Annotated in this window: 50 protein-coding genes (1 of these 50 cut by a window edge); 25 read left to right on the top strand and 25 right to left on the bottom strand. The window is 68.2% G+C overall.

Annotated elements, in window-relative coordinates:
* The 3 genes in view from ACPW96_RS19650 to ACPW96_RS19640 are tightly spaced (at most 2 nt apart) and all read right to left on the bottom strand, a layout consistent with a single transcriptional unit that may run on beyond the window.
* Window positions 1-739: the 5' portion of a carbohydrate ABC transporter permease gene (locus ACPW96_RS19650; protein ID WP_425885128.1), read on the bottom strand. It extends 167 nt beyond the left edge of the window; the window shows 739 of its 906 coding nt (coding positions 1-739); the start codon lies at window positions 737-739; its stop codon lies off the left edge, out of view.
* Window positions 736-1,830 (bottom strand): carbohydrate ABC transporter permease, encoded by a 1,095-nt coding sequence (locus ACPW96_RS19645; RefSeq protein ID WP_425821008.1) that lies wholly within the window; start codon window positions 1,828-1,830, stop codon window positions 736-738. Before ACPW96_RS19645 ends, ACPW96_RS19650 begins: the two co-directional genes overlap by 4 nt.
* A 2-nt stretch (window positions 1,831-1,832) precedes the next feature.
* Window positions 1,833-3,089 carry a sugar ABC transporter substrate-binding protein gene (locus ACPW96_RS19640; protein ID WP_425821009.1) on the bottom strand — a complete coding sequence of 419 codons (1,257 nt, stop codon included), beginning with the start codon at window positions 3,087-3,089 and terminating at the stop codon, window positions 1,833-1,835.
* A 197-nt stretch (window positions 3,090-3,286) separates the two neighbouring features.
* Here ACPW96_RS19640 and ACPW96_RS19635 point away from each other — a divergent pair, with 197 nt between their 5' ends.
* Window positions 3,287-4,309, top strand: a complete 1,023-nt coding sequence (locus ACPW96_RS19635) for a LacI family DNA-binding transcriptional regulator (protein WP_425821010.1) — start codon at window positions 3,287-3,289, stop codon at window positions 4,307-4,309.
* 27 nt (window positions 4,310-4,336) lie between these two features.
* Here the strand turns inward: ACPW96_RS19635 and ACPW96_RS19630 are convergent, their stop codons facing one another.
* A complete protein-coding gene (locus tag ACPW96_RS19630; protein WP_425885127.1) occupies window positions 4,337-5,161 on the bottom strand; it encodes an IclR family transcriptional regulator in 825 nt (274 codons plus the stop codon).
* 58 nt (window positions 5,162-5,219) lie between these two features.
* Here ACPW96_RS19630 and hutH point away from each other — a divergent pair, with 58 nt between their 5' ends.
* From hutH to hutI, 3 genes are read left to right on the top strand one after another with little or no spacing between them, the layout of a single operon-like run.
* The gene (hutH, locus tag ACPW96_RS19625) at window positions 5,220-6,830 is read left to right on the top strand and encodes a histidine ammonia-lyase (protein WP_425885126.1); all 1,611 of its coding nucleotides are present in this window, start codon (window positions 5,220-5,222) and stop codon (window positions 6,828-6,830) included.
* Window positions 6,827-8,566 (top strand): urocanate hydratase, encoded by a 1,740-nt coding sequence (gene hutU, locus ACPW96_RS19620; protein ID WP_425885124.1) that lies wholly within the window; start codon window positions 6,827-6,829, stop codon window positions 8,564-8,566. The genes hutH and hutU overlap by 4 nt, the downstream gene beginning before the upstream one ends.
* Entirely contained in the window at window positions 8,563-9,840 is a 1,278-nt protein-coding gene (hutI, locus tag ACPW96_RS19615) for an imidazolonepropionase (protein WP_425885122.1), read from the top strand. The genes hutU and hutI overlap by 4 nt, the downstream gene beginning before the upstream one ends.
* A gap of 103 nt (window positions 9,841-9,943) precedes the next feature.
* Here hutI and ACPW96_RS19610 read toward each other — a convergent pair whose 3' ends face one another.
* The 6 genes from ACPW96_RS19610 to ACPW96_RS19585 all read right to left on the bottom strand — a co-directional run bounded on the left by ACPW96_RS19610 (window position 9,944) and on the right by ACPW96_RS19585 (window position 15,853).
* Window positions 9,944-10,426, bottom strand: a complete 483-nt coding sequence (locus tag ACPW96_RS19610) for a SixA phosphatase family protein (RefSeq protein WP_425885121.1) — start codon at window positions 10,424-10,426, stop codon at window positions 9,944-9,946.
* A complete protein-coding gene (locus tag ACPW96_RS19605) occupies window positions 10,423-11,310 on the bottom strand; it encodes an arginase family protein (RefSeq protein ID WP_425885120.1) in 888 nt (295 codons plus the stop codon). The genes ACPW96_RS19610 and ACPW96_RS19605 overlap by 4 nt, the downstream gene beginning before the upstream one ends.
* A 28-nt stretch (window positions 11,311-11,338) precedes the next feature.
* Window positions 11,339-11,713 carry a gamma-glutamylcyclotransferase gene (locus ACPW96_RS19600; RefSeq protein ID WP_425885118.1) on the bottom strand — a complete coding sequence of 125 codons (375 nt, stop codon included), beginning with the start codon at window positions 11,711-11,713 and terminating at the stop codon, window positions 11,339-11,341.
* Window positions 11,714-11,755: 42 nt separating this feature from the next.
* Complete coding sequence (locus tag ACPW96_RS19595; protein WP_425885116.1) at window positions 11,756-13,027, bottom strand: DUF445 domain-containing protein; 1,272 nt, start codon at window positions 13,025-13,027, stop codon at window positions 11,756-11,758.
* Window positions 13,028-13,218: 191 nt separating this feature from the next.
* The gene (locus ACPW96_RS19590) at window positions 13,219-14,616 is read right to left on the bottom strand and encodes an NAD(P)/FAD-dependent oxidoreductase (RefSeq protein WP_425885114.1); all 1,398 of its coding nucleotides are present in this window, start codon (window positions 14,614-14,616) and stop codon (window positions 13,219-13,221) included.
* Window positions 14,617-14,671: 55 nt separating this feature from the next.
* Entirely contained in the window at window positions 14,672-15,853 is a 1,182-nt protein-coding gene (locus tag ACPW96_RS19585) for an acyl-CoA dehydrogenase family protein (RefSeq protein ID WP_425885113.1), read from the bottom strand.
* Between the two features lie 77 nt (window positions 15,854-15,930).
* Between ACPW96_RS19585 and ACPW96_RS19580 the strand changes: the two genes are divergently transcribed.
* Window positions 15,931-16,923, top strand: a complete 993-nt coding sequence (locus ACPW96_RS19580) for a TIGR00341 family protein (protein ID WP_425821021.1) — start codon at window positions 15,931-15,933, stop codon at window positions 16,921-16,923.
* Between the two features lie 41 nt (window positions 16,924-16,964).
* Here the strand turns inward: ACPW96_RS19580 and ACPW96_RS19575 are convergent, their stop codons facing one another.
* Window positions 16,965-17,726: an alpha/beta fold hydrolase gene (locus ACPW96_RS19575; protein ID WP_425885111.1), complete on the bottom strand. Its 762-nt coding sequence runs from the start codon at window positions 17,724-17,726 to the stop codon at window positions 16,965-16,967.
* Window positions 17,727-17,767: 41 nt separating this feature from the next.
* Window positions 17,768-18,976, bottom strand: coding sequence for an MFS transporter (locus ACPW96_RS19570; protein ID WP_425821023.1), 1,209 nt, complete (start codon window positions 18,974-18,976; stop codon window positions 17,768-17,770).
* Between the two features lie 337 nt (window positions 18,977-19,313).
* On the opposite strand from ACPW96_RS19570, the gene nrdH reads away from it, so the two are divergent.
* Genes nrdH through nrdF form a run of 4 tightly spaced genes read left to right on the top strand, consistent with a single transcriptional unit; the run spans window position 19,314 to window position 23,189 of the window.
* Window positions 19,314-19,547 carry a glutaredoxin-like protein NrdH gene (gene nrdH, locus ACPW96_RS19565; protein WP_425821024.1) on the top strand — a complete coding sequence of 78 codons (234 nt, stop codon included), beginning with the start codon at window positions 19,314-19,316 and terminating at the stop codon, window positions 19,545-19,547.
* Window positions 19,548-19,550: 3 nt separating this feature from the next.
* Window positions 19,551-20,051 carry a class Ib ribonucleoside-diphosphate reductase assembly flavoprotein NrdI gene (nrdI, locus tag ACPW96_RS19560; protein ID WP_425885109.1) on the top strand — a complete coding sequence of 167 codons (501 nt, stop codon included), beginning with the start codon at window positions 19,551-19,553 and terminating at the stop codon, window positions 20,049-20,051.
* Window positions 20,048-22,177, top strand: a complete 2,130-nt coding sequence (gene nrdE, locus ACPW96_RS19555; RefSeq protein ID WP_425821026.1) for a class 1b ribonucleoside-diphosphate reductase subunit alpha — start codon at window positions 20,048-20,050, stop codon at window positions 22,175-22,177. The genes nrdI and nrdE overlap by 4 nt, the downstream gene beginning before the upstream one ends.
* 34 nt (window positions 22,178-22,211) lie before the next feature.
* A complete protein-coding gene (gene nrdF, locus ACPW96_RS19550; protein WP_425821027.1) occupies window positions 22,212-23,189 on the top strand; it encodes a class 1b ribonucleoside-diphosphate reductase subunit beta in 978 nt (325 codons plus the stop codon).
* 237 nt (window positions 23,190-23,426) lie between these two features.
* On the opposite strand, the gene ACPW96_RS19545 is transcribed toward nrdF, so the two are convergent.
* On the bottom strand, window positions 23,427-23,906 hold the full coding sequence (locus tag ACPW96_RS19545) for a MarR family winged helix-turn-helix transcriptional regulator (protein WP_425885107.1): 480 nt from the start codon (window positions 23,904-23,906) through the stop codon (window positions 23,427-23,429).
* Window positions 23,907-23,995: 89 nt separating this feature from the next.
* On the opposite strand from ACPW96_RS19545, the gene ACPW96_RS19540 reads away from it, so the two are divergent.
* From ACPW96_RS19540 to ACPW96_RS19520, 5 genes are all read left to right on the top strand, one after another.
* Window positions 23,996-24,928 carry an SDR family NAD(P)-dependent oxidoreductase gene (locus ACPW96_RS19540; RefSeq protein WP_425885105.1) on the top strand — a complete coding sequence of 311 codons (933 nt, stop codon included), beginning with the start codon at window positions 23,996-23,998 and terminating at the stop codon, window positions 24,926-24,928.
* Between the two features lie 139 nt (window positions 24,929-25,067).
* Window positions 25,068-25,955 (top strand): amidohydrolase family protein, encoded by an 888-nt coding sequence (locus ACPW96_RS19535; RefSeq protein ID WP_425885103.1) that lies wholly within the window; start codon window positions 25,068-25,070, stop codon window positions 25,953-25,955.
* A 23-nt stretch (window positions 25,956-25,978) separates the two neighbouring features.
* On the top strand, window positions 25,979-26,431 hold the full coding sequence (locus ACPW96_RS19530; protein ID WP_425885102.1) for a MaoC family dehydratase: 453 nt from the start codon (window positions 25,979-25,981) through the stop codon (window positions 26,429-26,431).
* A gap of 75 nt (window positions 26,432-26,506) precedes the next feature.
* The gene (menE, locus tag ACPW96_RS19525) at window positions 26,507-28,033 is read left to right on the top strand and encodes an o-succinylbenzoate--CoA ligase (RefSeq protein WP_425885101.1); all 1,527 of its coding nucleotides are present in this window, start codon (window positions 26,507-26,509) and stop codon (window positions 28,031-28,033) included.
* Complete coding sequence (locus tag ACPW96_RS19520) at window positions 28,030-28,494, top strand: DUF3237 domain-containing protein (protein ID WP_425885100.1); 465 nt, start codon at window positions 28,030-28,032, stop codon at window positions 28,492-28,494. The genes menE and ACPW96_RS19520 overlap by 4 nt, the downstream gene beginning before the upstream one ends.
* Window positions 28,495-28,501: 7 nt before the next feature.
* Here the strand turns inward: ACPW96_RS19520 and ACPW96_RS19515 are convergent, their stop codons facing one another.
* Genes ACPW96_RS19515 through ACPW96_RS19495 form a run of 5 tightly spaced genes read right to left on the bottom strand, consistent with a single transcriptional unit; the run spans window position 28,502 to window position 32,791 of the window.
* A complete protein-coding gene (locus tag ACPW96_RS19515; RefSeq protein ID WP_425885098.1) occupies window positions 28,502-29,359 on the bottom strand; it encodes a PaaX family transcriptional regulator C-terminal domain-containing protein in 858 nt (285 codons plus the stop codon).
* On the bottom strand, window positions 29,356-30,156 hold the full coding sequence (locus tag ACPW96_RS19510) for an ABC transporter ATP-binding protein (protein ID WP_425821035.1): 801 nt from the start codon (window positions 30,154-30,156) through the stop codon (window positions 29,356-29,358). The genes ACPW96_RS19515 and ACPW96_RS19510 overlap by 4 nt, the downstream gene beginning before the upstream one ends.
* A complete protein-coding gene (locus ACPW96_RS19505; protein WP_425885096.1) occupies window positions 30,149-30,973 on the bottom strand; it encodes an ABC transporter permease in 825 nt (274 codons plus the stop codon). Before ACPW96_RS19505 ends, ACPW96_RS19510 begins: the two co-directional genes overlap by 8 nt.
* The gene (locus ACPW96_RS19500) at window positions 30,970-31,800 is read right to left on the bottom strand and encodes an ABC transporter permease (RefSeq protein ID WP_425885095.1); all 831 of its coding nucleotides are present in this window, start codon (window positions 31,798-31,800) and stop codon (window positions 30,970-30,972) included. Before ACPW96_RS19500 ends, ACPW96_RS19505 begins: the two co-directional genes overlap by 4 nt.
* 4 nt (window positions 31,801-31,804) lie before the next feature.
* Window positions 31,805-32,791 (bottom strand): ABC transporter substrate-binding protein, encoded by a 987-nt coding sequence (locus tag ACPW96_RS19495; RefSeq protein ID WP_425821038.1) that lies wholly within the window; start codon window positions 32,789-32,791, stop codon window positions 31,805-31,807.
* Between the two features lie 316 nt (window positions 32,792-33,107).
* On the opposite strand from ACPW96_RS19495, the gene ACPW96_RS19490 reads away from it, so the two are divergent.
* Complete coding sequence (locus tag ACPW96_RS19490; protein ID WP_425885093.1) at window positions 33,108-35,336, top strand: tannase/feruloyl esterase family alpha/beta hydrolase; 2,229 nt, start codon at window positions 33,108-33,110, stop codon at window positions 35,334-35,336.
* Between the two features lie 78 nt (window positions 35,337-35,414).
* Here the strand turns inward: ACPW96_RS19490 and ACPW96_RS19485 are convergent, their stop codons facing one another.
* Genes ACPW96_RS19485 through ACPW96_RS19475 form a run of 3 tightly spaced genes read right to left on the bottom strand, consistent with a single transcriptional unit; the run spans window position 35,415 to window position 38,743 of the window.
* A complete protein-coding gene (locus ACPW96_RS19485; RefSeq protein WP_425885091.1) occupies window positions 35,415-36,605 on the bottom strand; it encodes an ROK family protein in 1,191 nt (396 codons plus the stop codon).
* A gap of 12 nt (window positions 36,606-36,617) precedes the next feature.
* Window positions 36,618-37,685, bottom strand: a complete 1,068-nt coding sequence (locus tag ACPW96_RS19480) for a Gfo/Idh/MocA family protein (RefSeq protein ID WP_425821041.1) — start codon at window positions 37,683-37,685, stop codon at window positions 36,618-36,620.
* Window positions 37,682-38,743, bottom strand: coding sequence for a Gfo/Idh/MocA family protein (locus ACPW96_RS19475; RefSeq protein ID WP_425885089.1), 1,062 nt, complete (start codon window positions 38,741-38,743; stop codon window positions 37,682-37,684). Before ACPW96_RS19475 ends, ACPW96_RS19480 begins: the two co-directional genes overlap by 4 nt.
* Before the next feature lie 147 nt (window positions 38,744-38,890).
* On the opposite strand from ACPW96_RS19475, the gene ACPW96_RS19470 reads away from it, so the two are divergent.
* The 6 genes from ACPW96_RS19470 (at window position 38,891) to ACPW96_RS19445 (ending at window position 45,752) form a co-directional block, all read left to right on the top strand.
* Window positions 38,891-39,382, top strand: coding sequence for a VOC family protein (locus ACPW96_RS19470; RefSeq protein WP_425885087.1), 492 nt, complete (start codon window positions 38,891-38,893; stop codon window positions 39,380-39,382).
* A 78-nt stretch (window positions 39,383-39,460) separates the two neighbouring features.
* Entirely contained in the window at window positions 39,461-41,011 is a 1,551-nt protein-coding gene (locus tag ACPW96_RS19465; protein WP_425885085.1) for an ABC transporter substrate-binding protein, read from the top strand.
* A complete protein-coding gene (locus ACPW96_RS19460; RefSeq protein WP_425821045.1) occupies window positions 41,011-41,964 on the top strand; it encodes an ABC transporter permease in 954 nt (317 codons plus the stop codon). The genes ACPW96_RS19465 and ACPW96_RS19460 overlap by 1 nt, the downstream gene beginning before the upstream one ends.
* Window positions 41,961-42,887, top strand: coding sequence for an ABC transporter permease (locus ACPW96_RS19455; protein ID WP_425821046.1), 927 nt, complete (start codon window positions 41,961-41,963; stop codon window positions 42,885-42,887). Before ACPW96_RS19460 ends, ACPW96_RS19455 begins: the two co-directional genes overlap by 4 nt.
* Window positions 42,884-44,509, top strand: coding sequence for a dipeptide ABC transporter ATP-binding protein (locus tag ACPW96_RS19450; protein WP_425885083.1), 1,626 nt, complete (start codon window positions 42,884-42,886; stop codon window positions 44,507-44,509). The genes ACPW96_RS19455 and ACPW96_RS19450 overlap by 4 nt, the downstream gene beginning before the upstream one ends.
* A 40-nt stretch (window positions 44,510-44,549) precedes the next feature.
* Window positions 44,550-45,752 (top strand): multidrug effflux MFS transporter, encoded by a 1,203-nt coding sequence (locus tag ACPW96_RS19445; RefSeq protein WP_425885082.1) that lies wholly within the window; start codon window positions 44,550-44,552, stop codon window positions 45,750-45,752.
* A 190-nt stretch (window positions 45,753-45,942) separates the two neighbouring features.
* Here ACPW96_RS19445 and ACPW96_RS19440 read toward each other — a convergent pair whose 3' ends face one another.
* Window positions 45,943-47,766 (bottom strand): glycoside hydrolase family 15 protein, encoded by a 1,824-nt coding sequence (locus tag ACPW96_RS19440; protein ID WP_425885081.1) that lies wholly within the window; start codon window positions 47,764-47,766, stop codon window positions 45,943-45,945.
* A 297-nt stretch (window positions 47,767-48,063) separates the two neighbouring features.
* A complete protein-coding gene (locus tag ACPW96_RS19435; protein ID WP_425821050.1) occupies window positions 48,064-49,071 on the bottom strand; it encodes an AraC family transcriptional regulator in 1,008 nt (335 codons plus the stop codon).
* Between the two features lie 217 nt (window positions 49,072-49,288).
* Here ACPW96_RS19435 and ACPW96_RS19430 point away from each other — a divergent pair, with 217 nt between their 5' ends.
* The 4 genes from ACPW96_RS19430 to ACPW96_RS19415 all read left to right on the top strand — a co-directional run bounded on the left by ACPW96_RS19430 (window position 49,289) and on the right by ACPW96_RS19415 (window position 55,441).
* Window positions 49,289-50,527, top strand: coding sequence for a styrene monooxygenase/indole monooxygenase family protein (locus ACPW96_RS19430; protein WP_425885079.1), 1,239 nt, complete (start codon window positions 49,289-49,291; stop codon window positions 50,525-50,527).
* Window positions 50,527-52,257 carry a flavin reductase gene (locus ACPW96_RS19425; RefSeq protein WP_425885077.1) on the top strand — a complete coding sequence of 577 codons (1,731 nt, stop codon included), beginning with the start codon at window positions 50,527-50,529 and terminating at the stop codon, window positions 52,255-52,257. The genes ACPW96_RS19430 and ACPW96_RS19425 overlap by 1 nt, the downstream gene beginning before the upstream one ends.
* A 257-nt stretch (window positions 52,258-52,514) precedes the next feature.
* On the top strand, window positions 52,515-54,758 hold the full coding sequence (locus ACPW96_RS19420; protein WP_425885075.1) for a nucleotide disphospho-sugar-binding domain-containing protein: 2,244 nt from the start codon (window positions 52,515-52,517) through the stop codon (window positions 54,756-54,758).
* Between the two features lie 38 nt (window positions 54,759-54,796).
* Window positions 54,797-55,441: a DUF4239 domain-containing protein gene (locus ACPW96_RS19415; protein ID WP_425885073.1), complete on the top strand. Its 645-nt coding sequence runs from the start codon at window positions 54,797-54,799 to the stop codon at window positions 55,439-55,441.
* A gap of 88 nt (window positions 55,442-55,529) precedes the next feature.
* Here the strand turns inward: ACPW96_RS19415 and ACPW96_RS19410 are convergent, their stop codons facing one another.
* Together ACPW96_RS19410 and ACPW96_RS19405 are read right to left on the bottom strand one after the other, a co-directional pair.
* Window positions 55,530-56,216: a VOC family protein gene (locus ACPW96_RS19410; RefSeq protein WP_425885071.1), complete on the bottom strand. Its 687-nt coding sequence runs from the start codon at window positions 56,214-56,216 to the stop codon at window positions 55,530-55,532.
* 23 nt (window positions 56,217-56,239) lie between these two features.
* A complete protein-coding gene (locus tag ACPW96_RS19405) occupies window positions 56,240-57,217 on the bottom strand; it encodes an IS481 family transposase (RefSeq protein WP_425885209.1) in 978 nt (325 codons plus the stop codon).
* Window positions 57,218-57,457: the final 240 nt, after the last annotated feature.

The following is a 57,457-nucleotide window of genomic DNA, read 5'->3' as shown; positions in this document are numbered from 1 at the left end:
TGGTCAGCTCCGGCGATTGCGTCGACACGATGAAGTGGTTGAGCTCGTTCCACGACCCCTGGAAAGACAGGATGATGATCGTGATGAGCGCCGGTCTCGCCATCGGCAGCACGATGGACCAGAACACCCGGAAGGTGCCGGCGCCGTCGATCCGGGCCTGCTCCTCGACCGACACCGGAATCGACTCGAAGAAGTTCTTCATGATGAACACGCCGGCGGCGTCCACGAGCAGCGGCAGGATCATCCCCGCGTACGAATCGTAGATGCCGATCTGGTTGAGCACGAGGAAGTTGGGGATCAGCAGCACCACCCCGGGCACCGCCATGACGGCGACCACGAGCGCGAAGATCACACCGCGTCCACGGAAGTTCAGTCGTGCGAGGGCGTAACCCGCGAGGGACACGAAGAACACGCGGCCGAGCGTGACGCAGATCGTGACGATGGCCGAGTTCATGAACCACAGGGGGAAGGCGCTCCGGCCGAACAGCGCCTCGTAGGCCGCCCACGTGAAGACGTTCGGAATGAGCGAGATGGGGTTCGCGGTGGCTTCCGCCTCGGTCTTGAACGACGTCGCGACCTGGACGAGGAACGGATAGATGTAGATGATCGCGAGCACGATAAGGGTGGCGTAGAGCACCACCTGGCCGGTGATCGCGCCCCGGGTCCATCGGCGCGTGCGCGCCGACGGCTGATCCGGGGTCGCGACGGCCACGGCGTCGGCGACAGCGGTGACGGTCATGATGTCTTTCCCTTCACCTGATACTGGGCGGCTCTGCGCTTGGACACCGGGCGATCCCGGAGCACCCACCGCTGGATGATCGCGAAGAAGATGATGATGAGGAAGAGGATGAAGGCGATTGCCGATCCCTGGCCCCATTCCTGATCGACGAACGCGGATTGGTAGGACAGGAAGGCGGGAGTGACCGTCGTCTTCGCCGGCCCGCCCTGCGTGCCCGTGTAGATCTGGTCGAAGACCTGCCAGCACCCGATCAGCCCGAGCGTGAGCACCGTGAAGAGGGTGGGGCGAAGCTGCGGGAGGGTGATCAGCCGGAAACGCTGCCAGCCGTTGGCGCCGTCCATCATGCCGGCCTCACCGAGTTCGACTCCCACATTCTGGAGAGCCGCGATGAAGAGCAGCATCATCGTGCCGCTCGTGGTGAAGATGGCCATCAGGATGAACGCGAACATGGCGACGGAGGGGCCGGCGAGCCACTCCCACCACGAGATCCCGAGGAATCCGCTGTCCGTGAGCGCCTGGGGGCCCGCGTCGATGCCGACTGCTCCCAGCCCGACGTGCACGATGCCCCTCGGGTCGTTGAACCAGTTCGGACCGTTGATGCCGACCCACGAGAGCACCTCGTTCACGACACCCGCGGTCGAGAAGAGGAACAGCCAGAGCACCGTGATGGCGACCGAGCTCGTCACGGAGGGGAAGTAGAACGCGGTGCGGAAGAATCCGCGGCCACGCAGGATCGCCCTGCTGACCAGGACCGCGAGAAAGAGGGCGAGCATCGTCTGCAGCGGGACGACGAGAAGCACGTACCACGCGTTGTTGCGCAGGGCGATGCCGAAGTTCCGCTCGTCGAGACCGCCGCCGGTCGTCACCGCGGCGTAGTTGTCGAGCCCGACGAATCCCACCGCGGGGGAGAACGGGCTTCCCCGACCGGTCCAGTCGGAGAGGCTCACCCACAGCGCCATGAGCACCGGGATGAAGAGGAACACGCCGAGGATGAGAATCACGGGGGCCGTGAAGAGCCATCCGGCGAGGCCCTCCCCGCGCCGAATCCCGGAGGATCCGGTGCGGGCAGGTGCCTTTGCCTCGGTGGTCATGGTCAGCCGACCATTGCCTCGAGGTTCGCCTGAACCGAGTCGAGGATCGACTGGGGGTCACCGGTCTCCAGCGACTCGAGCTGGGCGTTGAAGTCGGCGATCACCTCGGTTGCGCCCTCCTGGTTCGGCGGGAACTGGGCGTACTCGGCGCCGGTCAGGAACGCGGTGATGTCGGGGTTCGCCTCGCTCCACGCATCGGCCGCGGACTGGATGGACGGCATCGGCCCGAACGCCTCCGAGAAGGCCAGCTGCTGCTCCGTCGAGGTCAGGTACTCGACGAGCTCGAGGGCGGCCTGCTGGTTGGGGCTGTCGGCGGCCATGCCCCAGCAGTTCGTGAACTGGAGTGTGCCGGGACCGGCCGGTCCGGCGGGGAGCTCAGCGACCGTGTAGGTGACGTCAGGGTAGTCGTTCGACATCGCGCCGCCGATCCAGTTGCCCTCGATCACCATCGCGGCCAGCCCCTTTCCGAAGGCTTCGCCGCCCCAGGTGGCGCCGATGTCGGTCGCGTAGGCGAATGTGCCGTCCGCGAGGTGCGCCTTGACGTAGTCCAGTGCCTCGACGTTCTCGGGGCTGTCGGCGACGGCCTCACCGTCGACCACCATGCCGCCGCCTGCCTGCGCCATGAACGTGCCGACGCGCTGGTACTCCGGCCCGAAGGCGAGGCCGACCTGGCCGCCCGTCGTCAGGGTCTGGGCCACGGTGCTCAGCTCGTCCCAGGTGGTCGGGATGTCCTCCTCGGTCAGACCGGCGGCCGCCCAGAGGTCGTTGTTGATGATGAGGGCGAGCGTCGAGAAGTCCTTCGGCGCGCAGTAGAACTCATCGTCGAGGGTGAAGTTCTCGACGAGCGACGGATAGAAGTCGTCCTTGTTGGACAGCTCGTCGCCGTATGCCTGCAACGACCCGTTCCCGGCGTACCCGGCGAGTGCCTCGGGGGAGAGGTAGAAGAGGTCTGCGGGTGTGCCGGCTGCGAAGCCCTGCGAGAGCTGCTGGGGAAGATCGTTGGCCACAGTGACCTCGGCCTCGATGCCGGACTCCTCCGACCAGGCGGCGACGGCTTCCTCGACGGCCGCCGTCTCGGCCTCGCCACTCGAGCCGATCAGGATGCTGAGCGCGTCCTCGGATGACGTGAGTCCGCCCTCTTCTCCTCCGCCCGCGTCGCCGGTGTCGTCGAACGAAGAGCCGCCGCAGCCGCTCAGGACGAGCGCGCTGACGAGGGCCAGTCCGCCCACCCCTGCTAATGCGCGTGTGTTCCGTGTCATGTCTGTCTCCTTTGAAAAACACTGATGATGCTGTTGACGACGTTCTCCGAGATGCCTTGATCGATCCAAACTTTGAACGATCAAATTCGCGATAGTCGAAACGTACGAGCCGTCTTGTGGGCATGTCAACCCCTTGAGATAGCCTGACGATAACGATTTGAACGTTCAGAGATCGGTGCCGGTCGTAAGGAGAAGGCATGGGCAAGCCGCCCACGGTGGAAGATGTGGCGTTGGCCGCCGGCGTCTCCCGGCAGACGGTGTCGAACGTGCTGAACTCGCCGGACATCGTGCGTCCGGCGACGCGGGAGCGGGTGGAGCGCGCGATCGCGGAGCTCGCGTATCGCCCGCACATGGCAGCGCGCCGTCTGCGCACCCGGCGCAGCTCCACGATCGGCGTCCACCTCGATCCCTACTCCGGCGGCATCTCCGGGGTGCTGCTGGACCGCTTCATCCACGCCCTCACCGAACACGCCAGCGAGCGCGGAATGCGGGTGCTGATCTACAGCGCCCGCAGCGCCGAAGAGGAGATCGCGCGTCTCGGCGATCTGGTCGACGGCGCCGAGATCGACGGTGTCGTCATCACGGGCACGTTCTTCGGCGACCCACGCACGGGGTGGCTGCTGGCGCGGGACGTCCCCTTCGTGTCCTTCGGCAGGCCGTGGGGCGGCGACGACGTCTATCGCTCGGCGCACACGTGGGTCGACGTCGACGGAGCCGCGGGCACGCGGGCCGCGACGCGTCATGCCCTCGCGACGGCGGGCGCCAGTGTCGGCTTCTTTGGCTGGCCTCCGGATGCCGGCACCGGCGTCGACCGGGAGCGCGGCTGGCGCGAGGCGATGGCGGATGCCGGGGCCACGGGCCCGCGTTTCGAGGTCCTCGACGGCGTCGCCAGCGCCCGCCAGGCGATGACCGCCGCCTTCTCAAACCCTGCGGTGCTGCGCGAGCTGGATGCACTGGTCTGCGTGAGCGACGCGCTCGCGGTGGGCGCGCATCTCGCCGCCGCGGATGCCGGGCGGCGAGAGCTTCCGATCATCGGGTTCGACAACACCCCGGTCGCCGAGGCCCTCGGCATCTCGAGCATCGAGCAGTCTCCCGAGCGCGTCGCGGCGGCGGTGCTCGATCTGCTGATGGGCCCGACCGGCCGCGCCGTCGCTCCGCTGCAGGCGGACCGGGCGCCCGAGCACGTGCTGGTCGAGCCTCGCCTGATCGTGCGAGGGTAGAAGGCGCGGACGTGCGCGTTCTCCCCGTCAGCGGCGCGCACCCCGGATGCGGCGGCCGAGCTCCGCGGCGGTCGGTCGGACCAGCGCGGCCAGCGCGGCGGCATCCGGAACGCCGTCGCTCGCATAGGTGACGGCGACGGCCGCGATCGGCCAGTCGACGTGGTCGAGCACGGCCACGCCGACCGAGCCGAGCCCGAGGGTGACCTCGCCGTCCTCGATCGCAAACCCGCGGGCGCGCACCTCCCGCAGCACCTCACGCAGTTCGCCCGGACGGGCCGGACCCCGACCGGTGCGGTCTGCGAAGGCCGCGGCATCCGGATAGAGGGCACGCACCTGCTCCCGCGGAAGCGCCGCGAGCATGGCGCGGCCGGACGCCGTCAGGTGGCCGGGGAGGCGGACCCCGACGTCGGTGACGAGTGCCGTCCGCCGCGGAGCCCGCTCCTCGACGATGTAGAGCACCTCCCGGCCCGTCATGACGGCGAGGTGGGCGCTCTCGCCCGCGCGGTCGACGAGCTCGGCGAGCAGCGGGCGGCCGAGCCGGGCAAGCGGCTCCTGGCGCGCATACCCGCCGCCCAGCTCGAAGGCGGCCACCCCGAGCCCCCACCGCCGGTCGTCGGGCAGATGCACGACGAAACGATGGGTCTCGAGCGCGCCGAGCAGATGGTAGACGCTCGAACGGGGGATGCCGAGCGCCGTCGCGATGGTGCGGGCGGCGACGGGGCCGCGCTGATGCGCAAGGAAGGAGAGGATGCGGAGCGTCTGGTCGGCGGCGGGAACCTGAGCACGCGGAGAAGGCAGGAGCGCAGGGGAACCGGGAGATGCGGGAACATCGGCCTGGCTGTCTGGTATCACAGACACAGGATGGCATAGCGCCCTCGTAAACGGGAGTGCCGGGGTGTGGAATCGAGCCATGACCACCGTCAGCCCTCCTCCTCTCACGCCCGAACACGCGCGCGCCGCCGCACCCCGGAACGTCGTCGTCGGCGCGGCGCCGCTCGACCCCCAAGACGTCGTCGCTGTGGCGCGCTATGGCGCTCGCGTCGAGCTCGATGCCCCCGCGATGGACCGCGTGGCGGCATCCCGTGCGCTCGTCGAGTCGCTGGCGTCGGACCCCGAGCCCCACTACGGCATCTCCACCGGCTTCGGCGCCCTGGCGACCACCTTCATCGCCGAGGACCGGCGAGCGCAGCTGCAGGCGAGCCTGATCCGCTCGCACGCCGCCGGCACGGGAGCCGAGGTGGAGACCGAGGTGGTGCGGGCCCTCCAGCTGCTGCGCCTTCAGACCCTCGCCACGGGCCATACCGGGGTGCGCCCCGTCGTCGTGGAGACGTACGCCGCCATGCTGAACGCCGGCATCACGCCGATCGTGCGGGAGTACGGGTCGCTCGGATGCTCGGGCGACCTCGCGCCGCTCTCGCACATCGCCCTCGCGGCGATGGGGGAGTCGGACGTGCGGGTGATCGACTTCGCTCGGTCCCTGAGCGAGCGCAGCGACACGAAGGGCGCATCCGCAGCGCTCGCCGAGGCCGGCATCGAGCCGCTCGTGCTCCGCGAGAAGGAGGGCCTCGCCCTCATCAACGGCACCGACGGCATGCTCGGGATGCTGCTGCTCGCGCTGCACGACCTCTCGATGCTGCTGGACACGGCGGATGTCGCGGCCGCCATGTCGATCGAGAGCCAGCTCGGCACCGATGCGGTCTTCGCCGCGGATCTCATGGCGCTGCGCCCGCAAGCCGGGCAGGCGGCATCCGCGGCGAACCTGCGTGCCTTCCTCGCGAACTCGCCTCTCGTCGCGAGCCATCGCGACCCGGCGGTGTGCACCCGGGTCCAGGACGCGTACTCGCTGCGCTGCGCACCCCAGGTGCACGGCGCCGCCCGCGACACCGTCGACCATGCCGCCATGATCGCCTCGCGCGAGCTCGCGAGCGCGGTCGACAACCCGGTGATCACCGACGATGACCGCGTGGAGTCGAACGGCAACTTCCACGGGGCGCCGGTGGCGTACGTGCTCGACTTCCTCGCGATCGCCGTCGCCGACGTGGCCTCGATCTCCGAGCGCCGCACCGACCGGGCCCTCGACAGGACCCGCAGCAACGGGCTCCCGCCCTTCCTCGCCGACGAGGTGGGCGTCGACTCGGGGCTGATGATCGCGCAGTATGCCGCCGCCGGGATCGTGTCGGAGCTCAAACGGCTCGCCGTACCGGCATCCGTCGATTCGATCCCCTCCAGCGCCATGCAGGAGGATCACGTCTCGATGGGCTGGGCGGCAGCGCGCAAGCTGCGCCGGGGCATCGACGGGCTCGCGCGCGTGCTGGCGATCGAGGTGCTGACCGGCGCCCGCGCGATCGATCTGCGCGCCCCGCTGCACCCCGGCCCCGCCACCGGCGCGGTGCGCGATCTGGTGCGCACCGTTGCGCGCGGCCCAGGCCCCGACCACTTCCTCTCCCCCGACATCGAGGCGGTGACCGCGCTGGTGCTCTCGGGGCAGATCGCGGCCGCCGCGGAAGGAGCAGTGCGATGACCACCCACGACGCTTCGACAGGCTCAGCGACCGCTGGCTCAGCGACCGCTGGCTCGGCGACGACAGGCTCGGCGACGACAGGCTCGGCGACCGCTGAGCGCCACATCCGTGCCGCGCGCGGCAATCAGCGCACGGCCAAGAGCTGGGGTGCCGAGGCCGCCAAGCGGATGCTGATGAACAACCTCGACCCCGAGGTCGCCGAGCACCCCGAAGACCTCGTGGTCTATGGCGGCACCGGCAAGGCAGCGCGCAGCTGGGAGGCGTACGACGCGATCGTCCGAACCCTTGACGAGCTGGAGCCCGATGAGACGCTGCTGGTGCAGTCCGGCAAGCCGGTGGGCGTCTTCCGCACCCATGAGTGGGCGCCGCGGGTGCTGATCGCCAACTCGAACCTCGTGGGGGACTGGGCGACGTGGCCGGAGTTCCGCCGCCTCGAGCAGCTCGGGCTCACGATGTACGGGCAGATGACTGCCGGCTCGTGGATCTACATCGGCACGCAGGGCATCCTGCAGGGAACGTACGAGACGTTCGCCGCCGTCGCACGGTCGCTCGGCCGCGACGACCTCGCCGGCACCCTCACGCTGACCGGCGGATGCGGCGGCATGGGCGGCGCGCAGCCGCTGGCCGTGACCCTCAACGGCGGCGCCGTGCTGATCGTCGACGTGGACGAATCGCGCCTCGCCCGCCGCGTGGAGCACGGCTACCTCGACGAGTACACGACCGGCCTCGACGACGCCGTCGCGCGCGTCGTCTCCGCGAAGGACGAGGGCCGCGCGCTCAGCGTCGGCGTCGTCGGCAATGCGGCCCTGGTGTTCCCGGAGCTGCTGCAGCGCGGCATCCCGATCGACATCGTGACCGACCAGACGAGCGCGCACGATCCGCTCGCCTACCTGCCGGTCGGGGTGGATGTCGAGGACTGGGCAGCGGAGGCCGAGCGCGACCCGGTGGGGTTCACCGACCGCGCGCGCGGCAGCATGGCCAAGCAGGTGGCCGCCATGGTCGGGTTCCAGGATGCCGGTGCCACCGTCTTCGACTACGGCAACTCGATCCGCGCGGAGGCGCAGCTGGGCGGTTTCACACGAGCCTTCGAGTTCCCCGGCTTCGTGCCGGCGTACATCCGGCCGCAGTTCGCCGAGGGCCGCGGACCGTTCCGGTGGGTGGCGCTGTCCGGAGACCCGGAGGACATCCGCAAGACCGACCGCGCGATGATGAACCTGTTCCCCGACAACGCCGGGCTCGTGCGCTGGCTGGAGAAGGCCGGCGACGCCGTGCACTTCGAGGGGCTGCCCGCGCGCATCTGCTGGCTGGGGTACAAGGAAAGGCACCTCGCCGGCCTGAAGTTCAACGAGATGGTGGCCTCGGGCGAGCTCTCCGCTCCGATCGTCATCGGCCGGGACCACCTGGACGCCGGATCGGTGGCCTCGCCGTACCGGGAGACGGAGGCGATGGCGGACGGTTCCGACGCGATCGCCGACTGGCCGCTGCTGAACGCCCTGCTCAACACCTCGAGCGGCGCCTCGTGGGTGTCGATCCACCACGGCGGAGGCGTCGGCATCGGCCGCAGCATCCACGCCGGACAGGTCACCGTCGCGGACGGCAGCGCGCTCGCGGCCGAGAAACTCGAGCGGGTGCTGATCAACGACCCGGGCACCGGTGTCATGCGGCACGTGGATGCCGGCTACGACAGAGCCAAGGAGGTCGCGCGCGAGCGCGGCCTGGACATCCCGATGCTATGACCGCGACCCTTCTCACCAACATCGGCGAGCTGACGACGAACATCGCCGCCGACGGCGACCCGTGCGGCACGATCCGCGACGCCGCCGTGCTGATCGAGGGCACCAGGATCGCGTGGGTCGGCGCCGCCGCCGACGTCGAAACCCTGGGTTTGGGGCGCATTACGTACTTCGGGGCGCACGTAGCGCGCCCCGGCGGACGGAGCGCGCCCCAAACCCCGGACGACGGAGGGATCGCGCCCCGAACCCGCGAGGAGCGGGGGACCGAGATCGTGGATGCCGGCGGGCGGGCGGTGATCCCGGGGTTCGTCGACAGCCACACGCACCTCGTCTTCGGCGGTGACCGAGCCGACGAGTTCGAGGCACGGATGTCGGGCACGCCGTATGCCGCGGGCGGAATACGGCGCACGGTGGCGGCGACCCGGGCCACGAGCGACGTCGACCTGCGCCGCCGGCTGGCGGGTTTCGTGGCCGAGACACGATCGCAGGGCACGACCACGCTGGAGATCAAGACCGGCTACGGGCTGACGGTCGCCGACGAGGAGCGCCTCGCCCGCCTCGCCGCCGAGGTCACCCCGGAGGTCACGTTCCTCGGTGCGCACCTCGTTCCGGCCGAGTACACCGATCGCCGAGACGAGTACGTGGACCTGGTGTGCGGGCCCATGCTCGACGCCTGCGCGCCGCACGCACGGTGGATCGACGTGTTCTGCGAGACCGGGGCCTTTACGCCCGACGAGACCCGCCGAATCCTCGCCGCCGGCATCGCCCGGGGCCTCGAAGCGCGCGTGCACGGCAACCAGCTCGGCCCCGGAGAGGGCGCACGCATCGCCGCGGCGCTGGGCGCGGCATCCGTCGATCACTGCACGTACCTCGACGATGCGGATGTCGCCGCACTCGCATCCTCCGGCACCGTCGCGACGCTGCTGCCGGGCGTGGAGTTCTCGACCCGGCAGCCCTATCCCGACGCGAGGACGCTGCTCGACGCCGGCGTGACCGTCGCGATCGCGAGCGACTGCAACCCCGGTTCGAGCTTCACCAGTTCGATGCCGCTCATGATCGCGCTCGCCGTGCGCGAGATGCGGATGACGCCGGCCGAGGCCGTCTGGGCCGCCACCGCCGGCGGCGCCCGAGCGCTGCGCCGCGACGATATCGGCACCCTCGCACCGGGGATGCGCGCCGACCTGGTGCTGCTCGATGCGCCGACGCGCGTGCACCTCGCCTACCGTCCGGGCGTGCCACTCGTGCGGAGCGTCTGGAAGGACGGCGCGCTCGCCTGAGCCGCCTCGCGGCCGTGAACAGAGCCGCCTCGCTGCCGTGAACAGAGCCGCCTCGCGGCCGTGGACTGAGCCGCCGCTCTTCGTCAAGCCCCGCTTCGCAGGATCAGCTCAGCCGCGGTGCGTCGAAACGCCAGTTCGTCGGCGCGGAGGCGAGGGCCGTCTCCCACGAATCTCCGCTGCCGTCCGCCCAGGTGAAGGTCGCGACCGCACACGTCGGCATGTGCACGATGTCCGGCGCGAATCGGCCGGCGAGGACGCTCATGCCGGGGTCGTGCGCCACGACCATCACGCCGTCCACGTCGCGCTCGGCCACGATGGCCGTGATGTCCGAGGGCGATGCTCCGTAGAGGCGCTGGTCCTGCTCGACGGGAAGGCCGAGCACGACGGCGAAGACCTCCGCCGTCGTGAGGGCGCGCAGCGCGGTGCTGGAGAGGATGGCATCGAGCACGACTCCGGTCCCCGCGAGCCGCTTCGCCATGCGCGGCGCGTCGTGCTCGCCGCGATCGTTCAACGGCCGGTCGTGGTCATCGATATCGGCCTCGTCCCAACTGGATTTGGCGTGGCGGGCGAGCACGAGGGTCTTCACGATCGCAAAGATACGCCCGCCAGCAGCTCCAGCACGCATAAAGCCGCGAGACGCACCGTACGCCCATCCGGGGCGTCGGCCGTGGCATCCACTTCGACGATGTCGGCCGACGCGAGATGGACGTCGGATGCCGCGGCGCGCACGAGCGCGCGCAGCTCCCACGCGGCCAGTCCGCCGGGGATGCTCGCGGGGCACCCGGGGGCGACGGAACGGTCGCACACGTCGACATCGATGTCGAGATGGATGTCGCCGCCGCCCGATCCCGCGACCTCCAAGGCCTCGGCCATCACGTCGGCTGCGCCCCGGCGCCGCACGTCGTCGAGGCCGATGACGGTGATGCCGTAGTCGCGCGCCCGCCGGGCGTACGCCGCCGAGTTCGCGAAGTCGGCGATGCCGACCTGCACGATGCGCCGGCCGTCGAAGCCGTCCTCGACGAGGCGCCGGACGGGCGACCCGTTCGAGACTCCGTCGCGCAGGTCGAAGTGCGCGTCGATCGTGATGAGGCCGGCGGATCCGGCGCCCTGCGCCATCGCGTACGTCGCGCTGTTGTCGCCGCCGAGCGCCACCACCAGGCGCGCCCGTGCCCTCGCCGCGGCCACGAGCGATCGCACTGCGGACTCGCCGTCGGGGCCATCGGGCTCGGGGACGTCGCCGGCATCCGCGACGCGCAGCGCGCCGACATCGACGGGTCCGGCCATCAGGGTCGGGCTGTAGCGGCGGAGCGCCTCTCGCACGGCGGCGGGGGTCGCGTGCGCGCCCGTGGGCGAGAGCGAGGTCCGCCACGCGGGCACCCCGACGATCACCGCATCGAGGGCGTCCCCCGAGTCATCCATGGCCGGCCAACCGCCGGCTCGGGGCCAAAGGGGATCGGAGGGAAGCGCCACGGGTTGAGGCTACTCCGGCTCCGTGTCGCTACTCGGGGTGGATCGCACGATCCATCCCGTGGCCGACGTAGACCCATGCATCCAAGCCGCTCGCCAGGCGCACCCGCTCGCGGTGGTACTCCTCCACCTTGTACTCGTCGGCGGCGTCCAGCTCATCCTCCGTGATGCGCACTGCGGCGCCGACCACCTTGTCGAGCGGATTGCCGGTGCGCCGCACGATGGGGCGCGACGCCTGCGCGCTTCTGACGGCGTGCGGGTCCTCGATATCGACGTAATCGACCGTGTAACAGGGCAGCACGTCGGCGTCGCCGTTCATCAAGCGACCGAAGGTGTCCAGCTGCACCTGCGGGATGCGCAGAGTGTCATAGGTGAAGAGGATCTCGTTCGCGGGGGCGTCGCTCACGCCACCAGGCTAGTGGCTTCGCGCCCGAACGAGTCGTAGATTTCAGCCCAGCAGCGCGTGGGCGATCGTGAAGATGACGAGCCCCGCGAGCGCGCCGACGAACGTGCCGTTGAGGCGGATGTACTGCAGGTCCCGGCCGACCATGAGCTCGATCTTCTCCGTGGTCTCATCCGGATCCCACCGCTCCACTGTTTCGGTGATGATGCTCGCGATGTCGTGGCGGTAGCGGTCGACGAGGAAGACCGCGGCGTTCGTCACCCATTCGTCGACGCGGTGCTGCAGCGAGGGATCCTTCGTCAGGCGCTCGCCCACCTCTTCGAGCGCGGCCTTGGCCCGCACCCGCAGCCCGCTGGCCGGATCTTCGAGCGCCTTCAGCAGCCCCGTCTTCGCGGTGTTCCACGCCTCGCCCGCCAGTTCGCGCACCCGGGGGCTGTCGAAGATCCGGGACTTCGCGTCTTCCAGCTTGCCGATCGTCTCCGGGTCGTGCTGCAGGTTGTCGGCAAGCCGGGTGAGATAGTCGTCGATGGCGATGCGGGCGGAGTGCTGCGGATCTGCCTGCATCGCGAGCATGAACGTCACCGCCTCGCGGTAGACGGTGTCATCGACCAGCCGCGCCGCCATCCGCGGCAGCCAAGCGGGCAGCCGGCGGGATACCAGGCCCTCGAACGCCGCGTAGTTCACTTCGAGCCAGCCCAGGATGCTGTCGACGGCGAGGTCGACCGCCCCGTGATGTGCGCCGGACCCGATGACCCGGGTGAGCCACGCGCCGGCGGGCGGCCCCCATTCCGGTTCGATCAGATGCTCGCGGGCGAGGTCTTCGATCACCTCGCGCACGTCGTCGTCGCTGAGGGCGCGAAGCACCCCGGCGGCCATCGCCGCCCCCTCCGTCGCCACGCGCTCGGCGTGCGCGGGGGTTCTCAGCCATGCGCCGAGGCGCTCCGCGATGTGCGTCGCTTCGAGCTTAGTGCGCACGATCTCGCCCGAGAGGAAGTTCGTCTCGACGAACTCGCCCAGCGTGCGGCCGATCTCGTCCTTGCGGTTCGGGATGATGGCCGTGTGCGGGATCGGGATGCCGAGCGGATGCCGGAACAGGGCCGTCACGGCGAACCAGTCAGCCAGGGCACCGACCATGCCGCCCTCAGCGAATGCCCGCACGTATGCCATTCCGGGGTACGTGCTCTGCAGGGCGAAGGCCACGACGAACAGCAGCGCCATCAGCAGCAGGGCGCCGAGCGCGACGCCCTTCATCGTGCGGAGCGCCCGGCGTCGCTCCTGGTCCGCGGGGCTCAGCAGGGCCGTGGGGGTGCGCGCCATCACGCCATCCTCGCATGCCCTCCGCTGCGCCGGCCCGACCCACACCGAGCGACACTTCGTCGCGCTTCGCTCGCCCCGTGCGGGTCGAAGCGACACGAAGTGTCGGCTGGGCGCTTCGCGGTGCCGGCAGGAGACGGAAGTGTCGCTGGGCGACCGGTGAGTGGCCAGCGACGTCCCCTCGGCGGTCGCCGTCAGGAATCGAAACCCAGGCCGAGGGCATCCAGCGTTCTGAGCAGCACGTCGCGACGGCCCCCGTGGCGGTCGGCGCGGTCGAGCGAGCGGCGGGTGAGGTTGATCCCGATCGCAGCCGCCGGCTCGGGCGGGAACGGGAGCGGGCGTCGCCGCACCATCTCGAGGTCGGTGCGTTCGGTGGGTGCCCCCTCGAGCAGATCGAGCATCACATCGGCGGCGAACCGGGTCGCGCCGACACCGAGCCCCGTGAACCCCGCGGCATACGCAACCCGCCCCTCGCGTGCGGTGCCGTAGTACGCGCAGAAGCGCGTGCAGGTGTCGATCGCACCGGCCCAGCGATGCGTGAACCGCAGCCCCTCGAGTTGCGGGAACGTCGTGAAGAAGTGCTCGGCGAGTGTGCGGTAGGTCTCCGGCCGGTCCTCGTACCGGGCCCGGACACGCCCGCCATAATGGTAGACGGCGTCGTACCCGCCGAACAGGATCCGATTCCCGGCCGTGAGCCGGTAGTAGTGGAACTGGTTCGCCGAGTCGCTGAGGCCCTGTCGGTGCGACCAGCCGATGCCGGCCAGCTGCTCCGCGTCGAGCGGCTCCGTCATCAGCACGTAGTCGTAGACCGGCACGGTCATGAGCCGGTTGCGCTTCAGCAGCGACGGGAAGACGTTGGTCGCCAGCACGACGTCGCGGGCGAGGACCCGGCCGTGCTCCGTGCGCACCGACACGGGGTGCGTGCCCTCGAGGCCGCGCACGGGGGAGTGCTCGAAGATCTCGACGCCGAGCTCCGCGGCCACACGCGCGAGCTCGAGGGCGAGCTTCGCCGGATGCACGAGCGCGTTCGACCGCTTGTCCCACGCCCCGGCCAGATAGGTGGGGGAGTGGACCTCGGCGCGCACGGCATCCGTATCGAGGAACCCCTCCTCCTCTCGCAGCCATTCCACCTGATGCGGCTCGGTAGCGACGCTGAGCGCCCCGGTGCGCTCGAAGTCGACGTCCATGCCGTAGCGGCCGACGGTGGCCTCGATGTCGTCGAGGTTCTCCGCGCCGAGCCGCTCCAGCCGGTCGATCTCCTTCGGCCAGCGGGTGACGCCGTTCTCGTGGCCGTGCGTGATGCTCGCCTCGCAGAAGCCGCCGTTGCGGCCGGAGGCGGCCCATCCGATGCCGGCCGCTTCCACGAGCACCACTCGGCGCTCCGGGTCGCGCTCCTTCGCGCGCACCGCGGTCCACAGACCCGCGTAACCCCCGCCGACGACGGCGAGGTCGGCTCGGACCTCTCCTCGCAGGGATGGATGCCGGGGGCGTTCGACGTCGTCCAGCCAGAACACCGAGGGCTGCGTCGTCGAGAGCGCGTCCGTCACCGCCCTCGCCGATGGCGGCCGTCGATCGAAGACGGTCGTGCTCATGCGTGTCCTCCGTTGTCGCAGGGTCGAGAAGCCGAGGTGTTCGGCGCCGTGCGCACTATGCATCCACCGGGCCGAGCCAGGCGCTCGCGACAGTGGAATGGGCCGATTCCGGATCCGAGGGGTGGAAGAGGCCGGCGAGCACGTCGCGGTACAGCCGGCTGAGCTCGGATCCGGAGAAGTACGACGAGCCGCCCGCCACGAGGATCGCGTCATCCACCACGGTCTTGGCCATGGTGACGGCGCGGTGCTTCACGCCGGCGAGCAGCGAGAACCACCGGGAGCCGTGATCGACGAAGCCGTCTATGTCGCGCCCGATCGCCTCGAGCTGCGGCGGAAGCGCGTCGTACGCCAGCGCCATCTCGGCGACGCGCCAGCGGATGTCGGGGTCCTGGCTGTAGGTCTTGCCGGTCTTCTTCGACCGCCGCTTTCCGGCGGTCTGGACGGCGAGCTCCAGGGCACGGCGGGCGATCCCGGTGTAGACCGAGGCCAGCAGCAGCTCGAAGACCCCGAAGAGGCCGAAGACCAGGGGGTCGGGATTCGGGCCCGGCGGGATGCGCCGCACGACCCGGTCCGGTGGGGCGACGGCGCCGTGCAGCTCGGTGGTGCGGCTCTGGGTGCCCCGCATGCCGAGGGTGTCCCAATCGTCCCTCGTCACGAGGGTGCCGCCGGCCTCGGCATCCGCCCGCGCGACGAAGGCGTAGATCATCTGCGGCGCGTCCGGGGACGTGGTGTCGAGGCCGTGCAGCCCGAGCTGTGTCCAGACCGGGGCGAGGGACGTGAAGATCTTGGTGCCGGTGAAGGCGTACGAGCCGTCGGGCTGCGGGGCGGCATCCGTGTCGCTTCCGAAGAGGACGAGGTCATTGCCGGCCTCGCTGATGCCGAAGGCGAACACTTCCCCGGCCGCCGCGCCCTCCTGCACGAACGCCAGGTCGTCGATTCCGCGATCGCGCAGCACCTTGGCCACGCCCGTCCACACGAGGTGCATGTTGATGGCGAGCGCGGTGGCGGGGGCGGCGCCGGCAAGGCGCTGCTGCAGCACGGATGCCTCGGCGAGGCCGAGCCCGGCGCCTCCACGGTCGCGCGGCACCAGGATCGACAGGTAACCGGCGGCCTTCAGCTCGTCGAGATCCTGCTGCGGGAAGGTGTTCGCCCGGTCGTGCGTCGCCGCGCGGGAGCGGATGCGCTCGAGCAGCTCGTCGGGAAGGAGAGCGGCGGGGTCGAATCCGGGAGCGGTCACCCGTCCATTCTGTCCCGGCGGCGTGCGTGGCGGCGCGGCCCCGTCATCCCCGACCGCGCCGGGAGCATGATGTGGACATGTCGCGAATGACGCAGTCGCTGATCCCCGTGTCGCAACGCCAGCCGGTCGCCGTGCTGAACGATTCACTCGACCTCGACCACGGCGACGTGATCAGCAAGCGCAGTGGATTCCTCATCATGCTGACCCTGTCCGCCGTCATCGCGATCGCCGGCATCCTGACAGACTCCACCGCCACGGTGATCGGCGCGATGATCATCGCACCGCTGGCGACGCCGATCCAGGGCATCGGTCTCGGCATCGTGACCGGTCACCTCAGCCTGGTGGTGAGGTCGATCTTCTGGGTCGTCGCGGGCATGCTGATCGTGATCGTGCTGGGCGTCGTCTTCTCGGCGGTGATCGCGGATCCCGCGAGCCTCTCCACCAACTCACAGATCACCAGCCGCACGGCACCGGGTCTGCTCGACCTCCTCGCGGCGATCGCCACCGGAACGGCCGGTGCCTTCGCCCTCGCCCGGCGGGACCTGAGTGCGGTGCTGCCGGGTGTCGCGATCGCGATTTCGCTCGTTCCGCCGCTGGGTGTCGTCGGCGTCACCCTCGGGCAGGGGGACTGGAACGGCGCATTCGGGTCGCTGATGCTCTTCCTCTCCAACCTCGTCGCGCTCGTCATCGCTGCGAGCATCGTGTTCACGATGTCGGGTTACGCGAGGGAGCCTGATTCGCTGCCCACGGCCAATCGCCGCCGCGCCTACACGGTGGTCGGCGTGCTGGCGCTGCTCGTGACGATCCCGCTCGCGGCCAATTCCGTGGTGGCCGTCGCCCTCGCGCGGTGGAGCGTCGAGATCAGCGATTCCACCGCGGAGTGGCTGGGGGACGATTCGGAGGCGAGCGTCGACGACGTGCAGTGGCAGGGCCTGACGGCCGTCGTCGATGTCACGGCGCCGGACGGCGACGTGCCCTCCGTCGACGAGCTGCGCGACATTCTGAACCTGCCGAGCTTCGTCACGGTCGTGCTCGAGATCGACGAGGGGTCGAAGATCCCAGTGACATGACATGCAGTGACGTGACGTCGGCGCGACCAGTCGCGGCGCGATCAGTCGCCCAGCGCCGCGAACAGCTGCGCGAGCGTCGCGTCCGGCTCGTCGCGGTGTGGCGAGTGTCCCGCGCCCTCGACGATCGACATCGTGATGAGGCGGTTCGCCGCGAGCACAGCCTCCGCCGTCGCTCCGGTGAACAGGCTGTACACCTTCGGATCCGCGCCGAGCACGTGTGTCGGCACAGTGAGGCGCGCTGCGGCATCCCGCACATCCCACGGACGGTTCTGCACGCTGGTCTGCTCCACGGCCCATCGGCTGGCGCGCGCGACCGCGTCGATCTTGAGCTCGAGGTCGTGCGGATGCCAGTTCGGGTGCTCCTCCCGCACCACGGCGATGCGGTTGTCGGCGAACGCGCGCTCCTGGCTGGAGCGCACGATCTCGGCGTCGCGCTGCATCACGACGATCCCCGGGTCCACCAGCACCAGGCGACGGGTCCAGTCCGGGCGGTCGGCGGCGGCGAGCACGGATGCCGCGCCCCCGAGCGAATGGCCGACCACGAGGTCCCACGGCCCGCCGCCCTCCGGACGGGTCTCGGCAAGGTCCGCGGCGTACGCGGTGAGCCGGTAGTCGAGGGCGCGCGGCGCCGAGCCGTGACCCCGCAGGTCGACGGCCTCGGCGTGCCACCCGGCATCCGCGAGTCCCACGCCGATGCGCCACATCAGCGCACCGGACGAGCCGAGGCCGTGCACCAGCAGGGCGCGCCTGCGTGCCGAAGGATCGCCCCACGCCAGCCGTGGAAGGGTCAGCGGTGCGCTCATCCGGCCAGTTTACGAGCGGGCGCGGCGCGGGTGCGCAGCGCTCAGGAGGTCGGAAGGGTCAGCGGCTCGGTGTCGGGGATGGGGCTCGGATCCCGGTGCCGCAGGTCGGGGAAGGCGCGCACGAACACCAGCGCCACGACAAGGCCGAGCAGGGCGAACGTCGCCGCCGCCCAGTACGCCCCCTGCGGGCCGATGCCGTCGATGAGGAAGCCGGCCACCGCCGAGCCGGCGGCGGCGCCGATGAGCTGGCCCGTGCCGATCCACCCGTACGCCTCGGCGGTCTCGCTGAACTTGACGCTCGCGCTCGTCATCGCGAAGAGCACCGCGAGGGCGGGGGCGATGCCGATTCCTGCAAGAAAGAGCGTGCCGCCGATCCACCAGATGTTCAGCGAGACGATCGTGAGCGAGAGCCCGACGGCGAGGATCGCCATGCGCCGCGCCATCGCCCACGGGCCGATCGGGATGTGGCCGAACGTCAGGCCCCCCGTCAGGCTGCCGATGGAGAACACCGCCAGCACGAGACCGGCCTCGAGCCCGCTGTGCCCGAAGGTCGCCACGACCCCCGCCTCGACGGCGGCGCACGCGCCGATCAGGAGGAAGCCCACGACCGTGGCGAGCAGGATGGGCGGCTTCATCAGCACCTTGCCGAGACCGCGACGGCTGCGCGGGATGCGCACCCTGCCCACCTCGGGCGACAGGATGAACCAGGCGCCCCCGCCGATCAGGATGACGACGATCAGCAGCAGCGCCTGGACGGTGCCGACCTGCGTCGCCACGATCGTGATGACGACCGGCGCCACGATCCAGATGATCTCCTGCAGCGACGCATCGAGTGAGAAGAGCGGCGTGAGCTGCCGGGAGTTGACGAGCTTCGGGTAGATGGTGCGCGCGGCCGACTGGATGGGCGGCGTCGCAAGGCCCGCGATCACGCCGAGGGCCATGTACCCGGGAAGGGGCAGCTCCAGCAGCGCCAGGGCGGTGATGGCGAGGGCGCAGATCGCCAGGGTCACGGTGAGGACCCGACGCATGCCCCAGATGCCCATCCAGCGGCTGGTCACCGGGCCGGCGATCGCCTGACCGACGGAGGTGGCAGCCAGAACGAGTCCGGCGGCGCCGTAGGAGCCTGTGACCTGCTCGATGTGCAGCAGGATCGCCAGCGAGGTCATCCCGTTGGGGAAGCGCGCGGTCAGCTGCGCCGCGATGATGCGCCCGACACCAGGGGTTCGCAACAGATCCCGGTAGGCGCCCACGAGAGACAAGCCTAGGGCGCGACACGCCGGAGCCCGTTGTCCACAGGAGATCGGATGTCGGAGGCCACGCGTAGCGTCTGGTCTGTGGAGAGGATCTGGCCGCGCCATCCGAAACAGCCGTGATTCAGGCGTTTTCCAGGTTCGAAATCCGCGCCGTCCCTGTGGATGAAACGGTGGACAACCTGTGTTGTACTCAGGGAGAGCAGTGGAAAACTACACGGATGTAACTACTAGCCCTTGTGGTGCTACCTAATGTCGGTACCCATATGTAGTATTGGACTCCCGGCGGGGGCACTGCCGGACATACCATCAGATTCAGAGGGAGAACGGGTCACACATGTCGATCACCGTCTACACCAAGCCCTCCTGCGTTCAGTGCACGGCGACCTACCGCGCGCTCGATTCGAAGGGCATCGAATACGAGGTCCTCGACCTCTCGCAGGACCCCGCGGCCCTCGAGCAGGTCAAGGCTCTCGGCTACCTGCAGGCGCCTGTCGTCATCGCCGATGAAGACCACTGGTCGGGCTTCCGCCCCGACAAGATCGACGAGCTCGCCGCCCGCCTGGCCTGACCGATGAGCGCCGCGGCCACAGCACCACATGTGCCGCTGCGCAGCAGCGACGCGCGGTTGGCCGACGCGTCCGCACCGCTGGTCGTCTACTTCTCCAGCACCTCCGGAAACACGGCTCGTTTCGTCGCCAAGCTCGAACAAGCCGGCTCCCTCGGATCGCCCGCGGTCCGCATCCCGCTCCATTCCTCCGACCCTGTCCCCGTGATGGATGCACCGTATGTGCTCATCACGCCGACCTACGGGGGCGGGGAAGGCCGCGGGGTGGAGCGCGGAGCGGTGCCCAAGCAAGTCATCCGGTTCCTCAACGACGAGCGAAACCGGAACAACCTGCGGGGGGTCATCTCCGCGGGGAACACAAACTTCGGCGAGTCGTTCTGTCTCGCCGGCGACATCATCAGCCGCAAGTGCCATGTGCCGCACTTGTACCGGCTCGAAGTATTCGGCACACCGGAAGACGTAGATCGCGTGAGCGAAGGATTGGAACGACTGTGGAAGCGACAGTGAACGAAAAGGTCGATGCGTACGCGGGGTTGGACTACCACTCCCTGAACGCGATGCTCAACCTCTACGGCGCGGACGGCAAGATCCAGTTCCAGGCCGACAAGCGTGCCGCGCGCGAGTACTTCCTGCAGCACGTCAACCAGAACACGGTCTTCTTCCACACCCTCAAGGAGCGGCTCGACTACCTCGTCGAGAAGGAGTACTACGAGGGAGCGGTGCTCGAGAAGTACCCGTTCGAGTTCATCCAGAGGCTCAACGACCTCGCGTACTCGAAGAAGTTCCGGTTCGAGACGTTCCTCGGGGCGTTCAAGTACTACACGAGCTACACGCTCAAGACGTTCGACGGCAAGCGCTACCTCGAGCGCTTCGAGGACCGCGTGGTGATGACCGCCCTCGGCCTCGCCGACGGCGACCAGAAGCTCGCCACCGAGCTGGTCGAGGAGATCATCTCCGGCCGCTTCCAGCCCGCCACGCCGACGTTCCTGAACACCGGCAAGGCGCAACGGGGCGAGCTCGTCTCGTGCTTCCTGCTGCGCATCGAAGACAACATGGAGTCGATCGCCCGCGGCATCAACTCGGCCCTGCAGCTCAGCAAGCGGGGCGGCGGCGTGGCGCTGCTGCTCTCGAACATCCGTGAGGCCGGCGCGCCGATCAAGCAGATCGAGAACCAGTCCTCCGGCATCATCCCCGTGATGAAGCTGCTCGAAGACTCCTTCAGCTACGCCAACCAGCTGGGTGCCCGTCAGGGCGCCGGCGCGGTCTACCTGTCGGCGCACCACCCCGACATCATGCGCTTCCTCGACACCAAGCGGGAGAACGCCGACGAGAAGATCCGCATCAAGACGCTGTCGCTGGGTGTCGTCATCCCCGACATCACGTTCGAGCTGGCCCGCAACGACGAGGACATGTACCTCTTCTCGCCCTACGACGTCGAGAAGGTCTACGGCAAGGCCTTCGGCGACATCTCGGTGACCGAGAAGTACCGCGAGATGGTCGATGACCCTCGGATCAAGAAGACGAAGATCAACGCGCGCGAGTTCTTCCAGACCATCGCCGAGATCCAGTTCGAATCGGGCTACCCGTACGTCATGTTCGAGGACACGGTCAACAAGGCGAACCCGATCAAGGGCCGCATCAACATGTCCAACCTGTGCAGCGAGATCCTGCAGGTGAACACCCCGACGACCTACAACGAGGACCTCTCGTACAAGGAGATCGGCAAGGACATCTCGTGCAACCTCGGCTCGATGAACATCGCGCTGTCGATGGATGCCCGTGACCTCGGCAAGACGGTCGAGACCGCCATCCGCGCCCTGAGTGCGGTGAGCGAGCAGAGCCACATCCGTTCGGTCCGCTCGATCGAGGACGGCAACGACCGGTCGCACGCGATCGGCCTCGGGCAGATGAACCTGCACGGCTACCTCGCGCGCGAGCACGTGCACTACGGTTCCGAAGAGGGCATCGACTTCACGAACATCTACTTCTACACGGTGCTCTTCCACGCGCTGCGGGCGTCGAACAACCTCGCGATCGAGCGCGGCACGGCGTTCGACGGGTTCGAGGACTCGACGTACGCGAGCGGCGCGTTCTTCGACAAGTACATCGACCGCGCATGGGAGCCCGAGACCGCCAAGGTCAAAGAGCTCTTCGCCGGCCAGCACATCCCGACGCAGGACGACTGGGTGGCGCTGAAGGCGTCCATCCAGCAGCACGGCATCTACAACCAGAACCTGCAGGCCGTGCCGCCGACCGGGTCCATCTCGTACATCAACAACTCGACGTCCTCGATCCACCCGATCGCGTCGAAGATCGAGATCCGCAAGGAAGGCAAGCTCGGTCGCGTCTACTACCCGGCGGCGTTCATGACCAACGACAACCTGGAGTACTACCAGGACGCCTACGAGATCGGCTACGAGAAGGTCATCGACACCTACGCCGCGGCGACGCAGCACGTCGACCAGGGCCTCTCGCTGACGCTGTTCTTCAAGGACACCGCGACCACGCGCGACATCAACCGCGCGCAGATCTACGCCTGGAAGAAGGGCATCAAGACGATCTACTACATCCGCCTGCGGCAGATGGCCCTCGAGGGCACCGACATGACCGAGTGCGTCTCCTGCATGCTTTAGTAAAGACGACTAACAAATAGCGAAGAAGATCACAATGACCCCCGAAAAGCTCAAGCTGCTCTCGCACGTCGAGGCGATCAACTGGAACCGGATCCAGGACGACAAGGACGTCGAGGTCTGGAACCGCCTCGTCAACAACTTCTGGCTGCCCGAGAAGATCCCGCTGTCGAACGACATCCAGTCCTGGAACACTCTTACCCCTGACGAGCAGCTGCTCACCATGCGGGTGTTCACCGGGCTGACGCTGCTCGACACGGTGCAGGCCACGGTCGGTGCCGTGTCGCTCATCCCCGACGCCATCACGCCGCACGAAGAGGCGGTGTACACGAACATCGCGTTCATGGAGTCGGTGCACGCGAAGAGCTACTCCTCGATCTTCTCGACGCTCGCGTCGACGAAGGAGATCGACGAGGCGTTCCGGTGGTCGGTCGAGAACCCGAACCTTCAGAAGAAGGCCGCGATCGTCATGGAGTACTACCAGGGCGACAGCCCGCTCAAGCGCAAGGTCGCATCGACCCTGCTCGAGAGCTTCCTCTTCTACTCCGGGTTCTATCTGCCGATGCATTGGTCGTCGCGTGCCAAGCTGACGAACACGGCCGACCTCATCCGTCTGATCATCCGCGACGAAGCCGTGCACGGGTACTACATCGGCTACAAGTTCCAGAAGGGCCTCGAGAAGGTCAGCGAGCGCGAGCGCGAGGAGATCAAGGACTACACCTTCTCGCTGCTCTACGAGCTCTACGACAACGAGATCCAGTACACGCAGGACCTCTACGACGGCGTCGGCCTGACGGAGGACGTCAAGAAGTTCCTGCACTACAACGCCAACAAGGCGCTGATGAACCTCGGCTACGAGGCGATGTTCCCGTCATCGGTCACGAACGTGAACCCGGCGATCCTGTCGGCGCTGTCGCCGAACGCCGACGAGAACCACGACTTCTTCTCGGGGTCGGGTTCCTCGTACGTCATCGGCAAGGCCGTCGCCACCGAAGACGAGGACTGGGACTTCTGAGCTGACGCGAGCCCCTGAAACGGCTGCTGAGAGGCCCGGTCCCGCAGGATTCTGCGAGTCCGGGCCTCTTTCGTGCCTTCTCTTGACAGACAGAGGCGGACAGCGATGGACATGAATTGCCGTTCGGTCGGGCATGCGGGGGGCACGTGCGCACCCCTCACATGGGTCAGGGGCTCGCAACGGGGACGATTTTGGACTCGAGGTGGCTGTGACCTCGTGCCCATCGGAGCACCGCGATCAGGCTGCGGAATCGGGGAACGCGAGCTTCCGGAGCAGTGCGGTGAGCTGCCGGCGCTCCGCGGCGCCCAGACCGCCGAGCAGCTCGGCCTGGGCCGCCGCCACCGACACCGCGGCGCGCGCGTGCAGTGCGCGCCCTTCGTCCGTCGCGAGGACGACGTTCACGCGGCGGTCGTTCGGGTCCGGGAGCCTCGTGACCAGGGAACGGCTCTGCAGGTCATCGACCAGGGCGACGACCTGGCTCGGATCCAGGCGGAGGAATTCGGCGAGTTCGCGCTGAGTAGGCTGTCGACCGCTCGCCGCCAGAGCAAGCACCGAGTAGGACCGCACCCGAAGCCGGTGCTCGCTGAGAGCCGCACTTCCCGCCGCAAGCGACAGGGCGTTGACGCGGGCGAGGAGGAAGCTCGGGTCATCGAACAGATCCGCGTCCGCGTCGGATCGCCAGCCGGGATTCCCGGGCCTCGACTCGACGCTGCTCATGGTCCGAGGATAGCAAACATCCACGTTCTCAATCATTGACAAGTTCAACGATTTGACGTTCAATGTAGCGAGACACGAAGGAGTTCCGCATGTCGCTGAACGGCAAGGTTGCCATCGTCACCGGATCCGGCCGAGGCCTCGGCCTCGCCTACGCGGCCGAGCTTGCCCGGCAGGGCGCATCCGTCGTCATCAACGACGTCGACGCGCAGACCGCCGCGGACGCGGTCGCCACCGTCGAGGCCGCGGGAGGCAAGGCCGTCGCCGTTGTGGCGCCGGTCGGTCCCACCGAGACCGCGCAGAAGCTGGTCGCTGCAGCGGTCGAGAACTTCGGCCGGCTCGACATCCTCGTCACGAACGCCGGCGTGCTGCGCGACACCGTGCTCTGGAAGATGAGCGATGACGACTTCGACACCGTCATCAACGTGCACCTTCGCGGCACCTTCACCTGCGGGCGCGAAGCCGCGACCCGCATGCGCGAGCAGGGTGAGGGCGGGCGGATCATCTGCATCGGTTCTCCGACGGGCCAACGAGGCAACTTCGGCCAGACCAACTACGCCGCTGCCAAAGCCGGCATCGTCGGCATGGTGCGCACGTGGGCTCTCGAGCTCAAGCGCGCGGGGATCACCGCGAACGCCGTCATCCCCGTGGCGGCGACGGCCATGACGGCGACGGTGCCCTACTTCGCCGCGGCCGTGGAGGCCGACGCCAAGGGTGAGCCGATGCCCGCGTTCTTCCGCCACGATCTCGGGTTCGGCACGTCCGATGATGTCGCGGGCGTCATCGCGTACCTTGCATCGGATGCCGCAGCCGACGTCACGGGACAGGCGATCGGCGTCGGCGGCGATCGACTGCAGCTCTGGTCGCACCCCGAGCCCGTCGTCACCGCGTACCGCGACGGTGGGTGGACATACGACGCCCTCGAGGCGGACTTCGCGGGCGAGTTCGGCGGCTCGCTGCAGTCGGTGGGGGAGAGCTTCCCGCCTCTGCCCGAAGATCTCCAGCGCCCGGCGCCGTCCGCGTGACGATCGTGTTCAGTCTGGGTGCGGTCGCGGGGCGTTTCGTCTCGCTTCGCTCGCTCAACGACCGGGGCGCGGCGCGGTCGCGCGGCGACGGGGGCGGGCACTCAGTCGCCTTCCGGTCGCTGAGCGGGCGGCGGGCGGGATGACTCGGTACGAAGCCGCGATCGACGTCGATGCCGTCGAGGCGATCGACATGCACGTGCACATCGAAGTCGACGAGCACGGGCACACCTCTCTTCCGCCCGATCTGGTCGAGGCCGCCAGCCGGTACTTCAGCACCGACGCGCCCCGGCCGGACCTGGACAGCGTCGCCGCGTACTACCGGGAGCGCCACATGGCGGCGGTGGTCTTCACCGTCGACGCGGGCACCCGGCTCGGGCACGCCCCGCTGTCCTCGGCGGAGGTCGCTGAGGGCGCCGCGCGGAACAACGACGTGCTCATCCCGTTCGGCTCGGTCGACCCGCTGCGCGGTGCCGCGGCCGTCGACGACGCGCGTCGGCTCGTCGAGGAGAGCGGTGTGCGGGGCTTCAAGTTCCACCCGACCGTGCAGGGGTTCGACCCGAGCGACGAGGCGCACTACCCGCTCTACGCGGCGATTCAGGATGCCGGGGTGCCGGCGCTCTTCCACACCGGGCAGACCGGCATCGGCGCCGGCATGCGCGGTGGGTACGGGTTCCGCCTCGGCCTGTCGAACCCGATGCTGCTCGACCCCGTCGCCGCGGACTTCCCCGACCTGCAGATCATCATGGCCCACCCGTCCGTGCCCTGGCAGGACGAGGCGCTTGCCGTCGCGACCCACAAGCACAACACGTGGATCGACCTGTCCGGCTGGAGCCCGAAGTACTTCCCTGCCGAGCTCGTGCGATACGCCAACTCGATCCTCAAGAAGCGCGTCCTCTTCGGATCGGACTTCCCCCTGCTGATGCCCGACCGCTGGATCCGGGATGCGGAGCAGACCCCCCTCAAGCCCGAGGTGATGCCGGGGATCATGAAGCACAACGCGGCCCGGCTGCTCGGGCTCGCCCCCTGACCCATCGGAATGAAGGAGCACCAATGACCACCACCGTCGCCTACGCAGATGTCGCCGGCCTCGCCGGCAACGACCTCGGATACACGGATTGGCTGGAGATCACGCAGGAGAAGGTGAACACGTTCGCCGACGCCACCGGCGACCAGCAGTGGATCCACACCGACCCCGAGCGGGCCAAGGACGGCCCCTTCGGCGGGCCGATCGCCCACGGATTCCTGACCCTCTCCCTGGCCGTGACCTTCTGGACCGAGCTGTTCGAGGTCGAGGGGGTCAGCACGAAGGTCAACTACGGCCTCGACAAGGTGCGGTTCATCTCGCCGGTGAAAGTCGGCGCGCGGGTGCGCATGACGGCCGTCATCGCCGAGGTCACCGAAGTCGCCGGCGGCTACCAGTTCGGCGTCGACCAGACCATCGAGATCGAGGGCGGCACGAAGCCCGCCGTGGTCGCCCGCGGCCTGTATCGCTTCTACGCCTAGCGCGTTTTGGTCTCGCGGCGCTCGCTCGACGACCGATCCCGCAGGACGGCAGCAAGCCTCGACGGAGAGGATGAGATGGACCACCCAGGCCTCGACACCTGGCTGCGCAAGCGGCGCCTGAAGACGCCAGGCAAAACCGCGCTGATCCACGGCGACGGCTCGGCCGTGACCTACGCGCAGCTCGCCGACTTCGCGGACCGGGTCTCCGCGCTGCTCGCCGCGCGCGGCATCCGCAAGGGGGATGCCGTCGCCTATCTCGGCGAGAACAGCCCGGAGTTCCTTGCCACCTTGTTCGGCTGCGCTCAGGTGGGAGCCGTCTTCGTGCCCGTCAACACCCGGCTGGCTCCGCCGGAGATCCTGCACGTCCTCGCCGACTCGCGGGCGCACATGTTCATCCACGACCGCGAGTTCACGACGCGCATCGCGCCGCTCGTCTCGGCGGTGAACCTGCCCCACGTCATCGAGACGAGCGAACTCCCGAGCGAGCATCTTCCAGGGGCCGGCGAGGACGAGAGCGAGCCGCCGAGCGGCTTTCGCGCCTCACCCGAGGACCCTGCGGCGATCATCTACACGTCGGGCACCACCGGGCGGGCGAAGGGCGCCGTGCTCTCCCACCAGAACCTCACCTGGGTGGCGCTGAACTGCCTCGTCGACTACGACGTCGTCTCGAGCGACGTCGCGCTGATGATCTCCCCGCTGTTCCACGTCGCCTCCCTGGGCATGGGGGCTCTCCCCGTCCTGCTGAAGGGTGGCACGATCGTGCTCGAGAAGGGCTTCGACCCCGGCCGAGCACTTCGTCTCATGTCGGAGCACGGCGTCACCATGCTCAGCGGCGTCCCCACGACCTACCAGCTGCTCGTCGATCACGCCGATTGGGCCACCACGGATCTGTCCACCCTCACCAAGCTGACCTGCGGGGGATCGGCCGTTCCGACCCGCATCCTGAACGCCTATGAGGAGCGAGGCCTCTCCTTCTCGCAGGGTTACGGCATGACGGAGACCTCCCCTGGCGCGACGTCGCTGTCGCCCGCGATGACGAGGCAGAAGCAGGGCAGTGTGGGTCTGCCGCACTTCTTCACCGAGGTGCGCATCACCGACGAGAGCGGCGCCGAAGCTCTCCGCGGCACGGTCGGGCAGATCGAGATCGCCGGCCCCAACGTGTTCCCCGGCTACCTCAACCTTCCCGAAGCGACGGCCGACGCGTTCTCGCCGGACGGATGGTTCCGCTCGGGCGACATGGGATACCTCGACGAGGACGGGTATCTCTTCGTGTCCGACCGGCTGAAGGACATGATCATCTCCGGTGGCGAGAACATCTATCCCGCAGAGATCGAGAACCTCCTGAACGACATCGACGGCGTGACCGGCGCCGCCGTGATCGGCGTCCCCGACAATCAATGGGGCGAGGTGCCCTGGGCGGTGCTGACCGTCGCGGACGAGGCTTCCGTCACCACCGAATCCGTGCGCGAGCACCTGACCGGGACGATCGCCCGGTACAAGATTCCGAAGCGCGTCGTCGTGGTCGATCAGCTTCCGCGCACCGCGTCGGGCAAGGTCCGCAAGGCCGAGCTGCGGGCACGGTTCTCGGCCGGTGCGCCATGAGCGGGCCAACGCCGCCGCCGCTTCAGTTCCTCGCGACGATCGAGGTCGATGTGGGCGAGCCCATCACGGTCGGGCCGACGGACGGCGGCGTGCGCCGCGTCGTGCCGATCCTCGGTGGACGAGTCTCCGGACCCGGGCTGTCGGGCGTCGTCCTGCCATTGGGAGAGGACTTCCAGCTGCTGCGCTCGGACACCGTCAGCGAACTGCACGCCCGGTACCTGATCCAGGCGGATGACGGCGAGCGTGTCACCGTCGACAACCGAGCGCTTCGCGTGGCGGAGGCCGACGTCCTCGCACGGCTCAATCGCGGCGAAGAGGTCGACCCGGGCGAGGTGTACTTCCGGTGCACGCCCCGGCTCGAGGCATCCGGCCGTTGGTCATGGCTGTCGGAGAGGATCATCGTCGGCATGGGGGAGCGGCGCCCCCGGTCGGTCCTCATCCATCTCTACGTCGTCGAATGATGCACACCTACGACGCGCGGCGCTGGGTGCCATCGGCGGTCAACGCGGTGAACTGCCGGGTGGATGCCTCGTCCAGGGCGTTTCGCGCGGCCCAGTAGACCTCGTACGAACGATCCGCCGGCCAGTCGTCGTCCATGAACGCCCGAGGAAGCCGCGGGTCGGTTCCCAGGAGTGCGAGCCAGTCGGCGACGAGCATCGCCCGTGCGGAGAGCGGGCTGCCCGCCTCCGCGGCGGTGGACGCGGCGCTCCACGTGTCGATGAAGGCCAGGTGCTCGTCGCGGATCTTCTCGATGTCCCACGCGGCGCGCACATTGTCGGCCATGGCGTATCCGGGTAGCTCCCGCGCGTGGAAGGCGGTGATGGCTGCGGCGGGCAGGTCGGCGCGCAGCGGCTCGAGCGCTGCGTCGAGATCCACCTCGCCGGGCGCCAGCCAGAGGCCGTCCCGCAGGGGTGCGAAGCCCTCCCATGTCAGGGCGGAGCGAAGGCGGTGCCGCAGGGTCCGCTGATCCTCCGGCACCGTGAAGGTGACCAGGGTCCAGCCGGTGCCGTGCGGCTGGAAAGGGTGCGGGCCCCTCACCCGTTCGGTCGCCTCGCGGAGCACCGCGCCACCCTCCTCGGTCAGGGAGAAGAGGATCTCGCGGCCGCGGCGCTCGCGGGTGAGGAGGCCCCGCTGCACCATCCGGTCCAGCGTCGCCCGTGTCGCGGGCGCCGCGACGCCCGCCCCCTCGAGCACCTCGATGAGAGAGCTTGCCCGCAGCGGCGGCACGTCCTGATCGACCACGTGCTCGCCGAAGAAGGCGAGCAGCAGCTGCTTGGGCTGGCGGCTGCGCATGCTCTTCCCCTTCTCGGCCGGTGCGATGCTCACGCGACCGGCCGTACGGCCTCCCCGCGCTTCGCCCGCTGGATCTGCTCGTACACATGGGTGCGCAGTTCTGTGAAGCGGGGCAGCGCGCGCGTCGTGATCTGGTCGCGCGCGGGGGAGAGATCGATGGACAGGTCTTCCTGCACCCAGGTCGGCGACTTGGAGAGCACGATGACGCGCTCGCCAAGATACACGGACTCGTCGATGTCGTGCGTCACGAACAGGATCGACATCCCGCGCTCGAGGTGGAGTCGCCGGACGAGGTCCTCGAGATCAGCCCGTGTCTGCGCATCCACGGCGGCGAAGGGCTCGTCCATGATGAGCACCTCGGGCTGGTAGGCAACCGCACGCGCGATCGCGACGCGCTGCTGCATCCCGCCCGAGAGCTGCCACGGGTAGCTCCGGGCGGCGTGGTCCAGCCCGACGGCGGTGAGGGCGTCGTCGATCAGACGATCGCGCTCGGCTGCGGCGAGGTTCTTGTGCTTCAGCGGAAGCTCGACGTTGCCACGCACCGTCAGCCAGGGGTAGAGGCTGCGGCCGTACTCCTGGAACACCAGCGCCATGTTGGGCGGAGGTCCGGTGACCCGCTTTCCGTCGAGGTCCACGGTTCCCTGGGTGGGGCGGAGGAGGCCGGCGATGCACTTGAGAAGCGTCGTCTTGCCGCATCCCGATGGCCCGACGATGCAGACGAGCTCGCCGGAGCCCATCTCGAAGCTGATGTCGCCGATGGCCTCGACGTCGCCTGTCGTGGATTCGTAGACCTTCTTCAGATGCTCGACCTTGAGCAGGGTCTCAGGCACGTTCGACCTCCTTGATTCCGTGGTACCAGCGCAGCACGCGCTTCTCGACGATGCCGAACAGTGCGGCGAGCAGGATTCCGATCAGGCCGAGCAGCAGGATGCCGCTCCACATCTCGGCGATCAGGTAGTTGCGCTGGAAGTAGACGATCCGGTATCCGAGCCCGGACGACGATGCGAACATCTCCGAGATCACCATCAGGATGAGCGCGACCGACATGGTCTGGCGCACTCCCGCCATGATCCGTGGGCTGGCCGAGGGCAGCACGAGGTAGCGCAGCCTCTCCCCACGAGTGAGGGCGAAGGAGCGGGCGGTCTCGGTCATGACGCTGTCGGTCGACCTGACGCCCTCGATGGTGTTCAGCAGCACCGGCCACACGGCGCCGAAGACGATCACCGCGACCTTCATCGCATCGGTGATGCCCATCAGCAGCATCACGATCGGGATGAGAACCGGCGGCGGGATGGCGCGGAAGAACTCCAGGAGGGGCTCCAGCAGTTCACGCAGCCACCGGTTCAGGCCGATCAGAGTGCCCGCGACGATGCCGATCGCGATCGAGAGGACGATGCCCAGCGCCAGACGGCCGAGGCTCGGCAGCACGTCGGTGAGGAAGGCGGGTCCCACCCAAGTGTCGATGAACGCCTGCAGGATGACCAGCGGCGGTGGGAAGAACTTCGCAGGGGCGACGGTCGCCCACACCCCCCACAGCACGAGGAGCAGGAACGGCAGCCCGATCGCGTAGGCGATGTTCTCGCCGGCGCGCCTCCTCGCCTGCGAGCGCTGCGGCGGCACGCGGACGGTGCTGGTGTAGAGGGTCACAGCAGTTCCTCCCCCCGCACCGACTGGTGCCACGCGAGCGATTTCCGCTCGATCAGGCGGAAGACCAGGTTGATCGCGAGTCCCAGGAGTCCTGTGACGACGACGAGCGAGTACACACCGACCCAGTCTCCGGCCGCCTGGTAGAAGACGATCGCCCTGCCCAGCCCCGGTGTGCCGATCACCATCTCGGCGGTGATGGCGAGGATGAGGGCGACGGATGCCGCGAGCCTCAGCCCCGTCATCAGGTAGGGGAGTGTGGTGGGAAGGATCAGGTACCGCACCCGTTCGGCGCGGGTGAGCCCGAATGCGCGCGCCGTGTCGCGGGCCACGGCATCCACGTCTGCGACGCCGTAGAGCACCTGCACGAAGACCTGCCAGAAGCTCGCGAAGACGATGATGACGAGCGCCGCCTGCAGCTGGATGCCGTAGAGGAGCACGGCGAGCGGGATCAGGGCGACGGACGGGATCGGCCGCAGGAACTCGACGGTCGTGTGGGTGGCTCGCCGGAGGAACGGGACGAGCCCGATGATCGTGCCCAGCACAGTGGCTGCGACCGTCGCGATGAGCAGACCCAGGAACCACGCGGTCATCGTGCGACCGACGTTGCGCCAGAACTCCAGATCCCGGAACTCCGCGACCATGCGCGCCAGGGTCTCCGTCGCGTACGGCAGGTACTGGGGGCTGACGATCCCGAGCGTGGGGATGAGCTGCCAGAGGATCAGAAAGCCCAGGATGCCGCCGGCGCCCAGCGCGAACGTGCGCGCCGTGTGAGCGGACCGCCTGGTTCGGCGGACGGCGGCGACCGCGGGGGCGTCGGTGGTGGCCATGGAGCTACTGCTGCTGGATCAGCGTGTCGAGGTCCGGCTCCTCGGTGAGCACGCCGAACTGCATGGCGAGCGCGACGAGCTGTTCGATGGCGTCGACATCCACCTCGGACGTGAAGTTCGGAAGGGTGATCCCTGCTGCCGCTTCCTCAGGGATGCCGAGGTTCTCCACGATCGCCGCCCGGACGGCGTCTTCGTTGGCCGCGGCCCAGTCGAGAGCCTCGGCCATCGCGTCGGCGAACTCGGAGACGAGTTCCGGCTCGGTGTCCAGCAGCTCCTGGGTGGTGATGTCGACGAGCAGCGGCAGGCCGGGGATCGTCGCCTGGTACGGGTGCACGACGAGGTTGCCGCCGGCGCCGACGATCTGAGACATGAACGGGTCGGGAACCCACGCGGCATCGATGTTGCCGGCGTCGAGCTGCGCCTGTGCGTCGGGGAACGCGACCTCGACGAACTCGATCGTCGAGGGGTCGCCGCCGTCGTCCTCGACCGCCTTCATGATGGTCACATCGCCCGCGGCGCCGAGGCTGTTGACCGACACGCGCTTGCCCTCGAGATCCTTGGGCGTCGTGATGCCGGAGTCCGCCAGCGAGACGACCGCGTTGACGTCCTTGCCCTCCTCGAGCGAGCTGGCGTAGTTGCCGATCACGACGACGCCGAGATCCTGCAGATCGGCCCGGATGGGGCCGAACGGCTGGCCGATGGCGAACTGGATGTCGCCGCTGAGGAGTGCGGGAATCGCCTGCGCACCACCCTGGGCCGGCACGATCTCGACCTCGAAGCCGTGCTCCTCGAAGATGCCCTCATCGATCGCGCCCCACAGTGCCCCGGTCTCGGCGATGGGCAGGGCGGCCACGCGGACCGCGGTCAGTTCGCCGCCTTCCGCATCGTTCTCCGTCGGAGCGGATGACGGAGCGGCACCGGAATCGGTGCATCCGGCGAGCGCGAGTGCGGCGGCGGCCAGCAGGCCGAGCGCGGCGAGCCTCTTCTTCATGAACGGGCCTCTCTGTGGTGTCGGGAGCGTCTCGCGACGAGGGGGAGGTGCCCGCGGCATCCGGTCTCACGTCGTCGTGGTGACACTGCAATGGTCGATCACGTCACGCTGATTGTCAAGGATTTGGTGACGGGCGTCACAAATCGGTTGAGTAACGGAGCGGAGCGGGCTACCGTAGCCGCATCGGCGAGCAACGGTGCGCGCCGTCGTCACAACCCGCGTGCGCACGTCGCCTCGCCGGCGCGGCAAGGAGAGGATCGACAATGTCCGTCGTAATCAGGTGCCTTCCGTTCATCACGAGCAGGGGAGATCGGCGATGACGCGCTGGGGCCGCGGCCGGAGCGCTCTCGTCTCCGCGCTCGCCACCGGTGCGCTGCTCATGAGCGCCGCCATCGCTCCCGTCTCGGCCGCGGAGCAATCCTCCGATCCGCCGCAGCTCACGGCGGCCCAGCCCGGCACGCTCGCCGAATGCGAGGGGCTCGCGGAGTTCGCGTATCCGAGCACGGTGATCGACGGTGCGGAGGTCGTGCCCGCCGGCTCCGTCAACGGCGTGGAAGTGGGGGAGCACTGCCTGGTCACCGGACGCATGAACGAGCGGGTGAGCGACGTCGACGGTGCGACGTACGCGATCGGGTTCGAGATGCGCCTTCCTGTGGCCTGGAGCGGGCGCTTCCTCTATCAGGCGAACGGGGGCCTGGACGGAGCGGTCGTTCCGGCGCTCGGAGGCACCGGGGGCGGCGAGAGCGGATTGCAGATGGGGTTCGCCGTCATCAGTTCGGATGCCGGGCACTCCGGCAGCCAGGGCCCCGTGTTCGGGCTCGATCCGCAAGCCCGGCTCGACTACGGCTACCAAGCCGTCGGCACGCTCACGCCGATGGCGAAAGCGCTCATCGAGGCGGGATACGGCCGTGGCCCCGATCGCTCGTACATGACCGGCGGGTCCAACGGCGGGCGGCACACAATGGTCGGAGCGGCGCGATACGCCGATCAGTACGACGGGTTCCTCCCCATCGCGCCCGGCTTCAACCTTCCCCAGGCGGCCGTGGCGCAGATCTGGGGAGCGCAGCGGTACGCGACAGTGGCCACCGACCCGGCGGACATCTCGACGGCGTTGACCCCGGCGGAACGCGCCGTCATCGCGGCGTCGGTCCTGGCGCGCTGCGATGCGCTCGACGGACTGGCCGACGGGATGGTACAGGCCAGCGCGCTCTGCCAGCAGGTCTTCTCGCTGGATCGCGACGTGCCGACGTGCGACGCCGACCGGGATGAAACGTGTCTGACCGTCGAGCAGAAGTCGGTCGTGTCGGACATCTTCGCCGGAGCGCGCACCAGCGACGGTGAGCCGATCTACAGCTCCTTCCCGTTCGACCCGGGCCTCGTCCAGCCGGGATGGGGGTTCTGGGAGTTCACGGCATCGGTGGCACTCGATCCTGGCGCCGTGGGGTATCTCTTCACCACACCGCCGGACGCGCCGCCGCTTGCGTCGCTGCCGGCGTACGCGCTCGGGCTGGACATCGACGCCGCCGCGGCGAGCATCTACCAGTCCAGCGGCATCTACACCGAGAGCGCGATGTCGTACATGACGCCGCCCGATCCCACGAACCTCGAGAGGCTTCGCGATCGCGGCGGCAAGATGATCGTGGTGCACGGCGCCTCGGACGCGGTGTTCTCCGCCGATGACACGGCCGCCTGGTACGACCAGCTCGATGCCCGCAATGACGGCGACGCCGAGCGGTTCGTGCGCTACTTCGAGGTTCCGGGGATGGGCCACGTGCAGGGCGGTCCGGCAACCGATCAGTACGCCGCGCTCGCCGCTCTGGTGGACTGGGTCGAACAGGGCCACGCGCCCGACCGGCTGGTGGCTTCTGTGTCCAGCACCAACGCGGAGGTACCCGCATCGTGGTCGCCGACGAGGACGCGGCCGCTGTGCGTGTACCCGTCGGTCGCGGTGTACAGGGAAGGCGACCGCGAGAGCGCGGACAGCTTCGTGTGCGATCAGCCGGCCACTCCGGTCGGCGTGACCGCGCCGGTGGTATCCGGTCAGCCCGACGTCGGACGCACGCTCTCGGCGACTCCCGGAGAGTGGGCGGGCGAGAACCTCGCGTTCAGCTATCGATGGCTAAGGGACGGTGTCGCCATCCCAGGTGCAACGGCACCGACCTACCTCGTGCGATCGGCTGATCAGGGCAAGGCGCTGACGGTGGAGGTCACCGCCTCCGACGGCTCCGGCACGGCGAACGCGACGAGCGCCGGGGTCACCGTGCGCTGGGTGTCTGCGGCTGTGGTCACCACCACGCCGCTGCTCGTCGCCGCGGCATCTCGACCCGTGACGGTCACTGTGCGCATCCTTCCTCTCCGGGCGGATGCCGAGGGAACGGTCACCGTCACGACGGCCGGGAGGACGTTCACGGGCACGGCTGCCGACGGCAAGGTCGCCATTCCGGTGGGGAAGCTACCCCGCGGAGTGCACGCCATCGTGGCCGTTTACGAGGGGAGCGCAGCGGTCGCACCGACGAAGGGCTACGGGGTGGTGGTCGTCCGCTAGGTCAAACAGAAGAAATGGCCCGGGGACTCGACGCTCGCGTCGGGTTCCCGGGTCAGCGGTGCGCTCGGTGCCCTCGGCTTAGGCGTGGCGGGCGACGACGGCTTCGACGTTCTGCGAGGACAGCACCTGCTGCGTGACCAGAATCGCCGCTCCGAGCACCCCCGCCCGTTCCTTCGCCTTCGTCTGCACCACCTGGAGGTTCTGCGTGGCCGCCGGTATCGAGGTGCGGTACACCACTTCCCGGATGCCGGCCAGAAGGTGGTCACCGGCGGTGGCGACGACGCCGCCGATCACGATGATCGCGGGATTGAGCGTGTTCACCACCATGGCGAGTACCTCTCCGACCTCGCGGCCGGCCTGACGGGTGGCGGCGATCGCGGCGGGGTTGCCCTGTTCGACGAGACGGACGACGTCGAAGCCGTTCGCGGCTTCCAGGTCTTTGGCCCGCAGCTCGGCGGCGATGGCCGTCCCGCTCGCGATGGAGGAGAGCCCGCGTTCGTCGTCGATCGGCCGCACGGAGTCCTTGCTGTGCGGCACGCGCACATGGCCGATGTCGCCCGCGATCCCCTGCGAACCCCTCTGCAGGACCCCGCCCGAGATGATTCCGGCGCCGATCCCCGTCGCGACCTTCACGAAGACCAGGTCGTCGACGTCGGGCCAGCTGAGCGTCCTCTCCCCGAGGGCGAGGACGTTGACGTCGTTGTCGACGTACACCGGCACGGGGAAGCGGCGCTGGACGTACTCCGGGACGTCGAAGCCGTCCCATCCGGGCATGATCGGCGGCTTGACCGGGCGTCCTGTCGAATGCTCGACAGGACCGGGCAGCCCGATTCCCACCCCGTACAGGGGCTTTTGAGGAGCATGCTGCTCGAGAAGCTCGGCTCCGATCTCGAAGACGCGGTCGAGAATCTCGGTCGGTCCCGCAGAGATGGCCATCGGCGTCGAGTGAAGCCCGAGCACCGACGCGGCGAGGTTCGTCACGGCGATCGTCGCATGGGTGGCCCCGAGGTCGACTGCCAGCACCACGCCGGCGTCGGCGTTGAAGGCCAGTCGAGCGGGCCGGCGACCGCCGGACGAGGGGTCGGAGCCGACGGGCACCACGAACCTGCCTTTGAGGAGCGCGTCGACCCTGGACGACACGGCGTTGCGGGACATCCCGGTGATCTCCCCGAGCTCGGCTTTGGTACGTGCCCGGCCGTCCAGGAAGATCTGGAAAAGCTCTCCCGTGCCTATCCCGCCAGATGTCGTCAGCACGGCCTCATCTCGCATTCCGAAAGTCAATCACACGGCCGGAACGGCGACCGCGCGCTGCTGCGTCACGGATTCGTAGGCGGCTTCCACGATCGCGGACAGTGCGAGTCCGAGCTCCAGGTTGCCGTTCCCGCGTTCGCCGGTCTTCATCTGCTCGACCCACTGGCACAGCGCGGGCGACGCGTCCGGCCGCACGTCGACTTCCTGCCACCCCGTCGTTCCCGTCCTCGTGGAGCGCACGCGAAGCCGTGGCCGCTCGTCTGGGCCGTCGCCGCGCGCGGGACCGCCCCCGTTCCGCGCCGCGACCAGCGCACCGATCCCCGGCTCCGAATAGAGGATGCTTCCCTCGGTGCCGTGCACCTCGATCGTGAACGGCGTGATGCGCGTGACCGACGAGGTCTCGGCGATGCCGATCGCCCCGTTCGGGTATGACAGCAGCACCGCGGCGTTGTCTTCGGTGCGCCGTCCGGTGACGTGCCCGAAGGTCCCGACCACGCTCTGCGGCGTGCCGACGATGCGCGCCAGGAGATAGAGGGGATGGCAGAGGTCGATGAGCACTCCGCCCTTGGCCTCGGTGGGATCCCAGAACCGGTCGGGGAGCGTGCCATCAGGTCGGCCGTCGGCGGGAAGGGCGAAGGGATGCCCATCGCGCACCCGTGCGGAGGTCACCTCGCCCACGACCCCGCTTTCGACGAGCTCCGCGATCTGCGTGGTGTACCCGCGGTCCGATCGCCACAGCGAGACGACCAGTGCGACGCCGGCGGCGCGCGCCTCCTGAACGATGGTGGATGCCTCGGCCAGCGACGCGCTGATGACCTTCTCCATGAACACGTGCTTTCCCGCCCGGATGCAGCGCAGGACGACATCCAGGTGCTCGGCCGTGGGGTTGCAGACGATGACGCCGTCGATCTCGGCGTCGTCGAGGATGTCGTCAAGGTCGGAGACGTATGGGATGTCGTGCTGCGCGGCGCCGGCCACCCCTCGCTCCGGATCCTCGTCCCACAGGCACACGAGATCGAGCTCGGGATGCGCCTGGGCATCGCGTGCGTAGTCCGTGCCGTGCAGGTGCCAGAAGCTGACGCTTGCGACCTTCATCATGCGGTGCGTTCCTTCACGTCGACCCAGTTGTTCGAGTGGGCGGCGGCTTCTGCCGCAGCCACGATCTGCTGCACCCGCCACCCGTCGGCGAACCGGGGGAGAACCTGCACGTCGGCGAGAACGGCATCGATGAACTCGGCATCACCGCTCGGCGCCGCAAGATCACCGGGAAGATCGAGTACGGCGAAGTCACCGCCATCGTCCGGGGCGTACCGAAGCTCGGAACCCGCGAAGGTGTGCGTCAGCTCGAGACGACCGGTCTCACCCTGCAGGTGGACGGTGTTGCGCTGCGCGCCCGCGCCGATGTGCGACAGCACGCTCACCTCGAACGTGGCGTGCGCTCCCGTCTCGAAGACCAGCGCACCGACGCAGGAGTCGTCTGCGGTCGCATACGTCGTGCCGTCGGGGTGCGGGCGGTGGACGAAACCGGCACCGTGTGCCGCCACCGAGCGCACCTCGCCGACGTACCAGCGGGCCAGATCGAAGAGGTAGCAGCCGAGGTCGGAGACGACGCCCCCGCCCCGCGAGGCGTCGAACCGCCAGTTGTATTCGGGCGATCGGAAGAAGCCGTGCGCGAGCGTGAAGTTCGCGGTGCGCACCTCCCCGATCAGTCCCTCGGCGACGAGCTGACGCAGGTGACGGTGATGCGCCGATGTCCGCAGGGCGAAGTAACTCATGTTCACGAGCCCCGACGCGTCCGCGGCATCCATCATCCGACGGGCCGCCTGCGGCGTGCTCGCCAACGGCTTCTCGCAGAGCACGTGGATCCCCGCACCGAACGCCGCGATGGCGATGGGCTCGTGCAGATCATCCGGGGCGACGACGATGAGCGCATCCACTTCACCGGCCCCGATGAGCTCTTCGTACCCGGCGTAGACCTGCGGCACGTGGTGCGTTGCGCCGACGGCCTCTGCGCGCGTGCGATCCCGGCCGGCGATGGCTGTGAGAACGGCTTGCGGGTGCTCCTTGACACGTCTCATGTGCGTCTCGGCGTACGCCGTGGTGCCGATGACGCCGACCCGCAGAGGGCTGCGGGTCGAGCGCGTCCTGGTCGGCATGAGAATCCCTTCTTCGCGATTCGAGTCGGTCGAGCGAAACATCCGTGACCGCGTATGTGCATAAGTCAATGCGTCAAGGACAGCACAATGTCCGACAAAATACAACTTCTGCTTGATAACGGGCAAAAGATGGCGCACCTTCATTCTGTGATCAAGGACGACACCGATTCCCCCGCACCCCGCACCGCCGACGCTGGACAGGCCGCCCGTTCGGTCGAGCTCATTCGCGTCGACCACGTGGGAATCATGGTCGACGAGCTGGACCCCGCCGTGAACTGGTACGTGAACGCGCTCGGGCTCTCCGTGACGGACAGGTGGGAGAACGAGTCCAGCGGGATGGCGTGGGCGCACCTCCAGGCCGGAGGGATCCGGCTCGAGATCGTGCAGCGCCCAGGTCTCGCTTCGCCGACTCCCGGGGCCGCCGGCATCCACCACCTCGCGATCGTCGTCGACGACTGCGCTGCCGCGACCGCGGAGCTGATCGAACGCGGCGGTGACGAGGTCATGCCTGCCTCATACTTCGAGCGCCACGACATGGACTGGTCGTTCGTGCGTGATCCGTTCGGCAACATCCTCGAGATCGTCTCCTACCGATCCACAGACGTCCCTGAATCGCAGGGCGGCGCCGACCGGCGCTGAATCGGCAGTAGCCACTGCCGCACGACAAGCCAGCAGGCTTTCCGCACTGATGCACCAATGAACAAGGAGTGTTCTGACATGACGAAGAAGTCCAGAGGGCTTGTCGCGCTCGTGGCGGCGGTTGCCGCCGCTACCGTGCTCGCCGGATGCGCGGGAGGCGGTGGCGGCGGCGTCGCGGCCAGCCCTTCCGCTTCAGAGTGGGATGGCGCCGCCATCCCTTCGGCCGTGATCTCGCTGGCCGCCCAGACGGCGAGCTTCGACCCGACGGCGACCGTCTCAGCGACCGACCGGGCGGTCAGCGCCCTGATGAACACCTCGCTGTTCGTGGTGACGGCCGACGGCGAGACCGAGCCGGGACTCGCAGAGAGCGTGACGTACAGCGACGACTTCACGTCGGCGACCGTCACTCTCCGGGATGCGAAATTCTCGGACGGCTCCCCGATCACGGCGGAGGATGTCGCGGCCACCATCAACCGGCACAAAGCCGTCGAGGGCAGCCGGATCGCCTCGACGACGAATCGAATCAGCACCGTGACGGCGACCGATGAGTCGACCGTGGAGTTCACCTTCCCCTCGCCGTACCCGTCGTTCGAGGGGCAGGCCGGTCTGCTGGCGATCTTCCCTGCTTCCGCCATGGCTGACGCCGACACCTACTTCCAGGCGCCGACGGTCACGTCCGGTCAGTACACGATCGAGGAGGGCTGGGCATCGAGCAAGCTCGAACTGACGGCGAACCCGAACTTCTGGGGTGAGGCTCCTGCCGTGGAGCAGGTGACGTTCGAGATCATCCCCGACGGCAACTCGGCGCTGAGCCAGCTGCAGTCCGGTCAGGTCGACTTCGCGGGCGATCTCGCGCCCAACTTCATCACTCAAGTCGCCGGCGACGCCGGTCCGCAGGTGCTGATGACCGACGTGTACGGATTCTTCGACCTCCGCCTGCAGAACACCCGCGGACCGTTTGCGGACGCCGATGTGCGCAAAGCAGTGAACGCGGCGATCGACCGGGAGGCGATCGTGTCCTCGATCTGGGGCGAGTACAACACGCCGCAGTCCGGATTCTGGCCCGCGGGGACCGACGCCTACGATGACAGCAAGCCGGTCGCGCAGGATCTCGATGCCGCGAAGGAGTTCCTCAAGGGCACGGAGTGCGAGTCCGGCTGCACGGTCGACATGGTCTATTCCGACCAGGACTTCGCGTTCTCCGGCCAGCTGGCACTGATGGTGCAGCAGCAGCTCGAGGAGATCGGCATGACCGTCGAGCTCGAGAAGGTGGACGGCGCGACTCTCGTCGACCGCCTGTTCGCCGCCGACTACGACATCGTGCCCGGCGCGATGGCGAGCGCCTCCAACACGCCGGATCAGCTCATGGCCAACGCGCTGCTCGGCACCGGTCCCCTCAAGTCGGAGTTCACCGGATACAACTCGGAGGAGATGAATCAGCTCATCGCGCAGGTGAACGCGACCACCGGCGCCGAGCGCCTGGAGGCACAGGCGGCCGTCGAGGAGCAGTTCTCCGAGGACCAGCCGTTCGTGACGCTCGCCCCGTGGGTTCGCGGCAGTGTCTCGACACTTCCCGACGGCGTGTTCACGCTCGTGCAGTCGATGGCACGGATGGAGTCGCAGAACTGATGAACGCACGAGCAGTCACGACCCGGATCGGACGGATGACCGGTCAGGCTCTTCTGACCATCGCTGTTGTCGTCGTCCTGGTGTTCCTGCTCGTGCGACTCATCCCCGGCGACCCGGTGAGGGTGATCCTCGGATCGGAGTATTCGCCCGAGGAGGCCGCGGAGCTCGCCAGCCAGCTCAACCTCGACAAGTCGGTCCCGGAGCAGTTCCTCCTCTACGTGGGTGGGCTGTTCCGGGGCGACCTGGGGGAGTCGACGTCCCAGCCGGGTCGCTCGGTCGCCGACATCATCGGCGACGCGCTCCCCGCCACCGCCGCCATCGCCCTCGCCGGGATCGTCATCGGCGTGACGGTCGGCATCATCCTCGGGCTGCTCGCCGCCCTCACCCGGCGGCGCGGGGTCGACCTGGCGGTGCGGACGTCCAGCATGATCACGTTCTCCACGCCCGCGTTCCTCGTGGGACTGCTCCTGATCCTCGTCTTCTCGCTGACGCTCGGCTGGCTGCCGGCCGGCGGATGGCCGGGGACCTGGCCGGAGAACTTCGCATATCTCATCCTCCCCGGGGTCGCACTGTCCACGACCATGTCGACGCTCGTCACCAGGACCGTTCGTCAGTCGGCGATCGACTCCCAAGGACAGCAGTACATGGAGGCCGCATTCATGCGCGGTCTGCCGGCACGCGTGCTCACGATGAAGCACACGCTTCCCAACAGCCTGCTCCCCGTGCTGACCCTCATCGGCATCAGCTTCGCCACCCTGCTGACCGGAGCCATCATCGTCGAGTCGGTCTTCGGCATCCCCGGCCTCGGATCGGAGATGAGCCAGGCCGTCTCCCGACGCGACTACCCGGTCATCCAGGGCATTGCACTCGTCTCCGCCATCGTCGTCGTGATCAGCGGCTATGTGGTGGAGATCGCCTACACATTCGTCGACCCGCGAGCGAGGACCCTGTGACCGACCGCAAAGTAATCGACCCCATCGTGACCGACCTCGTCGCGACGGACGCTGTCGTCGACCGCCGGGTCTGGGCGCTGGGATGGCTCCGTGCCGTCGTCGGTGCGCCGGCCAGCCGGATCGTGGGCGCCACGGTGTTCGGCATCATCGTGCTGGCCTGCATCTTCGTCCCGCTCTTCTACCCGTACGGTCCCGACGACTTCGTCGCGGCTCCGTTCCAGGCGCCGAACCTGGCCTTCCCGTTCGGCACGGACGCCGTCGGCAGGGACGTCTTCCTCCGTACTCTGGTGGGCGGTCGCGTCGACCTCTCGGCAGCCGTCATCGTCACGATCTTCGCCCTCGTCGTGGGAACACTCCTCGGAACGCTGGCCGGTTCCGGTGCCCGATGGATCGACTCGCTGATCATGCGCATCGTGGATGCCGTGATCGCCTTCCCCCTCGTCATCCTGCTGCTCGCGCTCGTGGTGCTGATCGGGCCGGACACGTCCTGGGGACCAGCGCCTCCGGGCCTTCCGGCGGCCATGATCGCCCTGATGTGCGTCATGTGGTCCGGCTACGCGCGGGTCGCCCGAGGACAGGCGCTCGCGCTCCGCGACTCGGACTTCGTGCTCGCCACCCGGGTCGCGGGGATCTCGAACACCCGCATCGTGACCCGCCACATCGTGCCTGGCGTGAGCCGGATCACCGTCGCTCTCGCGGTCAGCGACATCGTCATGGTCGTCGTCATCCTCTCGTCCCTTCCCTTCCTCGGGGCGGGCGTCCAGCCGCCGGCTGCCGAGTGGGGAAGCATCATGTACGAGGGACGCGCCTTCCTTCGGCAGGCGTGGTGGATCACGATCCTGCCGGGCGTCGTGCTCGCGCTCACGGGCCTGTCCCTGAGCTTCGTCGCAGACTCCCTGCTCGACTCCAGGAGGAACAAGTGAGCGCCGTGAACCTGCTGTCCCTGAACGACATCTCCGTCGAGCTGGGCGGACGCGCCGTGGTGCGCAATGTGACCCTCGACGTCGCCCGCGGCGAGTCGCTCGCGCTGGTCGGCGAATCGGGATCCGGCAAGACGGTCACCGCGCGCGTCATCACGGGCCTCATCGATCGGATCGGCGGCACGGTAACCTCCGGCGAACTGCGATTCGACGGGCAGCCCATCGCGCAGGGCGACCCCGCGTGGCAGAAGCTCCGGGGCAGACGGATCGCGCTCGTGCCGCAGGCCTCGCTCTCCAGCCTCGACCCCGTCGTGCGCATCGGCAACCAGATCGCAGAGGCCGTTCGCGCCCTCGACCCCGGCGCGAACGTCGGCGCCCGCTCTCGCGAGCTGCTGGAGCACGTCCACATGCCGCGCATCGAGAACGTGCTCAAGTCGTACCCCCACGAGCTGTCGGGCGGGATGCGCCAGCGCGTCATGATCGCGCTCGCGCTCGCCGGCCGGCCGGAGCTGATGGTCGCCGACGAGCCGACCACAGCGCTCGATGTCACCGTGCAGGCGAACATCCTCAAGCTGCTCGGGGAGCTGCGCAGGGAAACCGGGATGTCGCTCCTCATGATCGCCCACGACCTCGCCGTCGTGGGCATGGTCTCCGAGCGCGTCGCGGTGATGCGCGACGGCGAGATCCTCGAGACGGGCAGCACGCACGACGTGCTCACGGCGCCGAAGCACCCCTACACCAAGGCGCTGCTGGCCGCCCGCCCCGAGACGTCCGCCCCGGGTGCGCCGCTTGCGGTTCTGAACCGATCTACGGGCGAGCTGCGCGCCCCGGATGCCGCCATTCCGGTGCAGACGGATGCCCGCACCATCGTGTCGCTCACCGACGTGTCCGTCACCTTCCGGCACGCCAAGGCACCGGCGGTGGCGCCGATGTCCATGGAGATCAAGGCAGGTGACTCGATCGGGATCGTGGGGGAGAGCGGCAGTGGGAAGACGACGCTCGGCCGCATGATCGTCGGAGCGCTCTCGCCGACGACGGGATCCGTCCTCGTGAACGGGCGGTCGTGGGGCGGGCGGCGGGCGATCGGCAAGACCCGCCGGGAAGTGCAGATGATCTTCCAGGATCCGTTCGGGTCCCTGACACCGTGGCGCACGCCGCGGCAGACGGTCGCCGAGGTTCTGCAAAGATGGCACCCGATGACCCAGAAGGCCGCGGCCGCCGCGGCCGGTGAACTTCTCGACGAGGTCGGTCTGCCGCTGCAGGCCATGGATCGCAGGCCCTCCGGACTGAGCGGCGGCCAGTGCCAGAGGGTCGGCATCGCCCGGGCCCTCGCCAGCGAGCCGAGACTCCTTGTGGCCGACGAGCCGACCTCCGCCCTCGACATCTCGGCGCAGGCTCAGATCCTCAACCTGCTGATGCGTCTGCGGGCGTCGCACGGGCTCGCCCTCGTGCTCATCTCGCACGATCTCAGCGTCATCCGGCATATGACGTCCGACGCTCTCGTCATGCGCCACGGCGAGGTCGTCGAGGCGGGGTCTTCGGAGGCGCTGTTCACCGCGCCCGAGCACCCCTACACGAGAGACCTGGTCGCCGCCACACCCACCTTGCCGAAGTCGAGAGGATGACGGCGGGCGGGCGATGACGGAGGGCGCGAACCCCCGACGGGTGACCGCCCCCCTGACCCTGGCGCTCGGGGTGATGGCTGCAACGGGCCCGCTCAGCCTCGACGCCTATCTCCCGGCGCTGCCCACGATGGCGACGGAGTTCGGAGTCTCGCCGCAGGTCATCCAGCTGTCTCTGTCCGCGTGTCTGCTGGGCCTCGGGGTGGGGCAGCTGTTCGCCGGCCCGCTCGGAGATCGTTTCGGGCGCCGCATCCCCATGGTGATCGGCGCGGCACTCTATGTGCTGGCCTCGCTCGGATGCGCCCTCGCCCCCGACGCGGTGTGGCTGATCGCATTCCGGGCGATCCAGGGCCTGGCGGGTGCGGTCGGTCTCGTGCTCTCCCGGGCGGTCGTGCGCGACATCACGAGCGGCAACACCGCCACGAGGCTCTACTCGCAGATGGCCGCGGTTTCCGGGGCCGCGCCCGTCGTGGCCCCGGTGGCGGGTGCCCTCCTGATCGGGGCGGCGGGATGGCGAGCGGTGTTCGTGGCGCTGGCCCTTCTCGGCATCGGGATGATGCTCCTCGCCCAGTTCGTCATCCGAGAGACGCATCCACGGAACGCACGTACGTCCGCCGCGGTGATACCCGTCCTGCACTCGTACGGGCACCTGCTGCGTGACCGCACGTTCCTGGGCTATATGGTCGTGGTGCTCTTCACGGCCGCGATCCTCTTCTCCTACATCTCCAGCGCTCCCTTCGTGCTGCAGAACGTCTTCGGCCTCACCGAGCTCGGTTTCGCGCTGTGCTTCGCGGCGGTGGGCGGCGGACTCGTCGTGGTCAGCCTGCTCAATGCCCGCCTGGTCCGGCGCCACGGTGCGCGTGTCACGCTTCCCATAGCGTCCGCCGTGCAGCTGCTCGGCATCATCGCACTCGGCGCCCTGATCGTGGTGAGGATGACACAAGGCTGGAGCTCCATCCCGCTGCTCGTCGTCTGTCTCCTCTGGGCGGTGACGCCATGCGGGGCCATCACGCCCACGTGCGTGTCGCTCGCGATGGCCCGGGGCGGGAACCGAGCCGGATCCGCGTCCGCCCTGCTCGGCACGAGCATGTTCTTGGTCGGCGGGCTGGTGAGCCCGATCTCGGGAGGTGTCGCCCCGGCGATCGCGATGGTCGTCCTGATGCTGATCGCCTGCTGCGCCGGACTCGTCGGCATCCTCGTGGTGACCCGCCGCGGGGCGGACCCGGAGAGCTCCACAGCGGACTGAGACGGGGCCACCGGCACAGCCGCTTCCCGAGCGCGTGGGCCGGTCAGGATCCCCAAGCGGACAGTTCCGTCGGACGCCGTTACTCGCGTCGGTGGTGTGAACGATTCGCCGATGGGCGATGACTGTGCGGGAAACGTCCGATCCAGTGCCGATCGAGTGTGCGTGCCGGGCGGGGACACCCGGCCGGTGTTCACTTCAGCTGCCGGGCGCGTGCGTCACTCAGCGCCTCCGCGGCGATGACGAGCCCCAGGTGGCTGAAGGCTTGCGGAAAGTTTCCGAGGAGCTCGCCTGTCTCGCTGTCGACCTGTTCCGCGAGCAGACCGAGGTCGTTCGCATAGCCTGCCCCTCGGATCAACACGCCCTGCGCTTCCTCCGTTCGACCGACCGTCGCGAGCGCTTCCGCGAGCCAGAACGTGCAGAGCAGGAAGCTCCCTTCCTCGCCGGCAAGTCCGTCATCCGCGGTGTATCGGCGGACGAGACCGCGCTCGTCGACGAGTTCGCCCATGATCCTCTCGAGAGTTGCCGCGAACTTCGGGTCGTCAGGCGGGAGGAACCCGGTCAGCACTAGCAGGAGAGCTGATCCGTCGAGTTCCCGGCTCCCGAAACTCTGGGTATAGGCGCCCTCAGCTGCATTCCAGCCCTCGGCGACGATCGCGTGCCGGATCTCGTCCCGCACCCTCGCCCATCGCTCGAGACGGTCGGTTGCGCCGAGCATGTCGGCGAGCGCGATGCCACGGTCCAGGGCCACCCAGCACATCAGCGTGCTGTGGAGGTAGCGGCGCTGCGGCCCGCGGATCTCCCAGATTCCGAAGTCGGGCGTCTGCCATCCTTCGGCGGCGGCTTCCACGGCGGCGATGAGCAGCTCGCGACTGGGCTCCGCCAGGTCGGGGAGCTGGTTGCGGAGGGTGTAGGCCGCGTCGAGGAGGGCCCCGTAGATGTCTTGCTGGCGTTGCGCCCATGCGCCGTTTCCGGTGCGCACTGGCGCGCTGTCCCGCCATCCGCGCAGTTGAGGGTGCGACCGCTCTGTCAAGTCGCGTTCACCGCCGATGCCGAACATGATCTGCATGGGCAGCCCCCGCTGGAGCTGGGTCGAGGTGGCCCTCGCGAGGAAGGCGAAGAATTTGGAGGCCTCCTCCGGGCATGCCGCGATGAACAGCCCACGCATGGTGAGGCTGGCGTCGCGCACCCACGTGTACCGGTAGTCCCAGGTGCGCGCTGTGCCGATGCCTTCGGGGAGGCTCGTAGTCCCGGCGGCGAGAATGGCACCGCTGCGGGCGTAGGTGAGACCCTGGAGGATGACGCCGCTGCGATGAACGAGTTCTCTGAGCGGTCCCTCGTATCGCTGGTGCAGGTTCGACCAGCTCTCCCACGCCGCCTGGGTGTTCTCGATCCTCCGAATGACCTGTCGCTGACCGAGGGGTGCCGGTGGGGTATCCCATGCGTCGGACTGCTCGAGTGCGAGAGTCAGATGGTCTCCGGCAGCGAGCGCGATCGTCCCGGAAGCGCCCACCACGCCCGTGGAGAGCGGGGCCTCAATGGAGAGCAGCAGCTGCGTCGCACCGCCCAACGCGAGGAACCCTCCAGCAACGGGTCCGAGACGCGGATGGATCAGACCGAACTCGGGACGCGGACACCACTCGACCAGAACCTCCACCTCACCGCTGACGCACTCGGCGTCTCGGAGCAGAATGCTCGGCGCATTCAGGCCGAGGTCATGCCCTCGCTCGTTCTCGCCGAGGCTCAGCGCGTCACGCACCCTCAACTCACCGGCAGCGGATGTCCAGGTGGTTTCGAGCACCAGACTCTGCGGCAGGTAGCGGCGCTCCGCCGTTGCGCGTGGGTCCGCGGGCCGGAGAGCCAGGTAGCCGGCATCCTCATCCAGCAGGCGGGCATGGGCGGGAGTGCTGTCGAAACGGGGAAGGCACAGCCAGTCCACGCATCCATCCCGACTGACCAGCGCACTCGTACGGGAATTCGACAAGAATGCGTACTCGGCGATAGGCGTCTGACTCATCGGTGGCCGCCTCCCGTCAGCGTGCGTCTGCAAGGGTGAATGCGAGCGAGAGGTTCCTGCTCGCCTTCGAGGAAGCGATCGACTGCCTCCTAGCGGTCGCAATCGGAGATTCTCCGGGGTCCGCCAGGCCGAACCTCGTCTCGGTGAGCTAGCCCCGAGTGCCCTGCGACGTGTCCTGGGTCGCACTCCGCCTCGCGGCCCAGCGTGCCTGCTCTGCCCTACGAGGTCAAGTTACGGATCGATGACGTCGAGGCGCCGTGCGGTCATCTCAGAGGGTTGATGCGAGTCCCGTGCCGCTCATCGCCGCAGTGTCTGGGCGGGACTCTCGCCGTACCGCGCTCGGTAGTCGACCGAGAAGCGTCCGAGGTGACCGAATCCGCACCGCTGGGCGATCGAGGTGACCGATTCATGGGTCTGGTCGGATGCCGCGAGGAGCTCGTGAGCGCGACGGTATCTCGCATCGCGCAGCAGCGCGGACGGAGTCGTTCCCGCCGCCGCGCGGACGTGCTCCTGTAACGTGCGCAACGGAACGCCGATCGCTGCTGTGGCATCCATCACGCCCGCTTCGGTATACGCCGCGTCGTCCAGAAGGGCCAGGTAACGGCGATAGATGCTGTCGCCGTGCACGACCGTCGATGCCGTGGCCCACGCCTTCGGACGGCCACCGAGCGAGTGCTCGATCGACTGGAGCAGGCGGATGATCATGAGTTCGGCCGCGAGCTTGCCGGCATAGTCGTCAGTGCCGACAGGCTGCTGAAGTGTGTCGTGGAGCTCGACGACGGCGCGGAGGAATCGGAGGCTGTCGATCGTGTCGAGGTTCAATTGCGGGGCGACCGTCAGCTGCGGCGGTTCGGCCAGCCCGTACATCGCAGCGGCGACACGGACCAGCTCGTCGCGTCCCACGTAGACGATCAGGTGCGGGGTGCCGGCGTCCCAGCGCAACACGAAGTCCCGGTCGATGGGAGGCACGGTCGCAACGTGGCGGGAGGATTCGACTTCGACGCGCCCCGCACTCATGGTCGCCCGGCCCGTCAGCGGAATCTGCACCAGGTGGAAGTCGTTCAGACCCACCGGGGAGATTTGCACGGGTCCGCCATAGTCGAGGAATTCGATACCGGTCGTCGCCAGGTGTGCTGATCGCAGTCGAAGGTGCACGGGATCCCGCCCGAGTGGCCTCAGGACGTGGGTGCAGAACAGGTCCGAGATCGTCGCCTGGGCGTCGTCCACATCATCCCGCGCGACCGTATCCCGAGACGAGAGCACGTCATCGGCTTGTGGCAATTCGATTCGAGCGGGCGTGCTCATGGCGGGTCGCCTCCTTGCGCGAACTCGATCCGCGTCGGATGGACAGATCCTGCGTCGTGCGGATAGCAGGGCGCACCGTCATCGGAGTTGACTCCAGTTACGCAGTCGCATCGACGGTGCCACTGTACGCCGGGGTCCGCAGAGTCGCACTACGGCATATCCGCTCCTTCCGGCCGAAGCAGGACGAGGAGCATCACACCGAAAGGCAGCTCCACGCATGTCACATCGATACGTCACCATCGTCGGCGCCGGCCAGTCCGGCCTTCAGCTCGGGCTCGGTCTCCTCGATAACGGATATCAGGTTCGGATCATCTCGGATCGGACGCCGGGCGAGATCCGGTCTGGCTCGGTCGCCTCCAGTCAGTGCATGTTCGCCTCGGCGCTCGGCTACGAGCGCGATGTGGGCATCGACATGTGGAACGCCGCTCCCTGGGTGGAGGGGATCGGATTCGCGGTTCCTGATCCGGCTGCACCGGGGGAGAAGCTGTTCAGCTGGGCCGCCCGCCTCGACCGCCCGGCGCAGTCGATCGACCAGCGCGTGAAGTTTCCCGCCTTGATCGAGCTGTTCACCCGTCGCGGCGGCGAAGTCGTCTACGAACAGGCTGGGATCGCCGAACTGGAACGCTACACCCAGGAGTCGGAGCTCGTCATCGTCGCGGCCGGCAAGGGTGAGATCGCGCGTCTCTTCGAGCGTGACGCACAGCGCAGCACGTACGACGCGCCGCAGCGTGCCCTCGCCCTCACGTATGTGCACGGCCTGACGCCGACGCCCGACTTCTCGCGGGTCAGCTTCAACCTGATCCCCGGTGTGGGCGAGTTCTTCTCGTTCCCGGCTCTGACGATCACAGGGGCGTGCGACATCTTCGTGTTCGAGGGCGTCCCCGGCGGCCCTCTCGATCGGTGGGCCGGTCTGACACCTGAGCAGCACCTCGAGGCATCCCTCGACGTCCTACGCACCTTCCTCCCGTGGGAGGCCGAGCGTGCGGCAGACGTGACGCTCACCGACGATCGCGGCGTGCTGCAGGGGCGCTTCGCGCCGACGGTGCGCAAACCCGTCGCGGCGCTGCCTTCGGGTCGCACCGTGCTCGGCATCGGCGACGTCGTCGTCTTGAACGACCCGATCACCGGGCAGGGATCCAACAACGCATCCCGCAGCGCGCAGACGTACCTCGAAGCGATCCTCGATCACGGGGCGCTGCCCTACGACCGGGCATTCCAGCAGGGCGCGTTCGAGCGCTACTGGGCGCGGGTCAAGCCAGTCATCGACTGGACGAACGCGCTCCTCCAGCCGCCGCCACCGCACGCGCTCGGAGTTCTCGGGTCTGCCGCGCGATACCCCGAGATCGCCCATCGTTTCGCCAACGGCTTCGACGACCCCGCAGACTACGGCGACTACTTCCTCGACCCTGAGGGGGCGGATCGGTACCTGGCCGGTATCACCGCTCGCGCGGCATGATGGACGCGCCACGGCGCGTTGCGATCGTCGGGGCGGGCGAGGCCGGGGCGCAGCTTGCGCTCAAGCTGCAGTCGGCCGGCGTTGCGGTCGTCCTCTTCTCTGATCGATCCGCAGAGCAGATCCGCACCGGGTCGATCATGTCGAGCCAGTGCCTGTTCGGCTCAGCGCTCGCCATGCAAGCGGGGCTGAGCGACGCCGCGATCTACGCCGGACCTCGTAGCGTCGCCATCCGTGGTCTCGACGTCGCCCTTCAGGGGACGGCCAACTGGTGGGCGCCGCTGGACCGGCCAGCCCTGTCGATCGATCAGCGGATCAAGGTGAGCGACTGGATCGAACAGTTCACGCTCGCTGGGGGCGACTTCCGCGTCGAGGACATCCGGCCATCCCGGCTCGACGTGCTCGCGGCGTCCTCCGACCTGGTCGTCGTTGCCACCGGCAAAGCCGACCTGTCACAGGTATTCGTCACGGACCGCTCGCGAACCCGCTACGACCGTCCGCAGCGAACATCGGCGGTCACGTATGTGCGCCGCACGGCGGCGAACACGACGGACAGCATCCGGCTGCACATGAGTCCCGGAGTCGGCGAGTTCTTCACATTCCCGGGTGTCACGACGAGCGGCGACTGCCAGATGCTGGTGTTCGAAGGCGTGTCAGGAGGCCCAATGGACGCCTGGGCCAACGTGTCGACACCGGATGCTCACCTCGAGCGCGGCATGGAGCTGCTACGACGGCACTTCCCCGACGAGGCCGAGAGGTTTCACGGCGCCGAGCTCACGGACGCGGGTGCGGTCCTCCGCGGGCGGGTCGCTCCCATCGTTCGCAGGCCGGTCGGCGAGCTTCCCAGCGGAGCGGTGGTGATGGGACTCGGGGACGCGGTGATCCTCAATGATCCGCTGACCGGTCAGGGGTCGAACAACGCGACGATCGCGGCCGAGCACTACTTCGAAGCGATCATCCGTCGTGGCCGGCTTCCTTTCGACCGCTCATGGATGACGGAGACGTTCGAAGAGTATTGGCGGGCGTGGGCGCAATGGTCCACGATCTGGACCAACGACCTGCTGTCCGGCCTCCGCCCCGAGCAGGAGCGGCTGTTCGCTGAGGCCGGTCGGCACCCGTCGCTCGCCGCCGCCATCGCCGCCGGCTTTGACGACCCTCGAACGCTCTTCCCATGGTGGAGCGACGCGCGCGCCGCAGAGGCCTTCGTCGAGGATCGCGCGGCCGACGAAGAGGCCGTGTTCGACCTGCGCGACTTTCGCCGCGCGCTCGGGCAGTTCGCGACAGGGGTGACGGTCGTCACCACACTGAATCCGCACGGCGACAACGTCGGAGTGACGGCGAACTCCTTCGCGTCGGTGTCGATGGACCCCCCACTGGTGCTGTGGTGTCCGGGCAGGCATTTGCGCAGCCTCGGGGACTTCGAGCGCGCGACGCACTACGCGATCAACGTCCTGGCCAGCGACCAGCATCCGCTCTCACGACAGTTCGCCTCAGCGGCCACCGACAAATTCCAAGGAGTGCCGGTAACCGAGGGCATCGCCGGGGTGCCGTTGATCGCCGATGCGATTGCGACGTTCGAGTGCCGCACCGTCGCCCGTCACGACGCTGGAGACCACGTGATCTATATCGGCGAGGTCGAACGCTACTCGTACCGGCCGGACTCCCCGCTTGTGTTTCATGGTGGTGGGTATCGCGACACCGCCCCGCACGCGTCGGCGCTGCCTGCTGAGTAGCGCGGCTACCACGCCCGCGCGCACGAGAAGGTCTGTGCCTTCCGTTGAGGATCCTTGACCGGGCGTACCGCTGAGTGGTGGTCGTCCGTCTCATGACGGCCCCGCACGCGCCTCGACGGTGTGCCGCTGGAGCGGCGCAATCGAGATCACGAGCGGATGCTCGCTGGCGCACTATCCCGACGAATGCGGGAAAGGTATGGTGGCGTCAGGAGTGCCGGGAAGCCTGGTCGGCGGCTGATTGTCGATCGGAGCTCACAGTGCGCGTTCTCATCCTCACCTTCGGTACCCGCGGGGACGTCGATCCCTTCATCGCCCTTGCCGATCGCCTTGCCAGCGACGGCCATTCGGCGGTGCTCGCCGCGCCGGAGCCTTATCGTGGAGCGGTCTCGCCCGCCGTCAGATTCGAGGCGATGGCGACGGAGATGCATCGCGTCATGCGCGCGGGGATGGCCGATCTCGGTGGCCCTTCTCAGGCGCTGGGGCTGGCGCGTGAGATGTTCGCGGCGATGGATGAGTCGCTGGGTGAGCAGTGGAACATCGCCCAGCGCGTTGATCCGACCGTCATCGTCGGCCACCCGAAAGCGCTCGGTGGCATCCACATCGCGGAGCGGCTGAGTGTGCCGTTCGTTTCATCGCTGCCGCTTCCCTTCCTTACTCCCACGACGGCGTTTCCGATCCCGTTCGTGGCCCGACCGCTTCCCGGACCGGTGAATAGGGCCACTTACCAGTTCAACCGGATCACAGCGCTGGCATACGGAGGCATGGTGAACCGCTTCCGGCAGTCACTGCTCGGATTGCCTCGGATGAGTCGACACAGCGATTATCTCCGCACGCTGGATGGTGACCATGCGTCGGTGCTCTATCCGTTCAGCCGCCATGTCGTCGCCGTCCCGGCCGACTATCCGGCACGCGTGCATGTCACCGGTTACTGGTTCACCGCAACCGCCACGACCTGGACCGCGCCCCCGAGATTGGTGGACTTCCTCGAAAGCGACCAACCTGTGGTGTACGTCGGTTTCGGCAGTATGGGCTTCGGCGCAAAGGCGGCGCAGCGCAGTCGTGTCGTACTCGATGCCTTGCGAAGTGTCGGCGTCCGTGCCGTCGTGGCAACCGGGTGGGGAGGGCTGGCCGCCGAGTCAGGGAACGACATCCTCGTCGTGGATGACGTACCGCACGAGTGGCTCTTTCCCCGTGTCAGCGCGGTCGTCCACCATGGCGGGTCCGGCACCACTGCGGCGGGTCTCCGTTGGGGCCGACCAACCCTCATCTGCCCGATCCTGGGTGACCAGGCTTTCTGGGGACGGCGAGTGAACGAACTCGGTGCTGGACCACGTCCGCTGTCGCTGCGTCGCGCCACGTCATCCTCTCTGGCCGATCGAATCGTCGACCTCACTTCGCACGAGAGCTACCGGACTCAAGCCGCGGTCGTCGAGGACGGCATCCGAGCGGAGGACGGAACCGGTGAGGCAGTGAAGCTCCTGGAGCAGATCGAGTCAGCGTCTTCTTCGCGACGAGTCGCCGCCGCTTCATCGGCGAGCAACGTGCACCTTGGACGTCGGTCATCGGGGCAGGCGCATCGTCGTTCGAGCCCTGCTGTGCGCCGGCGAGACCCCCACACTGACTCCATGGTTCGGCCGCAGCTCTTTTCAACGAGCGCCGGAGTCGTGGAGATCGTGCATCTCCCGGGTGAACGGCCTGGCGTGTTGTTCTTTCCTGGGGGCCATTGCCGTGCGGCGACGGACTGCGGCTGGAGCCTGTACACCGCGCTGGGATACGAGGTGGTCTCGTTCTCGCGCCCGGGATACGGCGGCACTCGTGTCGGTCGACTCACCGCGGCCGAATTCACCCCGCTCGTTGGCGAGGTGTGCGAAGAGCTGGGAATCTCGACCGTCGCGGCGTCAGTGGGGGTGTCGTTCGGGGGCCTGCAGGCGGTGCACGTCGCCGCCGGTCAGGGATCGACCGCGCAACGTCTGATACTCCACAGCTGCGCGCCCTCCAGCCCGCGCTATCCCGACAGTATGCCCGAGGCGCTCCTAGGTCCGGTCCTGTTCTCCCCGGTGCTGGAGGGCGTGGTTTGGCGTGCCGTTCGAGCTTCCATCCGGTCGGATGAGGGGCTGCGCATGATGATGTCTCCGCTGTCGAACCTCCGCGCCAGCGAGTGGTGGGAGCGAATGGATGAGGCGAACAGAGACGAGGCCCGGAATCTGTTCCGGTCGATGGGGTCGGATGCCGGCTTCGTCACTGACCTTCGCCAAGGCCACGCCCGCGAGGCTGAGTTGCGACGGCGAGCGATGTCGCGTGTTCACTGCCCAACGCTGGTGACCGCCTCCAGGCACGATGGTGGAGTGTCTTTCGCTCATGCGGAGGACTTTGCTCGCGTGGTGCCCGACTCCAGTCTGGTAGAGCTCGATTCGCCGACGCACCTCTTCTGGATCGGCAATGCCGGAGTGCAATTGCTCGCGATCATCGCTTCCTTCATGGGAAGGCCGGTCAGCGTCTGACGCGCGCTTCGCGGCGAGGTGCGAGCTTTCTCCTCGGTGTGATCGGCACCTTCGGCGTCTTCTTCGGCATCCTGCTCGCGCTCGTAGCGGTGTCGGTGTACGAGAACTACTCAGCTACCCGGCAGGCGGCCCTCCATGAGGCCGGACAGCTCACCGCGTTCTACCGCGGCACCACGGGCCTGCCCGAAGACGTCGCCTCGCCGATTCAGCAGACGATAGACGAGTACCTGGTTGTCGTCATCGAGCAGGACTGGCCCGATCAGCGTCGGGGATCCCTGCCCGACGCGACCGTGGAGCTCGTTGACGAGATGGAGCGGCAGATCCACGAGTACAAGCCCGCGGACCTGCAGCAGCTCGCGGAGTTCCAGCAGCTTCTGGCCACCTTCGACGATTTCGTGGAAACTCGACGGGAACGCATCGACGCGACCACGCTGGAACTTCCAGGGCTGTTCTGGCTAGCGATCTGGGTCGGTGCCGCCGTGAACGCCGTGCTCATCGGCCTCATCATCGTGAAGAGCCGACGATTGCATCTCCTCATGGCCGGGATGCTGGCGTTGTTCATCGGACTTGTCATGTTCACGACGGCAGACATGGACCGGCCCTACCAGGGTTCCATCTCCGTCGGCCCAGGGGCGTTCGTACGCGTGATGGAACAAATCGAGGACATGCGAACCGAGCCTTGACAAGAACGCCTGACCTTATGGAGACGCCTAGCGCATCCGGGGTGCCGAGCTTTGAGCGGGCGTGAAAGACGATCCCTGGAACACGCTCTCACTTGTTGAGGGAGTCCTCAGTCCCGCGCTCGTGGTCAGCTGGTCTCATGCCATCTGGCCATGCCGCGATGCACACCTTGTTGCCGGACCGATCCGCGAGGATCCACGCGCTGGGCGCCTCAGAGTCATCAACGATTCGGCCGCCGGCTGCGACCGCGGCGTTCATGCGCGCCTCCGCTTCTGTGCGACCGACGGAGACGTCAACATGCATGGCATGGCGCAGCGGCCGCGCGGGATTCAGCTCCTGCATCCAGACGGTGGAGCCATGACCGTTGGGGTCGATGCAGTTGTCCTCTTGCAACGGCTGGTAGCCCAGGACCGCGCGCCAGAACCCGAGATCCGTCTCCTCGGGTTTCGCGGCTATGGCAAGTTGCACCTCCTGCACCGCGCACGTGTCCGCGACGGCGCCGTGCTCCCTTGCCACGCGCGAGATTTCACGCGCTACCTCGATGTGCCGCTCCTCGGTGCCCCAGATCTCGCGCGTGAGCTTGACCGTGAGGCGGTCGGCCGCGACGGTCAGAAGCGTGCGTGATTCCAGCGCAGGAAGCTCCGCGATCGCCGCTGCCAATTGCGCAGCCTGTCGTAGAGAGGGACGTGTGAACACGGCGGTCGGTCCTCCGTGGAGGATCACCCAGTCCTGGAGGTCGTCGGCCGCGAGAAATGCTCGCCATCCCAGTTCGCTCATGATGCGACCCTAGGTGTAGCGGGTCATGACGTTGGTTGCAGTCGGCTGATCGGGGGCTTGCCTCCGAGGGCTGAGTGGCGTCGTCCAGTGTTGTAGTGCTCGAGCCAGGGGTCAGGGGCTGCGGTGCGGTCCGCGTTCGCGGTGAATGGTTGCCGGTAGGCCCACTCGGTCTGCAGGGTCCGGTTGAATCTCTCGACCTTGCCGTTCTGCCAGGGGCAGTGCGGTTTGATGAACTTCTGCCGGATACCGTGCGCGACGCAGACCTCGCGTAGTGACCATCGGTATGCCCAGGCGTTGTCCGTGATCAGCTGCTCGATCCGGGTGATGCCGTGAGCGGCGAAGTAGCCGATCGCGCGTTCGAAGAACGCAGCGCATGTTGGCCCCTTCTCGTCGGGGAGGACCTCGGAGTACGCGAGCCGGGAGTGGTCGTCGACGACGGAGTGGACGTAGTCGTAGCCGATACGCGTGATCGGGCTGTTGCGCCGAGTCTGATGGTTCGTCGAGATCCCGCCGTGCGCACGCCAGCCACCGCCGTCGGGGATCCGCCCTAGCTTCTTCACGTCCATATGCACCAGCTCGCCCGGCCGTTCCCGTTCGTAGCGGACCGTGGTGGCCTTCGATGCGCGGATCCGCTCGCCGGTCATCGGATCCAGCTGAGCCAGGCGGGGCAGGCCCGCGCGGGCGATGATCCGCGACACCGTCCGCGCCGGCACCCCGGTCCGCGCCGCGACCTCGTCACGCCCGATTCGTTCCTTCTTCCGGAGCGCAACTACCACCGCCGCCCTGGCATCGGGAGTGCGGTTGGTGATGCGGTGAGGGCGCGAGGAGCGCTCTTGCAGACCGGCCTCACCTTCTTCGCGGTAGCGGTCCAGCCACCGCTTCACGCAGCGACGAGAAACGCCCATCGCTGCGGCGATATGCGCTTGCTTCCACCCGGCGCGGGCGCGGTGGACGATGAGCAACCTGCCGTGCACGGTCAAGCGGGCGTTACGGTGGGACACGAGAACCTCCGAGTTCGTGAAGACGTCAGACATCTCCACTAAGCCCGGAGGTTCTCCCTTTCACAAGACCCAACCGGGAACCAACCTCATGGCCGGGTACACCTGATATGTAGTGCCTTCTTGTCAAGAGGGCATGGTGAGGCGCCGTCCGGGATGTCCCGGCCGGCGCCTCTTGCTTCGTGATCGGCTGGTTGGTGAGCGTGTCGTTGCGACGCGCGGTCAGTCTGATATTCGCGGGTT

The sequence above is a fragment of the Micromonospora sp. DT81.3 genome, assembly GCF_049847225.1.
Classification (GTDB): Bacteria; Actinomycetota; Actinomycetes; order Actinomycetales; family Microbacteriaceae; genus Microbacterium.
The sequence above is the reverse complement of the archived record's forward strand: the minus strand, read 5'-3'. Positions and strand labels throughout refer to the sequence as shown.

Bases quoted from the DNA above. Each gene is read 5' to 3' on its own strand.
- ACPW96_RS19645 (WP_425821008.1), bottom strand. From the start codon at position 1,830: ATGACCACCGAGGCAAAGGCACCTGCCCGCACCGGATCCTCCGGGATT.
- ACPW96_RS19640 (WP_425821009.1), bottom strand. From the start codon at position 3,089: ATGACACGGAACACACGCGCATTAGCAGGGGTGGGCGGACTGGCCCTC.
- ACPW96_RS19635 (WP_425821010.1), top strand. From the start codon at position 3,287: ATGGGCAAGCCGCCCACGGTGGAAGATGTGGCGTTGGCCGCCGGCGTC.
- hutH (WP_425885126.1), top strand. From the start codon at position 5,220: ATGACCACCGTCAGCCCTCCTCCTCTCACGCCCGAACACGCGCGCGCC.
- hutU (WP_425885124.1), top strand. From the start codon at position 6,827: ATGACCACCCACGACGCTTCGACAGGCTCAGCGACCGCTGGCTCAGCG.
- hutI (WP_425885122.1), top strand. From the start codon at position 8,563: ATGACCGCGACCCTTCTCACCAACATCGGCGAGCTGACGACGAACATC.
- ACPW96_RS19595 (WP_425885116.1), bottom strand. From the start codon at position 13,027: ATGGCGCGCACCCCCACGGCCCTGCTGAGCCCCGCGGACCAGGAGCGA.
- ACPW96_RS19590 (WP_425885114.1), bottom strand. From the start codon at position 14,616: ATGAGCACGACCGTCTTCGATCGACGGCCGCCATCGGCGAGGGCGGTG.
- ACPW96_RS19580 (WP_425821021.1), top strand. From the start codon at position 15,931: ATGTCGCGAATGACGCAGTCGCTGATCCCCGTGTCGCAACGCCAGCCG.
- ACPW96_RS19575 (WP_425885111.1), bottom strand. From the start codon at position 17,726: ATGAGCGCACCGCTGACCCTTCCACGGCTGGCGTGGGGCGATCCTTCG.
- nrdH (WP_425821024.1), top strand. From the start codon at position 19,314: ATGTCGATCACCGTCTACACCAAGCCCTCCTGCGTTCAGTGCACGGCG.
- nrdI (WP_425885109.1), top strand. From the start codon at position 19,551: ATGAGCGCCGCGGCCACAGCACCACATGTGCCGCTGCGCAGCAGCGAC.
- nrdF (WP_425821027.1), top strand. From the start codon at position 22,212: ATGACCCCCGAAAAGCTCAAGCTGCTCTCGCACGTCGAGGCGATCAAC.
- ACPW96_RS19545 (WP_425885107.1), bottom strand. From the start codon at position 23,906: ATGAGCAGCGTCGAGTCGAGGCCCGGGAATCCCGGCTGGCGATCCGAC.
- ACPW96_RS19540 (WP_425885105.1), top strand. From the start codon at position 23,996: ATGTCGCTGAACGGCAAGGTTGCCATCGTCACCGGATCCGGCCGAGGC.
- ACPW96_RS19535 (WP_425885103.1), top strand. From the start codon at position 25,068: ATGACTCGGTACGAAGCCGCGATCGACGTCGATGCCGTCGAGGCGATC.
- ACPW96_RS19530 (WP_425885102.1), top strand. From the start codon at position 25,979: ATGACCACCACCGTCGCCTACGCAGATGTCGCCGGCCTCGCCGGCAAC.
- menE (WP_425885101.1), top strand. From the start codon at position 26,507: ATGGACCACCCAGGCCTCGACACCTGGCTGCGCAAGCGGCGCCTGAAG.
- ACPW96_RS19520 (WP_425885100.1), top strand. From the start codon at position 28,030: ATGAGCGGGCCAACGCCGCCGCCGCTTCAGTTCCTCGCGACGATCGAG.
- ACPW96_RS19500 (WP_425885095.1), bottom strand. From the start codon at position 31,800: ATGGCCACCACCGACGCCCCCGCGGTCGCCGCCGTCCGCCGAACCAGG.
- ACPW96_RS19495 (WP_425821038.1), bottom strand. From the start codon at position 32,791: ATGAAGAAGAGGCTCGCCGCGCTCGGCCTGCTGGCCGCCGCCGCACTC.
- ACPW96_RS19490 (WP_425885093.1), top strand. From the start codon at position 33,108: ATGACGCGCTGGGGCCGCGGCCGGAGCGCTCTCGTCTCCGCGCTCGCC.
- ACPW96_RS19485 (WP_425885091.1), bottom strand. From the start codon at position 36,605: ATGCGAGATGAGGCCGTGCTGACGACATCTGGCGGGATAGGCACGGGA.
- ACPW96_RS19480 (WP_425821041.1), bottom strand. From the start codon at position 37,685: ATGATGAAGGTCGCAAGCGTCAGCTTCTGGCACCTGCACGGCACGGAC.
- ACPW96_RS19475 (WP_425885089.1), bottom strand. From the start codon at position 38,743: ATGCCGACCAGGACGCGCTCGACCCGCAGCCCTCTGCGGGTCGGCGTC.
- ACPW96_RS19465 (WP_425885085.1), top strand. From the start codon at position 39,461: ATGACGAAGAAGTCCAGAGGGCTTGTCGCGCTCGTGGCGGCGGTTGCC.
- ACPW96_RS19460 (WP_425821045.1), top strand. From the start codon at position 41,011: ATGAACGCACGAGCAGTCACGACCCGGATCGGACGGATGACCGGTCAG.
- ACPW96_RS19440 (WP_425885081.1), bottom strand. From the start codon at position 47,766: ATGAGTCAGACGCCTATCGCCGAGTACGCATTCTTGTCGAATTCCCGT.
- ACPW96_RS19435 (WP_425821050.1), bottom strand. From the start codon at position 49,071: ATGAGCACGCCCGCTCGAATCGAATTGCCACAAGCCGATGACGTGCTC.
- ACPW96_RS19430 (WP_425885079.1), top strand. From the start codon at position 49,289: ATGTCACATCGATACGTCACCATCGTCGGCGCCGGCCAGTCCGGCCTT.
- ACPW96_RS19425 (WP_425885077.1), top strand. From the start codon at position 50,527: ATGGACGCGCCACGGCGCGTTGCGATCGTCGGGGCGGGCGAGGCCGGG.
- ACPW96_RS19410 (WP_425885071.1), bottom strand. From the start codon at position 56,216: ATGAGCGAACTGGGATGGCGAGCATTTCTCGCGGCCGACGACCTCCAG.